72 protein-coding genes (2 of these 72 cut by a window edge) are annotated in these 56174 nt (G+C 37.5%); 13 read left to right on the forward strand and 59 right to left on the reverse strand.

Features of this window, described 5'->3' with window-relative positions; all coding sequences use genetic code 11:
- The 3 genes in view from OO013_RS13930 to OO013_RS13940 are tightly spaced (at most 2 nt apart) and all read left to right on the forward strand, a layout consistent with a single transcriptional unit that may run on beyond the window.
- On the forward strand, window positions 1–15 hold the final stretch of the coding sequence (locus tag OO013_RS13930; protein WP_266057533.1) for an RNA polymerase sigma factor. It extends 573 nt beyond the left edge of the window; the window shows 15 of its 588 coding nt (coding positions 574–588); the start codon falls outside the window, past its left edge; it ends in the stop codon at window positions 13–15.
- Entirely contained in the window at window positions 8–811 is an 804-nt protein-coding gene (locus OO013_RS13935) for a hypothetical protein (protein WP_266057534.1), read from the forward strand. Before OO013_RS13930 ends, OO013_RS13935 begins: the two co-directional genes overlap by 8 nt.
- Window positions 812–813: 2 nt before the next feature.
- Window positions 814–1902, forward strand: coding sequence for a hypothetical protein (locus tag OO013_RS13940; protein WP_266057535.1), 1089 nt, complete (start codon window positions 814–816; stop codon window positions 1900–1902).
- Window positions 1903–1938: 36 nt separating this feature from the next.
- On the opposite strand, the gene OO013_RS13945 is transcribed toward OO013_RS13940, so the two are convergent.
- From OO013_RS13945 to OO013_RS13955, 3 genes are read right to left on the reverse strand one after another with little or no spacing between them, the layout of a single operon-like run.
- Window positions 1939–2406 (reverse strand): hypothetical protein, encoded by a 468-nt coding sequence (locus OO013_RS13945; RefSeq protein WP_266057536.1) that lies wholly within the window; start codon window positions 2404–2406, stop codon window positions 1939–1941.
- Window positions 2407–2418: 12 nt separating this feature from the next.
- Entirely contained in the window at window positions 2419–3762 is a 1344-nt protein-coding gene (gene purB, locus OO013_RS13950; RefSeq protein WP_266057537.1) for an adenylosuccinate lyase, read from the reverse strand.
- Between the two features lie 57 nt (window positions 3763–3819).
- On the reverse strand, window positions 3820–4131 hold the full coding sequence (locus OO013_RS13955) for a HesB/IscA family protein (RefSeq protein WP_266057538.1): 312 nt from the start codon (window positions 4129–4131) through the stop codon (window positions 3820–3822).
- 137 nt (window positions 4132–4268) lie between these two features.
- Between OO013_RS13955 and OO013_RS13960 the strand changes: the two genes are divergently transcribed.
- Genes OO013_RS13960 through OO013_RS13970 form a run of 3 tightly spaced genes read left to right on the forward strand, consistent with a single transcriptional unit; the run spans window position 4269 to window position 5899 of the window.
- Window positions 4269–4793, forward strand: coding sequence for a DUF7935 family protein (locus tag OO013_RS13960; protein ID WP_266057539.1), 525 nt, complete (start codon window positions 4269–4271; stop codon window positions 4791–4793).
- Window positions 4794–4795: 2 nt separating this feature from the next.
- Entirely contained in the window at window positions 4796–5395 is a 600-nt protein-coding gene (locus OO013_RS13965; protein WP_266057541.1) for a hypothetical protein, read from the forward strand.
- Window positions 5396–5419: 24 nt separating this feature from the next.
- Window positions 5420–5899: a response regulator gene (locus tag OO013_RS13970; protein WP_266057543.1), complete on the forward strand. Its 480-nt coding sequence runs from the start codon at window positions 5420–5422 to the stop codon at window positions 5897–5899.
- 46 nt (window positions 5900–5945) lie between these two features.
- Here the strand turns inward: OO013_RS13970 and OO013_RS13975 are convergent, their stop codons facing one another.
- The 6 genes from OO013_RS13975 to OO013_RS14000 are packed head-to-tail and all read right to left on the reverse strand — an operon-like array spanning window position 5946 to window position 11945.
- Entirely contained in the window at window positions 5946–7673 is a 1728-nt protein-coding gene (locus tag OO013_RS13975) for a M3 family oligoendopeptidase (RefSeq protein ID WP_266057544.1), read from the reverse strand.
- A gap of 1 nt (window position 7674) precedes the next feature.
- A complete protein-coding gene (locus OO013_RS13980) occupies window positions 7675–8748 on the reverse strand; it encodes a ferredoxin--NADP reductase (RefSeq protein WP_266057545.1) in 1074 nt (357 codons plus the stop codon).
- Window positions 8749–8801: 53 nt separating this feature from the next.
- A complete protein-coding gene (locus OO013_RS13985) occupies window positions 8802–9671 on the reverse strand; it encodes a ChaN family lipoprotein (RefSeq protein ID WP_266057546.1) in 870 nt (289 codons plus the stop codon).
- Window positions 9658–10026, reverse strand: coding sequence for a dihydroneopterin aldolase (gene folB / locus OO013_RS13990; RefSeq protein ID WP_266057547.1), 369 nt, complete (start codon window positions 10024–10026; stop codon window positions 9658–9660). The genes OO013_RS13985 and folB overlap by 14 nt, the downstream gene beginning before the upstream one ends.
- A gap of 2 nt (window positions 10027–10028) precedes the next feature.
- The gene (locus OO013_RS13995) at window positions 10029–10991 is read right to left on the reverse strand and encodes a DivIVA domain-containing protein (RefSeq protein WP_266057548.1); all 963 of its coding nucleotides are present in this window, start codon (window positions 10989–10991) and stop codon (window positions 10029–10031) included.
- Window positions 10992–11039: 48 nt separating this feature from the next.
- Entirely contained in the window at window positions 11040–11945 is a 906-nt protein-coding gene (locus OO013_RS14000; RefSeq protein WP_266057549.1) for a WD40 repeat domain-containing protein, read from the reverse strand.
- 26 nt (window positions 11946–11971) lie between these two features.
- Here OO013_RS14000 and OO013_RS14005 point away from each other — a divergent pair, with 26 nt between their 5' ends.
- Window positions 11972–12622: a 4'-phosphopantetheinyl transferase family protein gene (locus OO013_RS14005; protein ID WP_266057550.1), complete on the forward strand. Its 651-nt coding sequence runs from the start codon at window positions 11972–11974 to the stop codon at window positions 12620–12622.
- On the opposite strand, the gene OO013_RS14010 is transcribed toward OO013_RS14005, so the two are convergent.
- From OO013_RS14010 to OO013_RS14025, 4 genes are all read right to left on the reverse strand, one after another.
- Window positions 12619–13464, reverse strand: coding sequence for a transglutaminase-like domain-containing protein (locus tag OO013_RS14010; protein ID WP_266057552.1), 846 nt, complete (start codon window positions 13462–13464; stop codon window positions 12619–12621). The two genes, OO013_RS14005 and OO013_RS14010, sit on opposite strands and share 4 nt — an antisense overlap.
- Window positions 13465–13477: 13 nt before the next feature.
- On the reverse strand, window positions 13478–15103 hold the full coding sequence (locus OO013_RS14015) for an acyl-CoA carboxylase subunit beta (protein ID WP_266057553.1): 1626 nt from the start codon (window positions 15101–15103) through the stop codon (window positions 13478–13480).
- A gap of 63 nt (window positions 15104–15166) precedes the next feature.
- On the reverse strand, window positions 15167–16099 hold the full coding sequence (locus OO013_RS14020) for an MlaD family protein (protein ID WP_266057554.1): 933 nt from the start codon (window positions 16097–16099) through the stop codon (window positions 15167–15169).
- A gap of 69 nt (window positions 16100–16168) precedes the next feature.
- Window positions 16169–16951, reverse strand: a complete 783-nt coding sequence (locus OO013_RS14025; RefSeq protein WP_266057555.1) for an N-acetylmuramoyl-L-alanine amidase family protein — start codon at window positions 16949–16951, stop codon at window positions 16169–16171.
- Window positions 16952–17036: 85 nt separating this feature from the next.
- On the opposite strand from OO013_RS14025, the gene OO013_RS14030 reads away from it, so the two are divergent.
- Window positions 17037–19754: a putative LPS assembly protein LptD gene (locus OO013_RS14030; protein WP_266057557.1), complete on the forward strand. Its 2718-nt coding sequence runs from the start codon at window positions 17037–17039 to the stop codon at window positions 19752–19754.
- Between the two features lie 69 nt (window positions 19755–19823).
- Here OO013_RS14030 and lysS read toward each other — a convergent pair whose 3' ends face one another.
- The 3 genes from lysS to OO013_RS14045 all read right to left on the reverse strand — a co-directional run bounded on the left by lysS (window position 19824) and on the right by OO013_RS14045 (window position 23833).
- Window positions 19824–21563, reverse strand: a complete 1740-nt coding sequence (lysS, locus tag OO013_RS14035; protein WP_266057558.1) for a lysine--tRNA ligase — start codon at window positions 21561–21563, stop codon at window positions 19824–19826.
- A 122-nt stretch (window positions 21564–21685) separates the two neighbouring features.
- Window positions 21686–22657, reverse strand: a complete 972-nt coding sequence (locus OO013_RS14040; protein ID WP_266057559.1) for an ABC transporter ATP-binding protein — start codon at window positions 22655–22657, stop codon at window positions 21686–21688.
- A 3-nt stretch (window positions 22658–22660) separates the two neighbouring features.
- Window positions 22661–23833: a proline dehydrogenase family protein gene (locus OO013_RS14045; RefSeq protein ID WP_266057560.1), complete on the reverse strand. Its 1173-nt coding sequence runs from the start codon at window positions 23831–23833 to the stop codon at window positions 22661–22663.
- A gap of 97 nt (window positions 23834–23930) precedes the next feature.
- On the opposite strand from OO013_RS14045, the gene OO013_RS14050 reads away from it, so the two are divergent.
- Window positions 23931–25025: a bifunctional 3-deoxy-7-phosphoheptulonate synthase/chorismate mutase type II gene (locus OO013_RS14050; RefSeq protein WP_266057561.1), complete on the forward strand. Its 1095-nt coding sequence runs from the start codon at window positions 23931–23933 to the stop codon at window positions 25023–25025.
- Entirely contained in the window at window positions 25015–26091 is a 1077-nt protein-coding gene (gene aroB, locus OO013_RS14055) for a 3-dehydroquinate synthase (protein ID WP_266057562.1), read from the forward strand. Before OO013_RS14050 ends, aroB begins: the two co-directional genes overlap by 11 nt.
- On the opposite strand, the gene OO013_RS14060 is transcribed toward aroB, so the two are convergent.
- Window positions 26073–26306 (reverse strand): YtxH domain-containing protein, encoded by a 234-nt coding sequence (locus OO013_RS14060; RefSeq protein ID WP_266057563.1) that lies wholly within the window; start codon window positions 26304–26306, stop codon window positions 26073–26075. The genes aroB and OO013_RS14060 overlap by 19 nt on opposite strands.
- Before the next feature lie 102 nt (window positions 26307–26408).
- Here OO013_RS14060 and aroA point away from each other — a divergent pair, with 102 nt between their 5' ends.
- Window positions 26409–27629: a 3-phosphoshikimate 1-carboxyvinyltransferase gene (gene aroA / locus OO013_RS14065; protein WP_266057564.1), complete on the forward strand. Its 1221-nt coding sequence runs from the start codon at window positions 26409–26411 to the stop codon at window positions 27627–27629.
- Window position 27630: 1 nt separating this feature from the next.
- On the opposite strand, the gene OO013_RS14070 is transcribed toward aroA, so the two are convergent.
- From OO013_RS14070 to OO013_RS14080, 3 genes are all read right to left on the reverse strand, one after another.
- The gene (locus OO013_RS14070; protein WP_266057565.1) at window positions 27631–28425 is read right to left on the reverse strand and encodes an ABC transporter substrate-binding protein; all 795 of its coding nucleotides are present in this window, start codon (window positions 28423–28425) and stop codon (window positions 27631–27633) included.
- Complete coding sequence (locus OO013_RS14075) at window positions 28403–29473, reverse strand: M42 family metallopeptidase (RefSeq protein WP_266057566.1); 1071 nt, start codon at window positions 29471–29473, stop codon at window positions 28403–28405. Before OO013_RS14075 ends, OO013_RS14070 begins: the two co-directional genes overlap by 23 nt.
- A 68-nt stretch (window positions 29474–29541) precedes the next feature.
- On the reverse strand, window positions 29542–31134 hold the full coding sequence (locus tag OO013_RS14080; protein ID WP_266057567.1) for an acyl-CoA carboxylase subunit beta: 1593 nt from the start codon (window positions 31132–31134) through the stop codon (window positions 29542–29544).
- Window positions 31135–31268: 134 nt separating this feature from the next.
- Here OO013_RS14080 and OO013_RS14085 point away from each other — a divergent pair, with 134 nt between their 5' ends.
- Window positions 31269–32219, forward strand: a complete 951-nt coding sequence (locus tag OO013_RS14085) for a Ppx/GppA phosphatase family protein (protein WP_266057568.1) — start codon at window positions 31269–31271, stop codon at window positions 32217–32219.
- A 3-nt stretch (window positions 32220–32222) separates the two neighbouring features.
- The gene (locus OO013_RS14090; RefSeq protein ID WP_266057569.1) at window positions 32223–33311 is read left to right on the forward strand and encodes an Ldh family oxidoreductase; all 1089 of its coding nucleotides are present in this window, start codon (window positions 32223–32225) and stop codon (window positions 33309–33311) included.
- Here OO013_RS14090 and OO013_RS14095 read toward each other — a convergent pair whose 3' ends face one another.
- From OO013_RS14095 to rpoC, 39 genes are all read right to left on the reverse strand, one after another.
- The gene (locus OO013_RS14095; protein ID WP_266057570.1) at window positions 33312–33908 is read right to left on the reverse strand and encodes a hypothetical protein; all 597 of its coding nucleotides are present in this window, start codon (window positions 33906–33908) and stop codon (window positions 33312–33314) included.
- 2 nt (window positions 33909–33910) lie between these two features.
- Window positions 33911–34225 (reverse strand): FtsB family cell division protein, encoded by a 315-nt coding sequence (locus tag OO013_RS14100; protein WP_266057572.1) that lies wholly within the window; start codon window positions 34223–34225, stop codon window positions 33911–33913.
- A gap of 129 nt (window positions 34226–34354) precedes the next feature.
- Complete coding sequence (gene eno, locus OO013_RS14105) at window positions 34355–35638, reverse strand: phosphopyruvate hydratase (RefSeq protein WP_266057573.1); 1284 nt, start codon at window positions 35636–35638, stop codon at window positions 34355–34357.
- A gap of 11 nt (window positions 35639–35649) precedes the next feature.
- Window positions 35650–36753, reverse strand: a complete 1104-nt coding sequence (gene carA, locus OO013_RS14110) for a glutamine-hydrolyzing carbamoyl-phosphate synthase small subunit (RefSeq protein ID WP_266057574.1) — start codon at window positions 36751–36753, stop codon at window positions 35650–35652.
- An 89-nt stretch (window positions 36754–36842) separates the two neighbouring features.
- Window positions 36843–37475: a 50S ribosomal protein L17 gene (gene rplQ / locus OO013_RS14115; RefSeq protein ID WP_266057575.1), complete on the reverse strand. Its 633-nt coding sequence runs from the start codon at window positions 37473–37475 to the stop codon at window positions 36843–36845.
- A 5-nt stretch (window positions 37476–37480) separates the two neighbouring features.
- On the reverse strand, window positions 37481–38470 hold the full coding sequence (locus tag OO013_RS14120) for a DNA-directed RNA polymerase subunit alpha (protein ID WP_266057576.1): 990 nt from the start codon (window positions 38468–38470) through the stop codon (window positions 37481–37483).
- A gap of 32 nt (window positions 38471–38502) precedes the next feature.
- Window positions 38503–39105: a 30S ribosomal protein S4 gene (gene rpsD / locus OO013_RS14125; protein ID WP_266057577.1), complete on the reverse strand. Its 603-nt coding sequence runs from the start codon at window positions 39103–39105 to the stop codon at window positions 38503–38505.
- A gap of 26 nt (window positions 39106–39131) precedes the next feature.
- On the reverse strand, window positions 39132–39524 hold the full coding sequence (gene rpsK / locus OO013_RS14130) for a 30S ribosomal protein S11 (RefSeq protein WP_137089647.1): 393 nt from the start codon (window positions 39522–39524) through the stop codon (window positions 39132–39134).
- Window positions 39525–39567: 43 nt separating this feature from the next.
- Window positions 39568–39945, reverse strand: coding sequence for a 30S ribosomal protein S13 (gene rpsM, locus OO013_RS14135; protein WP_137089646.1), 378 nt, complete (start codon window positions 39943–39945; stop codon window positions 39568–39570).
- A gap of 2 nt (window positions 39946–39947) precedes the next feature.
- Window positions 39948–40064, reverse strand: a complete 117-nt coding sequence (gene ykgO, locus OO013_RS14140) for a type B 50S ribosomal protein L36 (RefSeq protein WP_137089645.1) — start codon at window positions 40062–40064, stop codon at window positions 39948–39950.
- A gap of 4 nt (window positions 40065–40068) precedes the next feature.
- A complete protein-coding gene (infA, locus tag OO013_RS14145; RefSeq protein ID WP_137089644.1) occupies window positions 40069–40287 on the reverse strand; it encodes a translation initiation factor IF-1 in 219 nt (72 codons plus the stop codon).
- Window positions 40265–41065 carry a type I methionyl aminopeptidase gene (gene map, locus OO013_RS14150; protein WP_266057578.1) on the reverse strand — a complete coding sequence of 267 codons (801 nt, stop codon included), beginning with the start codon at window positions 41063–41065 and terminating at the stop codon, window positions 40265–40267. The genes infA and map overlap by 23 nt, the downstream gene beginning before the upstream one ends.
- 3 nt (window positions 41066–41068) lie before the next feature.
- On the reverse strand, window positions 41069–42385 hold the full coding sequence (gene secY, locus OO013_RS14155; RefSeq protein WP_266057579.1) for a preprotein translocase subunit SecY: 1317 nt from the start codon (window positions 42383–42385) through the stop codon (window positions 41069–41071).
- An 8-nt stretch (window positions 42386–42393) separates the two neighbouring features.
- The gene (gene rplO / locus OO013_RS14160) at window positions 42394–42840 is read right to left on the reverse strand and encodes a 50S ribosomal protein L15 (protein WP_266057580.1); all 447 of its coding nucleotides are present in this window, start codon (window positions 42838–42840) and stop codon (window positions 42394–42396) included.
- Entirely contained in the window at window positions 42837–43016 is a 180-nt protein-coding gene (rpmD, locus tag OO013_RS14165) for a 50S ribosomal protein L30 (RefSeq protein ID WP_137089640.1), read from the reverse strand. The genes rplO and rpmD overlap by 4 nt, the downstream gene beginning before the upstream one ends.
- Before the next feature lie 5 nt (window positions 43017–43021).
- Window positions 43022–43543, reverse strand: coding sequence for a 30S ribosomal protein S5 (gene rpsE / locus OO013_RS14170; RefSeq protein ID WP_137089639.1), 522 nt, complete (start codon window positions 43541–43543; stop codon window positions 43022–43024).
- A gap of 4 nt (window positions 43544–43547) precedes the next feature.
- Entirely contained in the window at window positions 43548–43901 is a 354-nt protein-coding gene (rplR, locus tag OO013_RS14175; RefSeq protein ID WP_266057581.1) for a 50S ribosomal protein L18, read from the reverse strand.
- A gap of 11 nt (window positions 43902–43912) precedes the next feature.
- On the reverse strand, window positions 43913–44464 hold the full coding sequence (rplF, locus tag OO013_RS14180; RefSeq protein WP_266057582.1) for a 50S ribosomal protein L6: 552 nt from the start codon (window positions 44462–44464) through the stop codon (window positions 43913–43915).
- 10 nt (window positions 44465–44474) lie between these two features.
- Complete coding sequence (rpsH, locus tag OO013_RS14185; protein ID WP_137089636.1) at window positions 44475–44873, reverse strand: 30S ribosomal protein S8; 399 nt, start codon at window positions 44871–44873, stop codon at window positions 44475–44477.
- An 89-nt stretch (window positions 44874–44962) separates the two neighbouring features.
- Entirely contained in the window at window positions 44963–45232 is a 270-nt protein-coding gene (rpsN, locus tag OO013_RS14190; RefSeq protein WP_137089635.1) for a 30S ribosomal protein S14, read from the reverse strand.
- Window positions 45233–45238: 6 nt separating this feature from the next.
- Window positions 45239–45793, reverse strand: a complete 555-nt coding sequence (gene rplE / locus OO013_RS14195; RefSeq protein ID WP_137089634.1) for a 50S ribosomal protein L5 — start codon at window positions 45791–45793, stop codon at window positions 45239–45241.
- A complete protein-coding gene (gene rplX, locus OO013_RS14200; RefSeq protein ID WP_137089633.1) occupies window positions 45786–46130 on the reverse strand; it encodes a 50S ribosomal protein L24 in 345 nt (114 codons plus the stop codon). Before rplX ends, rplE begins: the two co-directional genes overlap by 8 nt.
- A gap of 3 nt (window positions 46131–46133) precedes the next feature.
- Window positions 46134–46502: a 50S ribosomal protein L14 gene (gene rplN / locus OO013_RS14205; protein ID WP_137089632.1), complete on the reverse strand. Its 369-nt coding sequence runs from the start codon at window positions 46500–46502 to the stop codon at window positions 46134–46136.
- Between the two features lie 2 nt (window positions 46503–46504).
- Window positions 46505–46762 (reverse strand): 30S ribosomal protein S17, encoded by a 258-nt coding sequence (rpsQ, locus tag OO013_RS14210; RefSeq protein ID WP_266057583.1) that lies wholly within the window; start codon window positions 46760–46762, stop codon window positions 46505–46507.
- A gap of 11 nt (window positions 46763–46773) precedes the next feature.
- Window positions 46774–46968, reverse strand: a complete 195-nt coding sequence (gene rpmC, locus OO013_RS14215; RefSeq protein WP_137089630.1) for a 50S ribosomal protein L29 — start codon at window positions 46966–46968, stop codon at window positions 46774–46776.
- A 4-nt stretch (window positions 46969–46972) separates the two neighbouring features.
- On the reverse strand, window positions 46973–47392 hold the full coding sequence (rplP, locus tag OO013_RS14220; protein ID WP_266057584.1) for a 50S ribosomal protein L16: 420 nt from the start codon (window positions 47390–47392) through the stop codon (window positions 46973–46975).
- Window positions 47393–47437: 45 nt separating this feature from the next.
- On the reverse strand, window positions 47438–48148 hold the full coding sequence (rpsC, locus tag OO013_RS14225; protein ID WP_266057585.1) for a 30S ribosomal protein S3: 711 nt from the start codon (window positions 48146–48148) through the stop codon (window positions 47438–47440).
- Window positions 48149–48150: 2 nt separating this feature from the next.
- Window positions 48151–48543 (reverse strand): 50S ribosomal protein L22, encoded by a 393-nt coding sequence (rplV, locus tag OO013_RS14230; RefSeq protein WP_266057586.1) that lies wholly within the window; start codon window positions 48541–48543, stop codon window positions 48151–48153.
- An 11-nt stretch (window positions 48544–48554) separates the two neighbouring features.
- Window positions 48555–48833 (reverse strand): 30S ribosomal protein S19, encoded by a 279-nt coding sequence (gene rpsS / locus OO013_RS14235; RefSeq protein ID WP_266057587.1) that lies wholly within the window; start codon window positions 48831–48833, stop codon window positions 48555–48557.
- Window positions 48834–48835: 2 nt separating this feature from the next.
- The gene (gene rplB / locus OO013_RS14240; protein ID WP_266057588.1) at window positions 48836–49666 is read right to left on the reverse strand and encodes a 50S ribosomal protein L2; all 831 of its coding nucleotides are present in this window, start codon (window positions 49664–49666) and stop codon (window positions 48836–48838) included.
- A gap of 11 nt (window positions 49667–49677) precedes the next feature.
- On the reverse strand, window positions 49678–49965 hold the full coding sequence (gene rplW, locus OO013_RS14245) for a 50S ribosomal protein L23 (RefSeq protein ID WP_266057589.1): 288 nt from the start codon (window positions 49963–49965) through the stop codon (window positions 49678–49680).
- A gap of 3 nt (window positions 49966–49968) precedes the next feature.
- Window positions 49969–50598, reverse strand: coding sequence for a 50S ribosomal protein L4 (gene rplD, locus OO013_RS14250; RefSeq protein WP_266057590.1), 630 nt, complete (start codon window positions 50596–50598; stop codon window positions 49969–49971).
- Between the two features lie 4 nt (window positions 50599–50602).
- Entirely contained in the window at window positions 50603–51235 is a 633-nt protein-coding gene (gene rplC / locus OO013_RS14255; RefSeq protein WP_266057685.1) for a 50S ribosomal protein L3, read from the reverse strand.
- Between the two features lie 183 nt (window positions 51236–51418).
- Entirely contained in the window at window positions 51419–51724 is a 306-nt protein-coding gene (gene rpsJ / locus OO013_RS14260) for a 30S ribosomal protein S10 (RefSeq protein WP_137089622.1), read from the reverse strand.
- 11 nt (window positions 51725–51735) lie between these two features.
- Complete coding sequence (gene fusA / locus OO013_RS14265) at window positions 51736–53889, reverse strand: elongation factor G (protein ID WP_266057591.1); 2154 nt, start codon at window positions 53887–53889, stop codon at window positions 51736–51738.
- Window positions 53890–53901: 12 nt separating this feature from the next.
- The gene (gene rpsG / locus OO013_RS14270) at window positions 53902–54369 is read right to left on the reverse strand and encodes a 30S ribosomal protein S7 (RefSeq protein WP_266057592.1); all 468 of its coding nucleotides are present in this window, start codon (window positions 54367–54369) and stop codon (window positions 53902–53904) included.
- 12 nt (window positions 54370–54381) lie between these two features.
- On the reverse strand, window positions 54382–54756 hold the full coding sequence (gene rpsL / locus OO013_RS14275) for a 30S ribosomal protein S12 (protein WP_137089619.1): 375 nt from the start codon (window positions 54754–54756) through the stop codon (window positions 54382–54384).
- Between the two features lie 140 nt (window positions 54757–54896).
- Entirely contained in the window at window positions 54897–55220 is a 324-nt protein-coding gene (locus OO013_RS14280; protein WP_137089618.1) for a DUF3467 domain-containing protein, read from the reverse strand.
- 77 nt (window positions 55221–55297) lie between these two features.
- Window positions 55298–56174, reverse strand: the 3' portion of a protein-coding gene (rpoC, locus tag OO013_RS14285; RefSeq protein ID WP_266057593.1) for a DNA-directed RNA polymerase subunit beta'. The gene runs 3428 nt beyond the window's last position; 877 of the gene's 4305 nt are visible here — the last part of the coding sequence; the start codon falls outside the window, past its right edge; the stop codon is at window positions 55298–55300.

Raw genomic sequence — 56174 nt, forward strand, 5'->3', positions numbered from 1 at the left:
GACCATCATGGATAATTCAAATTTAGACAAGCTCTTTAGAGATAAACTCAGCAACCATGAGTCTAATCCATCGCCAAAAGCATGGGAGGATCTGGATAAAATGCTGAATCAGAAAAAAAGCAAGTCAAGAAAGCGCGTATTTTACATGGTGGCAGCTGCTGTTTTATTCATTGGAGTTGCTTCGGTAGTGTTTTTTCAAGTGCCTTACAACGAAGAAAAACCTGTTATTGCTCAGCAAGTAGATGATTTAAACATTCCTCAGAATGAAATATCAGACGAAAATCAAACTCCTCATGTGGAATCTGGCGACCTGGTTGCTGAAAATGCCGATAATTCACCAGTACCTAAAAATGAAAAGGGAGATAGAAATATCGAATCTGCTACCAACAGTTTAGCCTCGGAATCCAAAAAGCAATTTAATATTGCTGAAAACACAAAAACAATAAATAAAAAAATAAGAAAGCAAGAGTCAATTGAGCAAATCGAAAAAATTCAGACTGAAAACTTACTTGCTGACAGAAAAGGACCAAAAAATACAGAAAATCAAATTGATGAAGAAATATTATCAGACCAGTCTGAATCGGTTACTATAACCTTTGGGAGGGTTGCATTAAAAACAACAAACTCTGAATCTCCAGAGGAAGAAAACCTGGGAGAAGAGCAAATGTGGGGCGACGATTCATTGCTTGAAACACTTGCTTCAGACTCAAAAGCTACAAATGAAAGTAAAAAGATTTTAAGGACAATCAAAAATACCACCAGTCAGTTACTCGCATTCAACGGTAAAAACAAAAACTTAGAAACTGAATAGGTATGAAAACGAAAATAATTTTTATTCTGGCTTCAATATTCTTTACAGCTACGAATTTTTATGGTCAGAATCCCGATACGTTGAAACTTGAATTTTCAGGCAACAATACTGTAATCATTCAGTATAACGATACGTCTGGATTAGATGAAATACGAAACTACAATCTTAACAAGATTGTTGATGATTATCGATACCATCTGGATTCGGGTGATTCTGAAGAATTTAAAGGAATCATCATAAAAAATGAATCAGATTATGTTAGAATCATAAAGGATAAAAAGGGAAAAATTTACATAGTCAAATCTGATGGTTCCACAGAAGTACTTATAGAAGGTGAAGATTACGAAGATGATGAAACTGACGATGATGAGTTAGTGATTCAATATCCCTGGAAACATAAAAAAATTGAAGATGACAGGAAAAGACCTGGGACTAAAACTACAGGACATATCGAATATGGATTAAATAATTGGGTTGAAGGATCAGATTTCCCTTCAGGTAATTCCCAATATGCGGTAAAGCCATGGCATAGTGCCCGAATTGGTGGAACAATTGAGAATAAATCATCGTTTGGTGGTCCATTATTTCTTCTATGGGGAGCCGGAATCCACTGGTACAATTTTAAATTTGATGATCCTGCTACGCGTATTACCAAAACTGAGACAGGCGTAGTATTTAGTCAGGATCAAAACCCTGAGTTAAGTTATATAAAGAGTAAACTAACTGCTTCTTATGCCACCATGCACTTTGTTCCGATGCTTGATTTCTCATACAAAAAGAAACCTATAGAAATGAGTGATGGAAGCATAAGAAATGTCACAAGGTATAATAAGAAAAGCTTCAGAGTTGGATTTGGAGGATTTGTAGGCTACAGACTCGCCAGTTATTCCAAATACACTTATAATTTTGAAGGCGACAAAGAAAAAGACAAAGACTTCTCAAGCTTTAACATGAATAATTTCAGATATGGATTAAGAGCTCAAATAGGTTACGGAGACTTCAACTTTTTTGTAGACTATGATCTTAACCCGGTATTTGATAATAATAATGCACCAGATTTGAATGCAGTAAGCTTTGGATTCATATTTTAATTAAAAAAGGGAGCGAATCGCTCCCTTTTTTAATTTCTATATTTCCAATTGCTCTTTCTCTTCTTCACTCAACTTCAAATCCTTAATCACCCGCTGCCTGTCAGGCCTTAACTTTGTTGTTGAATAAAACAATAAGCCAACATATACTGCCAGAAACAACCCACTTTCAGAAAGAAAATAGCCGAATACTGCAGCCAGGGAAGCAACTTCAAATGCTGCAAATAAGACAATGTTCGAAGTCATAAAACCCGTTAGCTTCAACCTTAGATTCTGGGCATTTATCGCATTTTGTATAGATCTCTTATAATAAATAATCCCTCCAACTGCACTCAATAATATTATTGCGATTATCAAAAGGTTCGTCGTGATATCTACTTCAGGCATCAACGGCTGCAATGAACCATCATAGAAATGAAGCCAAACATAAACAAAAAATCCCAGGGGTAATGCCAATGTAAAATAGTATAACAATGACATCTTGGTTATGAACGATTTATTATTCATAATTAAAGGAGTTTATAATCCTGTATAATTAAAAGGTGTTATGTCGTTTAGTTCTTTCTTTATATTCTCATCTACATTCAATTCTGAAATAAAGCTTTTAATTGTTGATTCTGTGATCTTTTCATTTTTCCTGGTCAAGGACTTCAGTGCTTCATAAGGTTTTGGGTATCCTTCTCTACGCAATATGGTCTGGATTGCCTCAGCTACTACTGCCCAGTTTTCTTCAAGATCATGATCAATAGCAGACTTATTCAACTCCAACTTACCAATACCTTTTGTTAATGAGGCCAGTGATATTAGTATGTGGCCAAAAGGAACTCCGACATTTCTTAAAACTGTGCTGTCAGTAAGATCTCTTTGTAATCTTGATACAGGTAATTTACCGCCGAGAAATATTAGCTGGGAATTAGCAATCCCAAGATTACCTTCCGCGTTTTCAAAATCTATCGGATTGACCTTATGAGGCATAGCGGAAGAACCTACTTCACCTTTTTTTATCTTCTGCTTAAAGTAATTCATAGCGACGTATTGCCAGATATCTTTACTGAAATCCAGAAGTATAGTGTTAATTCTTTTCCAGGCATCAAAATATGCTGCCAGGTGATCATAATGCTCAATTTGAGTTGTTGGATAACTTCTTTTAAGCCCCAGGTATTCGGTTACGAATTTATTTCCAAACTCATGCCAGTTCTGCCCTGGATAGGCTACATTATGGGCATTAAAATTACCTGTAGCACCGCCAAACTTAGCGGCAAATGGTACTGCTTCTAGTTGCTTTAATTGTTCTGTTAATCGGGAAACAAAAACCTGGATCTCTTTACCAAGTCTTGTTGGAGAAGCAGGCTGACCATGAGTTTTAGCTAGCATTGATATGTCTTTCCAGTCTTCTGCAATACCAGACATCAACTCTATTACTTTATTGAGTGCCGGCATCAATACACTTTCATGAGCTTCTTTAATAGATAGCGGGATTGCAGTGTTGTTAATATCCTGAGAAGTCAGACCAAAATGAACAAACTCTTTAACATCTTCTAATCCTAAAGCATCAAATTTTTCTTTAATAAGATACTCAACAGCTTTTACATCATGGTTAGTGGTTTTTTCTATTTCTTTAATGGCTTTTGCATCATCAATAGTGAATTCTTTATAAATTGACCTTAACGAATCAAATTTATCTGCATTTACAGAAGATAATTGAGGAACCTTTTGTTCACAAAGAGCGATAAAGTATTCAATTTCTATTCTAACTCTGTATTTTATCAGACCATATTCTGAAAAATATTCAGCTAATGAATCTGTTTTTGACCTGTATCTACCATCTACAGGTGATATTGCAGTTAAATCTGTTAATTCCATGATGTGATCTTATCCGAATAATTTATAAAGAGCCAAAAATAACCAATTCAATTAAGTTTAAACCAGCTCACCTTCAAAATCTTCCTTTTTCAAAAAAAGAAAGCCTCTGGCTTCACTTCCTTCATAAAAATCAACCACCATTCCCAGTAAATACATCACATGTCGCTTTTCGACGTAAACCGGGATGCCTTCTACATCAAAATGGTCATCCGTTTCTTTTTTCTTATCAAATCCCAAAGCAAAAGACATCCCTCCACATCCGGCTCCTTTCGCTCCTACCCTGAGTCCATATCCCTCAGGAATCCCTTTCTTGGACATGATATTTTTTACTTCTGCTAATGCAGATTTACTAAATTCTATCGTTTTCATTCTTCAACCTCTGTTTAAAAAAGACTAAAAAGGTAATAATTCATACAGATTGTCAATCTGATACAAATTTCTTTATAATTTTAGGTTTTATTATTATATCGTAATATTTCAGTTTTTGTTAATTTAATTTTTAAATTATGGAAGGAATTATCGGTGATATTTTAAAAATCACAATCCCTGCAGCATTGGTTTTGACAGCTATGTATCTTGCTACTAAATCTTTTATTGCAAGGGAACTTGATAAAAAAGAGCTTAAAATCAAGACAAATAATGCCGAAGCTGCTCTTCCAATTCGATTACAAGCCTTCGAAAGGATGACATTATTTTTAGAGCGCATATCTCCAGACAATTTATTCCCGAGGATTAACAGAAATGATCTGACAGCGGATGAGTTAAGATATGTTGCTATCAATGAGATAAGTAATGAATACCAACATAATCTGGCTCAACAAATCTATATGAGTGAGGATTCCTGGCAACAAATCAAAAATGCCAAAGAATTTATGATTAGTTCAATTAATGATGCGGCCAGCCGTTGTGAAAAAAATGCGCCAGGGCTTGAACTTGCTAAAATTGTACTTAGTGAAAGTATGCAAGACGAAAGCAATCCGGTAATTTCTGCTATGATTACATTAAAAAATGAAATAAGGAAAATTTTTTAACCATGAGAACAAAACATTTTAATATTCTGATAATCGTATTGATATTAGTATTTACAGCTTCATGCGGTAAAAAATCTGACGATACAGCTGAGGACATGGTGAATTATGACTCAGTTTATACCCTTTATAATACTGTAAAATTTAAATCTGACAGTAGCTGGGAAAATATGATCAGTGAAGATGAAAATAAGTTTGATCTGATGAACCAACTGATCACTAAAATGGAAGAAAATGGTCTTGGAGCTGAAAAAGCTGAAGAACTGAAAAATAATCTTAAAGATCTTAAGGACTTACAATATTCTAGAGAAGAATTGAAAAGTTCAGAAAAAATAGATGAATACGATTCAGCGACTGATGCATTTACTATGAAGCTGTTTGAAGCCGCTGATGAAATTAATCTGGAAGAAAAATCTGAAAATTCAGAAGCTCTTATGGATAGTATCGAAGCTGCTAACAACAACCGTTTAATGCTTCGCATTGACCATGATGTTCACACTAAAGTTTATAATGAGATCGTAATTGCATACCCTGATTCAATTGCAGGAATTGAAAACGGCTCACAACCTGAAGAAAGAGGAGTATTTACTATTCCAACGGAATAATAATTTGTACTAACCAGAGTTGTAATGGGAATAAGCATGTTAACCACAAGACATCAGCCATTGGTTATAGGTGCTCATGAGGAGATGAAACTGGAACTCATAAAAATGCATCTTGAGGACAAAGGTTTCAGGAAAATCAGGACTTTTACTGAAAGTAATGAATTGTTAAGTTACCTGGATGACACTCGCCCCTGGGCTGTGGTAACTGACATTAATATTAAGGGATTAAATGGAATTGATCTGATCAAACGAATCAGACAGAAATATAAGAATTTACCGATTTATGTTCTTTTTAAAGAAGGAACAAATGAAGTAATTATTAAAGAATCGATTAAGGCTGGTGCAGAAGGAGCAATCACTGCAAATGAAGAGGCAGGAGTTGAAATTGAAAAGAAACTAAGAAGTTATTATACCGGGCAGAGAAAAAAGGTAAATGCTTTCTTCGGCTTGATTCTTTTGGCCATAATAATTGGTGTGATATTGTATGGAATATTTACTGCATAAAAAAAGGGCACTCAATTGAAGTGCCCTTTTCAGTAGATTTACTTTATCACACGATCTTATTCAATTCATCATTTACAAAAGACATTAATTCGCTGATATATTCAGATGAAAAATCAAATGAGACACCAGCAGCTTCGTATATCTCAGGTATACTTTTAGTATATCCCAGCTTCAAGGCATTTTTATAATTATTGAGCCCCTGCTTATTGTCTTCCTTAAAGTTTTTCCAAACTGCAACAGCACCCAATTGAGCCATTCCATACTCAATATAATAAAAAGGCACTTCAAATAAATGAAGCTGTCTCTGCCATAGGTTTTTTCTATATTTTTCTAATCCTGACCAGTCCGTTACATTGTCGGCAAACTCATTAAATATTTTCACCCATTCCGCATCTCTTTCTTCGACAGTATGACCAGGATTTTCATAGATCCAATGTTGAAACTTATCTATGGTGGCCACCCATGGTAATGTCTGGATTATTTGTTCTAGATGTTCTTTTTTTGCTCGCTTTAATTCTTCTTGATTGGTGAAGAAAATATCCCAATGATCCATGGTTAAAAGCTCCATTGACATACTTGCCAATTCAGCTACTTCTGAAGGCGTATGTTTGAAATCGGTTAATTCCAGGTCATTAGCCAGAAAAGAATGCACAGCGTGCCCTCCTTCATGTAAAAGAGTCACCATATCTCTCAATTTGGTGGTAGCATTCATGAATATAAAAGGAACCCCGGTTTCAGATAACGGATAATTATACCCCCCAGGAGCTTTACCTTTTCTGCTTTCAAGATCCAGATGCCCCATCTCTTTCATTCGAACCAGGCATTTACCTAAATAAGGATCAAGCTGGTCAAAAACTTTGATCGTTTTTTCAAGTAATTCTTCTCCTCCTTCAAAAGGCTTTAAAGGTGTATTCCCCTCCGGATCTACGCTCTTATCCCATGGCCTAAGAGGGTCGACATTAAGCGTTTCCTTTCGTCTTTCTGCCATTTTGTTTAATAATGGCACTACTTCTTTAGAAACAGAATCATGAAAAGCAAAACAGTCTTCAACCGAATAATCAAATCTACCCATTGCTGAAAACTTGTAATCACGGTAATTTTTAAACCCAGCATTTTTACCCATCTGATCTCTAAGGTTGATCAGATCATTAAAAATGTCATCAAGTTTCGACTTATCCTGAAGCCTCCTCTCGCTAATTTTTTTATAAACTTTCTCACGTAAATCACGATCAGGACTCAATAGAAAATCACCTGCCTGCTGAAGTGTTAATTCTTCTCCATTAAGCTCAATTGTCATTGCCCCGGTGATCGATCCATATTCCTGTGATTTAGTCTGAGCCTTTGTCTGAAGTGGAATGTTTTCTTCCCTGAAGATCTTAATACTTTCCTTCATCCCTCTGGATAAAATAAAGTATGCTTTATCCTTTTCTATCTTCTTAAGATATTCGCTTTCTACAGCTTTCTTATTAAGCTTATCAGAATAGGGGGAAATATGTGGTTGGATATTTTGAATGAAATTTTTATAATCTTCCACATACTCTTCATTGGATGTATCAGTAGTCATCCTTATATACCTCCACCCAAGGTTTTCCGAAATAACAGCTTCTAACTCACTTCTGTCTCGAAACCATTTTCTCAAATCTTCTTCTGTTCCAATCTCTCTCTCAACCAGGTTGTCGAAAAATGGTTTTATTTCATCCCAGCTGTTTACCTTCAGTTCCTGTGGCAGGAAATATCTTCCAGGTTTATTAGTTGTATTCGTTGTATCAATCATTTTAATCAAATTCCAGTTTTACATCATCTGTTTCAGGATGACCTACACAAGTAAGCACATATCCTTCTTCTAATTCCTCGTCCGTCAGAGCGTCACTATCTTCCATTGAAACTTTTCCGTTCAGGCACTTAGCCCTGCAAGCAGTACACATTCCACTTTGGCAGCTAAAAGGCATATCAAGATCCATTATCAATCCTGCTTCAAGTATGCTCTGCCCGGGTTGAACCGTTACCTCATGTTCTTCATCATCTATAATAACTATTACAGTTCTTTTAACAGACTGGTCAGTTTCAATTTCCTTTTTCTTTGCAGGAGTAAAGCTTTCTTTCTTAATGATATCCTTTGAAACATTAAGCTCTTCCAGTGCCTCTTCAACTTTTTCCATAAAAGGAGCCGGTCCACACATAAAATAATATGCGGGATCTTCCCCCCCCAGATCGTTCACAAGTTCAACAAGCATCTCTTTTGAAGGCAGCCCAGTTCTTGCGTTGAAATTATCAGATGGCTCCTCCAAAATATGACTGATGCTCAATCGGCTGTCATATTTTGCTAGCATTTCTGTCCAGGCATTTTTAAAAATGATGGATTCCTGGTTTCTGTTAGCATAGATTAGTGAGACAGTTGAATTTGGCTCATCTTCTAATACCTGGGAGGCAATACCCTTCAATGGAGTTATTCCACTTCCAGCTCCAAATAATACGATATGACGACCATTTGCTTGATCTGTCTCCACTGTAAAATGACCTTTGGGTTTCATTACAGTAATTTCATCACCTACGTGAAGTGCTTCGTTTAGGTAATTTGACATCTTTCCGCCTTGTACTCTTTTAACAGTAACAGCAGGATATTCGTCGATTTCTTTATAGGTGCAAAGTGAATAAGATCGCCTTACTTCTTCTCCATTTATATCACTAATCAAAGTTAAGAATTGCCCTGGCTTATAATCCATATCCGGAGCATTGAAAACGATAGTGATCGCATCAGGCGTTTCTTTTATAATATCTTTTACTGTCAGATCCACATAATCCGGACCTGAATGTTTTTTCTTTTTCTTTTTAAATAATCCAAATACCATATTGGTCATTAATTAATTATGGATACAAAAATATAAAAATGATTTTTTACCGGTTAGTAAGTTACCGGAGAATCTGAAGGCAAAACTATGATAAGGTCAGCTTTCCCTTTGTTTTCCTCATTTAATTCTGCAAGGTTGTCTTGAATTACTACCTCAACAGTGAAAACGGAAATATCAGGGTTTATGTTTGTCAAAAAGCCAACGATTCCTTCAAATTTGGTTGAATGAAAAGACCCATTTAGATGAAAAACCTTTTTTACTCCAGAATTTAGAGCATTGGAAATTATTGTGGCCATTGTATAATCTTTGATAGCCTGGGCTTGAACAAAGAATTCCATGTTCATACCATGCCCTCCCATATTTTTGATCTGATCATAGGTTACATAATCCTGAGGCAAATCAAAATTTGATTGAGGAAGGTATATCGAAGGAATCTCAAGCTTAGACAGAGAATCTAATCCTACTTTTGCAGTAATGGATGCATACCTTCGGGGTACATTTGTTGCCAATAACTGAATATCGTTTTCTATACAATAGTTTACCAGTGGGGCATAATCAGTTTCATAATTTGGCCATATGTGAGTTACATCCTTTAGCTTTTCAGCTTTTATTATACCTCTCGATAATTCATTCAGGAAGATTTGCTGATCGGTCTCAAACATTTCAAAACCTGCGGCCAGGCCATCTTCAGGAAGTAATTTTAATATTTGAAGAGACAACCAATGAGATACAGCCTGATTGTGTAACTCTCCAAAGAAAACCACATCGGAACTTTTAATATTTTCTACTTTATCACTGATTTTAACCTGATTGCCGTTACTATCGTATGCTTTAAAAAGTTCAAATTGATATTCCTGTGAAAAAGCAGAAAAGGAAAAAAAAGATATTGATACAAGAAATAGTGCTAACTTAATTGATCTCATCCCGATTTCTTTTCATTGTAACTCTGGCTCGTTGGCACACACCACCGATCGGCGGATTGAATTTTGAGATGCTGACTTCTACAGAAGTGGACTTTGCAAAACGGGTAAATACACTATCGATTATCCGTTTACAGATGTGTTCAAGCAATTTTGAGGGAATGTTGATTTCGTCCCGGATTATTTTATATAGATCTTCGTAATCTAACGTCTCTGCTAATTTATCATGCTCTGCAGCATCTCTGAAATTAACTTCTACCGTAATATCTACTGAATACTTATTTCCGATACGTCTTTCCTCATCATAATAGCCATGATAAGCGAAAAACTCTATTCCTTCTAATGATATAAATCCCATTATCAATCCAGATTATCAAAAAATGACCCTTCACCAGAATCATTTTGATCAGATGATACTCTGCTTTTTCTTTCTTTTTCAGCTTTGGCCTTTTTCTCTTCCTGCTCCTTAATCAATTTAGCCGCTTCAGCTTTTTTTCGTTCTTCAGCTTCCTTAAGTCTCAGGAGCTCTTCCTCTTTTTTCTTCGCTACCTCAGCCTCTTCTTTTTGTCTTTCTGCTTCCAATCTTAATCGCTCAGCCTCTTCCTCTATTGCTTTCCGTTCTTCTTCAAGCTTTCTGGCTACAGCTTCATTATCACTTTCAGGGTTACCAGCAGAGTCATCAGGCTTAAATTTTGTATTCTTTGTGCCTCCTTCTGAAGAAAGAACATCTCTGATGATGTCATTTGCAGGCCTTAGAGACCTGACCTCTTCCTTAGCATCTCTAATCGCCTTATCAATATCCTTTTCACCACTTTGTTCTATTCTGGATACCTTATTGGCAATTTCATTTGAGATGGATTTGATCTCGGTTAACAGATCATTTTTATATCCTTTGAGAATGCTGTAATTTTTCTCCAGCTTACGCAGCTCTTCCAGCATATCATCAAGAATGTATTTAGCTTTATTTTCAGCATCGATAAGGTAATCTTTCGCCTTTCCTTTTGCCTCATTGATAATAGATTCAGCTTTCCACTGTGATTCGCGAACATTAAGGTCTGCCTGCTTGTTAGCCTGCTCTATGACGTTGGCTCCGGTATCTTCGGCTGTCTTAAGGGTTTTGAAAAGTGATTCTTCCACCTCCCTTAATTTTTCCACCTCCTTCTCGGACGTCTGAAGTTTGATCCGCAGTTCGCGGTTTTCTTCAATTACCTTCTCCCATTCCTGAGAAAGTGAAAGTAAAAACGCCTGTACCTCTTCTTTGTCATATCCCCTGAGCTTTTTCTCAAAAGTCTTCTGGCGTATTTCTAATGGTGTAACTTTCATCCGCGATCTATTAAAAATTATAAAAAATCAAATAATCAATATTAACTATTATAGAGATAATTCCCAAATAGAAACAATTCTATCATCACCGGCAGAGACTACCAAATCAGTTTCAGGCAGCCATAAAAGCTTGTTTACTGAAGTTCCATGCCCTGCATGTCGTACCTTATCGATAACTTTTAAAAGTTTCATTTCTGATGCATCCCAGACTTTAATGGATTTATCCATACTAGCCGATACAAAATATTTAAAATCCGCTCTATAGGCAAGATTATTAATTGTGTACATATGTGCCACAACTTCTTCTTGTAGTTCATATCCCTCTAGAGCATCCCATACCTTGATTTTCGCATCCCTTCCTCCACTAATCAATTTATCCCCTTCTTCTGAATACTCAACGGTAAACACTGAATTGTCGTGTGCCAAATACGAATAAAGACACTCAAAATCTTCCAAAGAAAAAATTCTAATGTGATTATCACTATATCCAACTGCCATTTCTCCTCTTTTTTCAGAAATAGAGATAGCTCGTACACTTTTCTGAGATTCTTTTATAGTTTTCACTACCGAAAGATTATCTCCATCTATAATGAAAATCGTCCCATCGGCGTCTCCCACTATAAAATTGCCCTGAAAAGATTGAATATCAAAATATGCGGCTGAAGATAATTTCAAAGATCCAATTTCTTTTTTACTTTGAAGATCAACAATGTGTATTCCTTCAAAATTTTCTCCTATTACAAGGCGATCCTCATTTTTATGTAAAGCATATACAGATCTGTTGACCTTAGCTATAAGCTTTCCTTTGTCGGGATCTCTTATATCCCATTCAGCAATCATTCCATCTCCACCCGACGATACGAACCGATGGCCGTCTCCCAGATCTTCAAGTGCATAAATACAATCTTTATGGCCCTTAAATGTGTGAACTTTGGATACTTGAACTTTCGACATTAATTTTAATTTATTATTCTGCTCAAATGTCAGACACAAATGTAAAAAATATAGGTAAGAACTCTTTTCTGTTTATCAGACTATTAGATGATTTAAACAGCAATGATCACGAATCAGTCAATTCATCCAATGATCAAATAATTCTTTCCTCACTGAAAACTACGCAAAGGAAAAGAGAATGGTTAACTATAAGAAACCTTTTATTTGAAGCTTGCAGTAAATTTGATATAAAATATTCACCTGTAATAAAAGATGAATATGGTAAACCACACCTCCCGGGTTTTAAAGGAGGCATAAGTTATACCCATTCTAAAACCCAGGCTGGTTTGCTTATACATCCTCATGCATCTGTAGGAATAGATATCGAAAAGCCCAGAGAGCAATTATACAGGGTTGAAAATAAATTTTTAACCAGTGAGGAAAAAAATATCTATTGTGAAAATCTCGAATTAATGACCCTTGCCTGGTCAGCAAAAGAATCTATATACAAAGCTTACGGTAGAAAAAGCCTTTCATTAAAAGATGATATTGATCTGATCAGAATTGATTACAATAAAGGCATCATTACAGCTCGGATTGTAAAAGGAAAAATGAGTGAACTAATGAAAGTACACTTTTTCTTCAGCAATGATGAAATTGTAACTTATACAATCAGGGAAAAAGCAGATCCTTTTTAGAGGCCGGGCAACGGCATGAAAATTTGAAGCAATTCTCTTACCTCTTCAGTCTTTTCATGATCCTCTAAGCTTTCGAAGGCCATGATCAAATTTCTCAATACCCTTTTTATAATATCTTTATTAGTACAAGGCTGATAGTATTCTGGCTTTTTAGGCACATGAATATTTTCAAGATAATTATCAATATCTTCCTCTCTGAAGATTAGCCCCCTGTTAAATACATTAATATAAAATTCCGTCTGCTTATTCTTGTACATTAGGATAAACAGATTGGGTAAGTTAACTCCATAAAGCGGAATATTTAACCTGTTGGCAACTATCATGTAAATAGAGCAAAGTAATATTGGATTACCCTTTCCTGACTCTAAAACTGCATTGATAAAACTATTCGTGGGCGAATGAAAGTTTTTAGTGTTGCCGGAAAATTTGTATTTATTAAAAAATATGCTGTTCAGTGTCCTGATCTGATCATAGTAATGCATATTATCTTTAAAAAGCAACCAGGTATCCAGGTAGATGTCATTAAGCTTGTCAGTAAGCAATTGGTATTCCAGATCCGGATATTGATATTTGGCTACCAGAAAAAGTCCATCGAGCAATTCGGGCTCCTCCTCTTCTGACCACTCGGTAAGTTTTATCTTTAGATTCTCAAATTGAAGAGAATGAATTATATTTTCGATTCTTTCCTGTACTACCGGATTGAGATTTCTTTCCCATTCTTTTTCCAATACAGGAATAATCCGATCACCAAGTGATCGGATCTTTTGCTCTACATGACCTAAAATACTTTCATCCTCTTCATCCAGAAGAGACACTAATGCTTTCAGTTCTTTTTCTTCCATACCAACAGTTTAATCAGGTCTGCAGTACTCCAACATTGAATTTTTCAACCGGAGCATGATCAGCAGCCTCTATACCCATGGAAATTACCTTTCTAGTTTCGGCAGGGTCTATTATTCCATCTACCCAAATTCTTGATGCGGCATAATAAGGACTTAACTGACTATTATATCGATCAGTGATTTCCTTCAGTAAATTATCCTTTTCTTCATCAGTAATTTCTTTTCCTGCAGCTTTTAATGCTGAAACCCTGATTTGCAAAAGTGTTTTTGCAGCAGAAGCACCACTCATTACAGCTATCTGTGCAGAAGGCCAGGCATAAATTAATCGTGGATCATAAGCTTTTCCGCACATTGCATAATTACCGGCTCCGTAAGAATTACCCATAATAATTGTAAACTTAGGCACTGTAGAATTAGCCATGGCATTCACCATTTTTGCCCCATCTTTAATTATTCCTCCATGCTCAGCTTTACTCCCTACCATGAACCCACTTACATCCTGTAAGAACACCAAAGGTATCTTACGTTGATTACAGTTCATAATAAATCGTGCGGCTTTATCAGCAGAATCAGAATAGATCACTCCTCCCATCTGCATCTCACCTTTTTTCGTCTTTACTATCTGACGCTGGTTTGCAATAATCCCTACTGACCAACCATCAATTCTGGCAGTTGCACATACGATAGTTTTACCATACAATTCCTTATATTCGTCAAATTCTGACTTATCAACCAGACACTTTATAATGTTGCGAACATCATAAGGCTTTGTTCGGTCTGAAGGAAAATAACCATACATGTTTTCAACAGGTTCTTCAGGCTGGGCAGATTCTTTCCTGCTAAAACCGGCACTATCAAATTTACCGATTTTATCCATGATTCTTTTTATGGCATCCAGACATTCTTCATCCGTCTGATATTTATTATCAGTCACTCCGCTGATTTCGCAGTGAGTAGTCGCTCCACCGAGCTCTTCATTATCAATATCTTCACCTATAGCTGCTTTAACCAGATAAGAACCTGCCAGGAAAATTGATCCTGTTTTATCCACTATTAAAGCTTCATCAGACATTATAGGAAGATATGCTCCGCCGGCAACACAAGATCCCATAATAGCAGCAATCTGCACAATTCCCATTGCGCTCATTTTTGCATTATTTCTAAATTGTCTGCCGAAGTGTTCTTTATCCGGAAAGATTTCATCCTGCATTGGCAGGTATACACCAGCACTATCAACAAGATAAATGATAGGAAGCCTGTTTTCCATTGCTACTTCCTGAGCTCTTAAATTCTTTTTTGCAGTGATCGGGAACCATGCGCCTGCTTTAACTGTAGCATCATTAGCCACTAAAACACATTGACGACCTTCGACATATCCTATCCCAGTTACAACACCTCCTGAAGGACAACCTCCCTCTTCTTCATACATCCCTTCTCCGGCAAATGCTGCTATTTCTAAAAATTCTGTATCATCATCCCTCAGATAGTCTATTCTTTCTCTGGCGGTCAACTTACCTTTAGCATGGTGCTTTTCTATCCGCTTTTTACCCCCTCCTAACTTAACTTTCTCGAGGCGACGGTTTAAAGTACTTACTAGTTGTTTGTTTTGATCTTCGTTTTTATTAAAAGTTATGTCCATGGGTTAATGATTTTGCGTAATTTAAGCAAAACCTATTAAAGCTAACAGTTGTTAGGGTAAGAATTAATCTTGGGCTTTTTCGAGATCTCTGACTACCTTTTTATGCTTTTTTCCTAAAGGACCAAAAAAGTGTTTAGGATAGTAATTCATATGTTTTAATAAACTATCTAGATTCTGTAAAGATGTGTTAAGGTTGTTATAAACAGAGTCTTCATTGAGTAACTTACCGAGCGAACCTTCCCCTTCATTTATTTTCGCCATTGTTTTATTAAAACTACTTAATGCCACATTAGCAGAATCTACGGTTGCCTTTAAATTGGCATCATTCAGGTTTTGACTTAATTCTGACAGGTTAGCAATAACCTTTGGAAGCCCTTTTTCTTCATCAGATAATTTATCTGAAAGTTTTCTGTATTCAACAAGTGTTCTCCTGATTTCCGGTGCTGTAAGACTCAATTCTAATGTTGCTGTATTTGCAGTAGTCTCAAAAGTATCAAGGCTCTCTCTAACTTTCCGTGCTGTAGCCTGAAATTCCAAAGAAAGTTGTTTGAATTCATCCATAACTGGAAGAACTTTCTTTTGTAATTCAGCAATTTGATTTTCCTGAACGGAGCCATATAAGGTGTCTCCATCCTCGAAGTAGCCAGATTCCTTTTTTAGCTTCAATTCTACTGCTTTACTTCCTAACAGGTCATTGGAAATTATCTCTGCAACAGTAGAATCTCCGACCGGAATATTTTTATCTACATCAATAGTAATAGCAATTTCATTGCGTCTTTCCGGTAGTAGATTAATTTCACTTACTCTTCCAACTGTAAAGCCGTTTATCAGTACAGGGTTTGAAACAGTCAATCCTTCGATGTTTTCATAAACAACATGATATTGATTTGTTGAAGAGAAAAAATCTATTCCTTTTAAAAAATTAAAGCCGTAATAAAATAACGCTAAGGCAACTACAGCTAAAAGTCCTACTTTTAATTCTTTTGATATTTTCACTGGCTTTTTATTTTAAAGCATAAGTTGTTATAAAGTTGAGTCTATTCTTCACTCTTTGCAAGACAATCACTAATTTCTTGACTCAATCTCCTCTTTATAGTCTCTAACTGCACGGAATATACCGGAAGCGATGTATTCCTGAATCAGCTCTTTGTTTAACTCCTTTTCTTCCTTTTGGTTACTTAAATAACCGGTTTCTACTAATACTGAAGGCATTGATGTTCTCCAAAGTACTGCAAAACCTGCTTGTTTAACTCCCCGGCTTCTGCGTCCTGCCCTTTTAGAAAATTGTGTTTCTATTCTCTCAGCTAATTTTAAACTATTCTCCAGGTAAGCATCCTGGTAAAGTGAGAAAAGTATTGCGCTTTCAGGTGAATTAGGATCAAACCCTTCATAGTTTTCCTGGTAATTATCTTCAAATAGAATAGCTTCATTTTCTCTTTTTGCAACTTGCATATTGCTTTCTGACTTATGTAGTCCCATAACATAAGTTTCAGTTCCATGCACTCTGGGATTACCCACCCAATTACAATGAATAGACACAAAAAGATCAGCATTATTTCTATTAGCTAATTCAGCCCTTTGATAAAGCTCAAGAAAGGAATCGTTATTACGTGTGTAAATAACTCTCACTCCTTCCAGATATTCTTCAATTGTGGCACCAAGTTTGAGCGCTATTTCGAGCGCGACTTTTTTCTCTTTAGAAATCTGACCATGGGTACCCGGATCTTTACCTCCGTGACCTGCATCAATAACTATAACATCAATTTTATTCTCGGCTCTGTCCAATGGAATAAACGAACCAAAAAATAAAATGAAACAAATGCTGAATAATAGTATATTATTTTTCACTATTGTACTGTTGTTTTTGCTGAATCGCATAACTTTACGCAAAATTGTAAATTTTTCATCAAAGAATAAAAAATCACCCGCTTATTTGATAACGAGATTTTTTTACATATTCTTATTATTATCAACTTTCAGTGTTTTCTCTCAGGATCGTGAAGTTAATACAGATTCACTTCGTGATCAGTCTGACAGGATTCCTGCACCCACTGATATTGTAGTCGATCCGGATACTGTACCTCCGGCTTCTTCAGACACTTTGCAAGTTAGCCTGAACGACTCTCTTGTGTCAAATCCATCCGGTTTGTCAGGAGAAATCAAATACTTTGCCAAAGATTCAACCATCATGGATATTATAAGCAATAAGGTTTATTTATACAATGATGCCTGGATCACTTACGAAGATATAAGACTTGAAGCAGATCGCATAGTAATTGACTATGAAGAACAATCACTTTCTGCCGAAGGTGTTGAAGATTCAACCGGAAAAATTTTGGGACAGCCCGTATTTAATGAGGGATCTCAAACTTACTATGTCAACAAACTAAAATATAACTTCCAGACCGAAAGGGCAATAGTTGAAGGGATTGTTACTAAACAAGGCGAAGCTATTATGCACGGAAAGGAAATGTATAAAAATGAAGAGGACGAGATATTTATCAGTAAAACTAAATATACAACTTGTAATCATATCGAACCTCACTATTATATATCTTCCAGGGAGATAAAAGTAATACCTAATGATAAGGTCATTTCTGGTCCTTTCAACTTAAATTTTATGGGAGTCCCAACTCCTCTTGGATTTGCTTTTGGAATGTTCCCGGATACTGAAACAAAAAGTGACGGAACTTCAGGCGTCATTTTTCCAACTTTTGGTGAGGAAAGAAGAAGAGGGTTCTTTGTCCGTGATTTTGGATATTATTTTAATATAAGTGAGTATGTAAAGCTTTCTTTAACTGCTGAAGTTTATTCAAAAGGCAGTATGGGAGCCAGAGCAGCAACATCATATAAAAAGAGATATGCCTATAATGGTAATTTAGATTTCACCTACAACAGATTAACATCTGGAATTGAGGGTGACACGTCAGTTACAAAAGATTTTTGGTTAAGGTGGAACCATTCACCTCAATCAAAAGGCAATAGCAGGTTTTCTGCAAGTGTTAACGCCGGTACTTCTACTTATAACCAGAACAATGAGTTAAATCCAAACTTAAATACCAGGGCAACCTTTAACTCAGCTGTAACCTTTTCTACTGTCTTTCCTAATTCTCCATTTAACTTATCTGCATCAGCCAGGTATAATCAAAACGTTCAGACAAAAGAAGTAGATCTGCAATTTCCGGATCTAAGTTTTGGTATGAACCGAATCTTCCCCTTTAGATCTCTTATAAATTCATCAAGAGGATTACTAGGGTCGGCCTCTGTATCATACAATATGGCGGCAACAAATAGAATAACAAACAAGGTTGAAGGTGAATACTTCAGTATGGAAGGAGACACTATTTTACCGTTTAACAGTGAAAACATGCCGTTTTTTATTGAAAGAGCCAAAAACGGCATTCGTCATACTATACCTTTTGGTACGTCTGCCAGAATTTTCAGACATTTTACTCTTAACCCTTCATTTAATTATTCTGAAATCTGGTATTTCAGCAGCTTAGAATATAAATACAATGAAAATCTCAATAGAGTAGTTGCTTCAGATACGTCATCTGGATTTAACAGAGTTTATAATTACTCAACAAGTGCATCTTTGAATACCAGGATTTACGGAACCTATCAATTCAAACAAGGATCTAAAATTCAGGCTATTCGACATATTATGGCTCCGGCTTTATCGTATAGTTATTCTCCTGACTTTGGAGAGGAAAAATATGGCTTTTACCAATATGTTGATGTCCCTAATCAGGAAGAACCTCAAGTTTTATCTAAATATCAGAATTATGCGTATGGCGGAGGGTCTCGTGGAGAAAGCCAAAATCTTAGTTTTAGCCTGACAAATACCGTCGAAGGAAAAGTGTTGGATAAAAATGATTCAACGAGTGAAAATCCATATGAAAAAATACCTTTAATAGAAAACTTCAGTTTTAATACAGGGTATAACTTTGCTCTCGATTCCTTTAATCTCAATACGTTCAATTTTAGCTTTCGAACCTCTCTGTTCAATAGAAAGCTAAGTCTTAATATTCCATTTAGAATAGATCCTTATGTATATGAACTCACTGGTGTGGGTGAAGATGGAAGAGTGCAACAAAACAAAGTTGATAAATATGCCTGGAATGAAGGAAGAGGGATCGGTCAGTTAACATCGGCAAGTTTGGCCTTATCGACCAACCTGAATGGAAAGGGGCGGGAAAGTGATAATGAGAGACGTGATGAATTAGATGAAATTGCCGGTGAAAATCCTGAATTGAGGGAAACTGTTGATCGAATAAATGCTAACCCGGATCTATATCTGGATTGGAGTATACCCTGGAATCTCCGGATCAACTACAACCTCTCCTACACAAAGCGAGGATTTGAAGAAGCCCAGATTTCACAAAACGTCCGCTTTAGTGGTGATTTTAACTTAACAGAAAACTGGAAAATAAACTTCAGTTCCGGATATGACTTTCGTAGAAATGAATTCTCTCAAACTACTATCGGAATCAATAGGAATCTACACTGCTGGATGATGAATGTAACCTGGGTACCGTTTGGAACTTTCCAATCCTTTAATTTCGAAATTCGCGTAAGATCAAGTATGCTTCAGGATCTTAAGATCACGAGAAATAGAAACTTCAGAGATAACCCTTCATTTAACTTTTAATAAAAAACTACTCAATAAAAAAGGCTATCAAATTGATAGCCTTTTTTATTATTAATTTATCTTCTATAATTAATTCACTGCACTAATCCAGCCTTCCACTTCTTCTTTTGAAGGATTCTTCACGTCTTTAAGCTTCAACTTTTTCCGTGTTCCGCAAACGTCATTAAAAAGTTTGTTCGGATTAGCTTCTTTTATTTTATCAAGTGTAGTAAAACCTAGGTTCTGTAAAATCGGAATTAATTCCTCTCTCACACCTATTTCAACATAATCTTTTTCTGTTGCTACTTCTGGTTTCTTCTCAGGCTTCATCTGAGGGAAGAATAATACGTCCTGAATGGAATCTGAATTAGTCATGATCATTGCCAGCCTGTCAATTCCAATTCCCAAACCAGCAGTTGGCGGCATTCCGTACTCAAGAGCCCTTAGGAAATCTTCATCCAATACCATCGCCTCATCATCACCACGCTTACCAAGCTCTAGTTGAGCTTCGAAACGTTCTCTTTGATCAATTGGATCATTTAACTCAGAGAATGCATTACAAATCTCCTTCCCATTACAAATCGCCTCAAATCTCTCAACCAGCCCTTCTTTTTCTGAATGTTTTTTAGCCAAAGGTGACATTTCAATTGGATAATCAGTAATAAATGTTGGCTGTATTAAGTGAGGCTCAACTTTTTCACCAAAGATCTCATCGATCAGCTTGCCTTTACCCATTGAATCATCAATATCAATACTTAATTTTTTAGCTGTATCACGAAGCTGATCTTCTTCCATCTCCGAAATATCAATGCCTGTAAATTCTTCTATTGACTCAAACATTGTATATCTCTTCCATGGACGCTGGAAGTCAATGGTATTTTTCCCAACCTTGACAGCAGTTGTTCCATGCATATCGAGGGCTGCCTTTTCTACCATTTCCTCAACTAGATCCATCATCCAGTTGTAATCCTTATAAGCTACGTAAAGCTCAACCTGGGTAAACTCAGGGTTGTGGAAACGGGACATTCCTTCATTACGGAAGTCCTTAGCAAATTCGAAGACTCCGTCATAGCCACCTACAATAAGTCTTTTTAAATACAACTCATTTGCTATTCGCAAGTAAAGAGTCATATCAAGAGTATTGTGATGAGTCTTAAAAGGTCTGGCTGCCGCTCCGCCATATAATGGTTGAAGAATCGGAGTTTCAACTTCAAGGTATCCTTTATTTGAAAGGAAAGTTCTGATACTATTTACCATCTGTGTCCTTTTAATAAAAGTATCGCGAACTTCAGGGTTTACTATCAGGTCAACATACCGTTGTCTGTATCTTGTCTCAGGATCAGAAAAAGCATCGTATACCTTTTTGTTTCCTGACTCGTCTTCAGTTTCTTTAACTATAGGGAGAGGTTTTAAACTTTTTGTCAACAACTTAAAGTCAGTAACATGAATAGTTAATTCACCTGTTTGAGTTGTGAACACATAACCTTTGATACCAATTATATCACCGATGTCTGTCATTTTCTTAAAGACATCATTATATAATGAATTATCATCACCAGGACAGATATCATCCCTCCTGAAATATAATTGAATTCTCCCGGTTGAATCCTGCAGTTCAGCAAATGAGGCTGAGCCCATTATTCGACGAGACATTAATCGACCGGCAATGGAGATATTCTTATAATCAGTTTTATTCTTCTCATAGTTCTCATGAATGTCTTTAGCTGTAACATTCACTTCAAACAATTCTGATGGATAAGGATTTATTCCACTCTTAATCAAAGCTTCGCGCTTTTGCCTGCGTACGGTTTCCTGCTCACTTAACTGCATGGATTATATCTTTTTTGTTATTAAAAATGCAAAATTAAATAAGATTCAATGAAATTGAACCCTGAAAGTATAATATTTGTTACAACCAATAAAGAAAACTCTTGATTCAGGCCTCCTATCATCTAAATCCTGACATTCAACTTCTTACTTTTATCGAAATCTACCCAGACGATTTGCCCGTTTGCAAACTTCTTTTCGCTATAGGCATGAAGGATACTTTCGTCCATTTTCAAAGTGTATAAATTAGTCTTCCCAGCAAAAGATAAATCTTTTACCGTGGCTTCTTTTAATCCGTCTTTACTACTTGAATATAAAAAAGTATCCTCCCATCGCCAGCCATAATTCTTTTCTGCCCCGTTTGGGAACCAATTCACAGGACCAAATAATTCAGCTGTAATTTTATGATTAGGGTTAAAATAAACCTCATTTGAACTTCCCTCCTGAATTATTTGCCCTTCTCGTAGAACAATAATTCTGTCAGCAAGGCCAAATAGTTCCTCCGGATGATGAGTTACTATCACTGAAGAAATATTATTTTCACTTAGATAATCCCTGAGTGCATTAATCAGCCTGAGTTTATTTCCTCTGTCTAGCTGACTAAATGGTTCATCCATTAATAACAATTCCGGGAATTCGGCAATAGATACAGCTAGTGCAAGCCTCTGTCTTTGTCCTCCACTCAGAAGTTTACATAATTTATTTTCAAAGCCACCTAGTTGCGTTAATTCAATGAGCTCGGTATATCTTTCTTCAGCAAAATCCTCATCATAATGACGCAGAGCAAATTTCAACCTTCTGCCTACTGTATCGTTGGGATCAAGTTTAAAGTCTTGTCGTAAGTATTTAACCCCTTCAAATCCAGGTATTAAAAGATCCTCTACCGGTGGTAAGTTTTTATTTTCATAGAAGAATTCACCTTCATCAGAGGGAATAAAACCTCCTATAAGTTTTATTAACGTAGATTTACCTGAACCACTAGGGCCGATCACCCCTACAACTTCTCCTTCTTCCAGTTCTAAGCTAACATTATTTACAGCTGGCGTATTTTCACCAAAATAGACTTTAGATATATTCTTAAATGAAAATTGCGCCAAAATTTACTGGTTATTTCTTCTTTTCATTTCAGTACTTACAAGCATGTATTCCCTGCTAGACTGACCTGCAATCGAAGTGTTTTCTTCTGCTCTTCGTACAAGGTATGGCATTACTGATTGAACAGGGCCATAAGGGACATATTTAACAACATTAAATCCGCGTTCAGCAAGATTAAAAGAAATATGATCACTCATACCGTACAATTGAGCAAAATAAAATCTTTCATCATCGTGCTTTACACTATGCTTATCCATTAATTCAGTCAGTAAAGCATTACTATAGGCATTGTGAGAACCACAGATCACAGCTATCCGTTGCTTATTATCAGTGCAAAATTTCAGAGCTTTATTAAAGTCCTGATCAGTCGCCTCCTTTGAAGGTTGTATTGGGTCAGGATAACCCTTTTCTTCAGCTCTTTCTCTTTCTTTTTCCATATAAGCACCGCGGACTAACTTAGCTCCCAGCCAATACTGGTGCATCGTAGCATCGTGATATGCATCTTTAAGATTTTTTAATGATGCCCGGCAATACATTTGGTAAGTGTTATAAACTACCACTTTTTCCTTATTGAACAGCGCCATCATTTCATACGCAAGTTCATCGATTACATCCTGAATCCAGGTTTCTTCTGCATCTATTAAAATTCTAACGTTATTATCGTAAGCATACTTACATATTCTGTGAAATCTTTCTCTGAATTTCTTATAGGACTCCTCTTCTTTAGCACTAAGCTTCCCTCCTGCTTGTATTTTGGCTAACAGATCAAATGAACCTATGCCTGTTACTTTAAAAACCGAAAAAGGAATTTCTTCAGAACCAGCAGAACGATCGATGGTTTTCAATATTTCTCTTGTGGTAGCTTCAAATCCTTTTTCTGACTTTTCGCCTTCAACAGAATAATCTAATATCGTTCCGACTCCTCTGCTCTTAAGCATATTAATGGTATCCTCACAATCTTTAATTGATTCTCCTCCACAAAATTGTTGAAAAACATTCCATTTAATGAAAGGCTTAACAGGAAAATGCAATTTAATTGCGGATTTCATAAAAAAAGTACCTACTTTTACCAACCAGGGGTAATTCATGGCCTTAAAAATAAGGTAAGACTTCTTTAATTCAGCATCATCTTTATGACTGAAAGCTACTGCGGTATTTTCGAATGAAAGTTCGTTCATGGAAACCGATATTAAAATTCGTTGCAAAGATAAAACCTGTTGCTGTGAAATAGTGTTTATAAGTAAGTAAAAATTAATCAATTTATAAAAAAAGGTTATGGATATAAAGCCAATTGAAACGTGGGGAAGTAAAACCAACAAACCTTTAATCATATCGGGTCCGTGTAGTGCTGAAACTGAGGACCAGCTTCTGGACACTTGTAAACAAATCAAACAGTTAGGTATCAATGTAATGCGGGCAGGTGTATGGAAACCCAGAACAAGACCTAACTCGTTTGAGGGAATTGGTACGGAGGCCCTTCAATGGATTGAATCTGTTAAAAATGAATTAAATGTAGAATTTGCAATAGAGGTTGCCAATCCCCAGCACGTTGAAGAGGCTTTAAAACATAACATAGATATTCTGTGGATAGGCGCAAGATCAACCGTCAACCCATTTACTGTTCAGGATATAGCTGATTCATTAAAAGGAGTTGATATTCCGGTATTAATTAAAAATCCTATTAATCCGGATCTTGCTTTATGGCAAGGTGCCATAGAAAGGATTGCTGGCGCAGGTATTGAAAGAATAGGTGCGATACACCGTGGTTTTAGTAGTTTTCAACAATCGAAATTCAGAAATGAACCAATGTGGCAATTACCAATAGAGTTAAAAAGATTAATGCCGCAAATACCAATGATTGGTGATCCAAGCCATATAGCTGGAGAACGAGATCTGATCTATGATCTGTCTCAAAAAATGCTTGACCTGAATTATGATGGATTAATGATTGAAACTCATCGCAATCCGAACCAGGCATGGAGTGATGCTAAGCAACAAGTTTCTCCACAACAATTAAAAGAAATAATACAGGTTTTAAATACCAGAATTCCTAACACTGACGATGAGTCTTTTACTAATAAACTTGAAGATCTAAGAGGACGGATAGATCAATCTGACAGAGAGCTTCTCGAAGCAATAGCAAATAGAATCAGGCTGGTAGAAAAAATAGGAGATTATAAAAAAGAAAATAATGTAGCAGTTTTCCAGGTTAAAAGGTGGGATGAGGTTTATAGATCTCGTGAAAAATGGGGCGAAGCACTGGGGTTAAATTCAGATTTTGTAAAAGAATTGGTTAAGCTGCTTCACACTGAGTCAATAAAAACCCAAACGCGTATAATGAATAAAAAGGAGGATAGTAATGATTCCTAACTATATAAAAATTGAATCTCCCTTAAATGACTCTGTAAATTCTTTCATCAGGAATAAAGAAGTCAGTAAGGTTTTTATTCTGGTAGATGAAAACACAGAAAAGCATTGCCTTTCGAAGATTAAAATTGATTTTGATGCAAAAATAATAAAGATTCAATCCGGAGAATCCAACAAAACACTTAACACTTGTTGTTTGATATGGAATGAACTTACCAAAGAAAATGCTGATAGAAAATCTCTGTTGATAAACCTTGGCGGAGGTGTTATCGGTGATATGGGTGGATTTTGTGCTTCTACTTATAAAAGGGGAATATATTTTATTAATATACCCACTACCCTTTTATCTCAGGTTGATGCTTCAATCGGGGGAAAACTTGGTATTGATTATAACGGACTTAAAAATCATATCGGGTTATTTCGTGACCCTGATCAGGTTTTCATCAATAATAATTTTCTCCAGACTTTGCCAGAAAGACAATTGCTATCGGGCTATGCCGAGGTTGTAAAGCATGCGTTAATTGCTGATTCTGCCTGGTGGGAAAAAATAAAAAAAATTGATCCTTTGAATGTAAAAGACTGGTCTGAAATTACCTTAAATGCTATAAGAATTAAAGGTGAAGTAGTTTCTAATGATCCTACTGAAAAAGGATTGAGAAAAATATTGAATTTCGGCCATACAATTGGTCATGCGATTGAAAGCTGGTTCCTAGAAAATTACGGCGACAATGCCTGTCTGCATGGTGAAGCGATTGCTGCAGGTATGATTATAGAAGCAGACCTGAGTACTAAATTTAGCGGGTTATCAAAAAATGATTTTAGCGATATAAGTAACTATATACTAAACACATTCAGACCCTTACATATTCCTGAAAAGGCAATAGACAAAATTGTAAACAATTGTGTTCACGATAAAAAAAATAAGGGCAATAAAATATCCTTTGTGCTTTTAAACAATATTGGAGAAAGCACATTTGATGAAATTGTCAGCTTAAAAGAAGTAAGAATTGCAGTTGAAAATTATATGCAGTTGATTTCGAGATTTTCAGATCAAACTCCTAAAAGTTGATTGTCTGAAGGATCGTTTGATTCAGCATAATTTCTTGAATCAACTTCTTTGACACCAGTAAGAGCATTAATATTAGATTTTAAAATTTTCACTTTGTAGAGTAATGACCTTCTGGTTTCATCTCCTTTACCTGGAGCAATTAAAAAACCGATTGTTGTACCAATTGCAGCTCCGGCTATGAGGGTAAAAAATTTTCCGGTAATAGATGTTTTCATAGGCTTAAAATTAAAAGTTAAACTAATATTTAATTACTTATAATATACGAAAACCGTGCCGAAATTGTTGAATTGAAAATATAAATTAACAAAAACTTAATCATGCCAAGCCTTAAAATAGAAAAGAAGAAACTTTTGCCTTCTGTTGAAATAAAACCAGTTGCCAGTAAAAGTGAAAGTAACAGGGCATTAATAATTGAGGCACTTGCCAATGCAGATGATACGATCAGTAATCTCTCAGCTGCGAGGGATACACAAACAATGAAGAGGCTACTAAACTCAGAAGAATCAACTCTTGACGTAATTGATGCTGGTACTACTATGAGATTTCTTACTGCATATATGGCCATTCATGAGAGAGAAGTAACTCTTACCGGCACTGAAAGAATGTGCCAGAGGCCAATAGGAATATTAGTGGATGCTTTAAGGTCTATCGGTTGCAATATAGATTACCTTAATGAAGAAGGGTATCCTCCTTTACAAATCAAGCCTTTCAAAGGGCAGTCAAAAAATGAGATTTCAATAAAAGGAGACATTAGTTCGCAATATATCTCAGCATTATTGATGATCGCTCCAGTATTACCCGAAGGTCTTACAGTTAATATTACAGGTAAACTTGGCAGCAGGCCCTATGTCGAAATGACTCTAGGGCTAATGAATCATTATGGAGTTAAGGCAGAGTGGACAGACAATACAATAAAGATTCCACATCAAAAATATCAACCACGCAATTATGAAATTGAAAGTGACTGGTCGGGAGCAAGTTACTGGTTTAGTATAGTTTCTCTGGCTGACGAGTCATCGATTTTTTTAAAGGGCCTTCGTCAAAAAAGCTTTCAGGGGGACAGGGTCATTACTGCTATTATGAAAAGCCTGGGGGTAAAGTCTGAATTCTCTGATGATGGTGTTAACCTTTCAAAGTGTGATCATGACGACGTTATCCATATTGACTTTTCTGATTGCCCTGATCTGGCACAAACCGTAGCTGTTGTATGCGCAGCTAAAGGAGTGCAATGCCATCTGTCAGGACTCGAAAGCCTCAGGATAAAAGAAACTGATCGGATTCAGGCCTTGCAAAATGAGCTGGGTAAATTAGGTGCAAAAATGGAAGAGAACAAAGGTGAATGGCTATTAACTCCGAGTTCAGAGATACCTGAAGTAGTACATATTGAAACTTATGATGACCATAGGATGGCAATGGCCTTTGCTCCTCTTGCTACCAGGCTTAATGTGAATATCGCTGATGGAAATGTCGTGGCTAAGTCATACCCAAATTTCTGGGATCATATGCGGAAAGCAGGTTTTGAAATAAAGCAAGGTTAATTTATGACCTTGCTCTTAACTTTTTAAAATAATCAAAAGCTTTAGTTAGCCTACTTCCATACCAGGAAAAATATTCTCCATCAACTATTTTGATTTCTGAATCAGGATATATGTTTTTTATTTCGGGGAAATCCTTCTCCTTAAAAGGATATGGTTCACTACTCAATAAAATTTCATCAGGCTTTAAAGACTTCATTTCGTCTGTTAATTCAGGATATCTTGGGAAAGAACTTAAATTTTGATATCCTGCAGCATTAAGCATTTCATTTATGAAAGTATCGCTACCTGCCATCATCCATGGATTTTTCCATATAAAATAAAGACAGGTTTTAACAGGAAAGCTTTTTAGTTCTGACGACTTCCTTTTTATTTCATTGATGATATCACCAGCTTTTTGTTCTCTTCCAGTCAAAGAACCGATGTCACTAATCATGCGGTTTACATCATGTAAATTGGAGATATCACTAATATAGACAGGAAAGTCCCGGGCAAGGGTTAGAATATCCTCCTTAACATTTTCTTCTTTATTTGCAATAATCAGATCTGGCTTCAACTTCCTGATTTTATCTATCCGCAGTTTTTTAGTTCCACCTATTATTTCTTTTTCTTTTAACCAATTCTCCGGATGAACACAAAACTTGGTAATACCTACAACTCTTTTATCAAGATCCAGATCACATAATAGCTCGGTTTGAGAGGGGACTAAAGATATGATACGAACAGGAAAGTTATTTAATTCTACTTTCCTGTTCATCATATCAATAATTACTTTCCTATTTGATGTATCTGAAGTCATGACCTGCTTTGAGTTGCAATAAAAACTCATACATAAGTCTAATGACATTTTCAACGTCATCTTTATGAGCCATTTCCACCGTAGTATGCATATATTTTAATGGAAGGGAGATTAAAGAAGATGCAACACCTTCGTTACTATAAGCAAAAGAATCAGTATCAGTTCCGGTTGCCCTGCTCGCAGCCAGTCTCTGGAAAGGTATTTCTTTTTCTTTTGCTGTATCAATAACCATTTTCAATAAATTATTCTGAACTGCAGGTCCATAAGTCAATACAGGTCCTTTCCCACATTTAAAATCTCCCTGTTCTTTCTTATTGTACATTGGAGAATGCGTATCGTGACACACATCTGTCACAATTGCTACATCCGGCTTCAACCTTTGTGCTATCATCTGGGCTCCTCTTAATCCAACTTCTTCCTGCACCGCATTGACAACATATAATGTAAATGGTAGTTCTGCTTTATTCTCTTTCAATCTTCTGGTTACCTCAGCTATCATGAATCCTCCAATTCTATTATCCATAGCCCTGCCAGTATAAAAACGATCATTTAGCACAGAAAAGGTGTCATCAAATGTGATCACACAACCAACGTGAACTCCTAATTTTTCTACTTCTTCCTTGCTTTCAGCTCCAATATCAATACAGATGTTCTTTAAAGATGGAGATTCCTCTTTATCCTGTTGCCTTATGTGGATTGCAGGCCATCCAAAAACTCCCTTTACGATTCCGTTATCTGTATGAATATTTACTTTCTTAGAAGGAGCGATCTGATGATCAGAACCTCCATTTCTTCTGACATAGATATATCCATCATCATTGATATAATGAACAAACCAACTTATTTCATCAGCATGAGCTTCGATTACAACTTTATAATCTTTACCCGGGTTGATCACTCCTACTGCCGTGCCATACACATCAGTAATGTAATCATCAATATAAGGCTTTAGGTAATCGAGCCAAAGTTGCTGGCCGGGAGTCTCAAATCCTGTCGGCGAAGCATTATTCAGGTAATCATTTAAGAAATTAAAACTTTTATCGTCCATAATTAATAGCTTTATTTTATAAAAAGGGCAATCTGAAAACAGATTGCCCTTACCTTATTAAGTGTTTTTTATAACGGAATGTTTCCGTGTTTCTTTCGAGGAAGGTTATCAACCTTATTTTGAAGCATTTCAAAAGCTCTTATCAACTTTTTCCTGGTATCTCTAGGAAGAATTACTTCATCTACATAACCACGATGCGCTGCTCTGTATGGATTTGCAAATTTTGCAGTATAATCGTCAATCTTCTCCTGCAGCTTTGCCTCCCTGTCATCTGCCTCTGATATCTCTTTTCTGAAAATAATCTCGGAAGCCCCTTTTGCACCCATTACAGCAATTTCAGCAGTTGGCCAGGCGTAATTAAGATCTGCTCCTATGTGTTTAGAGTTCATCACATCATATGCTCCGCCATAAGCTTTACGAGTAATTACAGTTACTCTTGGAACTGTTGCTTCACTAAATGCATAAAGAAGTTTTGCCCCGTTGGTAATTATTGCATTCCATTCCTGATCTGTTCCAGGTAAAAACCCTGGCACATCTTCTAATACCAGTAATGGAATATTAAAACTATCGCAAAATCTAACAAACCTTGCAGCTTTTTGACTTGCATGGATATCTAATACGCCGGCTAATGAAGCGGGTTGATTCCCAACTATTCCTATGCTTTTTCCTGCTAATCTTGCAAAACCAACAACGATGTTTTCAGCAAAATCCTTATGAACCTCCAGAAATGAATTCGCATCTACAATACCATCAATAACTTCCTTAATATCATATGGCTGATTTGGGTTTTCAGGTATTACCTCATCAAGTTGCTGACGAGTCTCATCTGCTTTTTCATCATAAGGAACTGAAGGAGGTAACTCTTCACAGTTCTGAGGAACGTAGCTCATCAAATTCTTTATATTATTGATGCATTCCACTTCGTTTGCACAAGAGAAATGAGTTACCCCACTTTTGGTACTATGAGCACTTGCTCCTCCTAACTCTTCGGCAGTAACATTTTCCTGCGTAACCGTTTTTACAACATTCGGCCCTGTTACAAACATATATGAGGTGTTTTCAACCATCATAATAAAGTCAGTAATAGCCGGGGAATACACCGCACCACCAGCACAAGGTCCCATGATAGCTGAAATCTGAGGGATCACGCCAGATGCTCTTACGTTTCTGTAAAATATATCTGCATAACCTGCCAGAGAAACAACCCCTTCCTGAATTCGAGCTCCTCCGGAATCATTTAAACCAATTACAGGCACACCATTTTTCATTGCAAGATCCATGATCTTAACAATTTTTTCTGCATGAGTCTCAGAAAGCGAACCGCCAAAAACAGTAAAGTCCTGAGAAAAAACATAAGTAGGTCTACCGTGGATCTTACCATATCCTGTTACTACACCGTCACCCAGATAATGTTGCTTATCGAGTCCGAAATCCTTAGCGCGATGCATTACAAATTTCCCGATCTCTTCGAAGGTTCCTTCATCTAGAAGAAGTTCTATTCGCTCTCTCGCGGTTAACTTTCCCTTCTCATGCTGGGCTTTTATCCTAGCTTCACCCCCACCTTGTTCGGCCTCTTTATTTTTTCTGGCTAATAAATCAAATTTTTCTTCCCTTGTAGGTAGTGTATATATTGCTTTACTTTTTTCAGAATCTGAACTCATGTTCTTAAATGGGTTTAATTTGTTTATCAAATATATATAACTTCAGGCTTATACACCCAAAATATCAAATGCATTGTCATATGTTTTGTTGCAAGGCTAAAAATAGCTAAATTTCGCCGATTTTTTAAGTCAATATGCATAATCAAAAAACTGCCGTAATAGATCTTGGTACCAATACCTGGCACCTTTTAATTGTTAGAGTTGTTAACCATGAAATAGAGGTATTGCACAAAGAAAAACAAGCTGTTGGTATTGGTAAAGGAGGTATTACTAAAGGTTATATAACCGAGGAAGCTAAAAATCGGGGTTTAACAGCAATATCCCAATTTAAAAGAGTAATAGACAATCTCGAAGTTGACCAGATTTACGCTACTGCTACAAGTGCAATGCGTAATGCAAAAAACGGACAAGAGATAGCTGACCTGATCAATGATGAATATGGTATAAAAGTCGAGATCATCGATGGTGATAAAGAAGCAGAATACATTTATGAAGGTGTGAAATCAGCAATCTATATTGGTGATGAAACATCTTTGATCTTAGATATTGGAGGCGGAAGCGTTGAATTCATTATTTGTAATGAACACAATATTTTCTGGAAACAGTCATTTGAAATTGGCGGGCAGAGACTGGTCGATATGTTTCAGTCATCTGATCCAATGCCAAAAGATAAGATTGAAGAATTAAACAAATATCTTGAGATTATGCTTGCACCTCTAATTGATGCTACAGAAAAGTATCATCCTGTAGTATTAATTGGCGCTTCAGGTAGCTTTGATACTTTGAATGACATTGCATGTGAAAAGTATCCTTTGAAATACAACAAAATTAAATCTGATTTATGGCTTGATCTTAAAGATTTTGAAGAAATTTACAGCAATCTTGTAGTAAAATCAAGAGAGGAGCGATTACAAATACCTGGTATGATCGCTTTAAGAGTCGATATGATTGTTGTAGCCGGGGTTTTAATCAAATTTGTATTAAACACCCTAAATCTTAAAAGAATTCGAATTTCTCCTGCTTCATTAAAGGAAGGCCTTTTACATGAGGTTTTATTGAAGGAAGATGAAGAAGAAAATAATTAGAAAATGACTACTAATTATTCCTATAAGGAACTTTATAAATTCGCTAAAAATATATTTTTGGCTATTGGATGCAGTGATGACGATGCAACACAAGCAACCAATACACTTTTGTCGGCAGACCTTAGAGGTGTAGATTCTCATGGTATTGCCAGGCTGATCGGATATGTTAGACTCTGGGAATCTGAAAGAGTTAATCCAAAACCCAATATTAAAGTTGTTCATGAAACGCCTTCTACGGCTGTAATAGATGGAGATAAAGGCTTGGGTCTGGTGGTTGGCCCTGTAGCAATGAAGATTGCTATGGAAAAAGCTAAAAATGTCGGAACCGGATGGGTAGCAGTTAAAAACTCTAATCATTACGGAATTGCAGGATATCATAGTATGATGGCTTTAGAAGAAGATATGATCGGTTTCAGCTTTACTAATGCCAGTCCGTTAGTAGCACCAACATATGGTAAAGAAAGAATGCTGGGCACTAACCCTATTAGTGTAGCGATCCCTACGAAAGACGAACCACCATTTGTCGCTGATATGGCAACAACTACCGCAGCAAACGGAAAATTAGAAATACTTCAAAGAAAAAATGAAAAAGCACCTTTGGGTTGGGTACAGGATAAAGAAGGAAATCCATCAACCGATCCCGGTGCCGTAAAAGATGGAGGAGCTTTATTACCTTTAGGGGGATCTCCAAAAAATGCCGGTCATAAAGGATATATCCTCGGATCAATAGTTGATATTTTGTCAGGAGTTTTATCAGGAGCCAATTATGGTCCATGGGTTCCTCCTTTCGTTAGTTTTTTACCTGTTTCAGATAATCCGGTGGGTGAAGGCCTGGGACATTTCTTTGGAGCTATGAGAGTTGATGCATTTCGACCAAAAGAAGATTTCTTAAAACATATGGATCACTGGATTCGAAGATTCAGAGAAACGGAATCAATAAATGATGAAGAAAAAGTTAAAATTCCAGGAGACCCGGAAAGGATGTTCGAGCAAGAAAGAAATGAAAATGGTATTCCCTTACTAAAGCCTGTAGTAGAAAGTCTTAAATCTCTTTCTGAGAAGTTTGATGTTGAATTACCAAATCCTAATTGATTACAACATTATTCCAGCCCTGATTACCAATGGACTACCGTAAGGAGATTTAATGTCATCATGAAGAAGGTTATATAGAGCAGAAAGGAAAACCCCTGAACCAGTCCTGCCAATTGGCTGAACATAACCTCCGCCAAGAAAAAATGAAGGTACCCATTCTCTTTTTAGTCGGGCATCTTCCACAAAATCTACTCTTAACATTTCATATTCCGTACGTAGGAAAATATTATTTAAAATAAAATAATTTGCCCACAGACTACCTCCATAACTATTATAGGACCCTTCGAAAAAAGGATCATCGTATTTAACATATAAATATCTGATCCCGAAACCAGTCATAAATCGTTGATTAACCATGTAGCCAACTGAAGGAGATAAATCCAAATAAAAAGGATTAAATCCAAATCCTAATCCACCACCTACTCTTACTTTTTGCCAAAATTCATTATCTTCTTTTTCTTGTTGATATCTCTTCGTTGCTTCTTCTTTAACATCAACTGAATCTTCTTTTCTATCGCCTTCCTTATAATATTCCTGGCTAAAAGAACTGAAAATGGTTAGTATGAAAATGACAAAGGTGATTGATAGATTTCTCATTCCTATTCGTTATGGTCTACGATTATATATAAATCCTCAGATTCTTTCTTCATAAAATATCTTTCTCGGGCAAATTTTTCTAGTAGCTCGGTATTACTCAATAATTCTTTCCTGTCCTTTTCAACCTGCTGGATATTCTCTTCATAATATTCTTTTTCCTTTTCCAGGTTGTTCAGTTTAGAATTAAGCTTGAAAGTTGTTATAAAATTTGTGTTATCGAAAAAAAGCATCCAAACTAAAAACACTACTAGACTAAGAACAAAAATGTTTGACATTTTACTCTTAATACGACTCAAAAATTTCTCCAACTCTAACATTATAAAAATTATTTATCCCCCTCAAAGATACCTGTTTTAAGTAAAATAATAATCTTGTTCGATACTTTCAATAAAAAAAGCTGTAAACGTGATGTCTACAGCTTTCTTTGTTAATAATAATAATAAATATTAGTTTTTGGCAGTTGGGTATTTAGCTACCTCGGCCAATTCTTCTTCTATTCTAAGTAATTGGTTATACTTGGCCATTCTATCACTTCTAGAAAGAGATCCCGTTTTGATCTGACCGGCATTAGTTGCTACTGCAATATCTGCGATAGTTGCATCCTCTGTTTCACCACTTCGGTGACTAATTACAGCAGTAAAGCCCGCTCTATGAGCCATATCAATAGCTTCAAGAGTTTCTGTTAGCGTACCAATTTGGTTTACTTTGATCAAAATACTGTTAGCAGATTTCTCTTTGATACCTCTTTCAAGAAACTTTACGTTGGTAACAAATAGGTCATCACCCACAAGCTGACATCTGTCGCCAATTTTTGAAGTTAACAGGTTCCATCCATCCCAATCTTCTTCAGCACAGCCATCCTCGATTGAATCAATCGGATACTTGTCGATTAATTCCGCAAGATAGTCAACTTGTTCCTCCTGATTTCTTTTCTTACCATTCTCTCCTTCGAATTTGGCATAATTGTAAACACCATCCTCGAAAAACTCAGAAGAAGCACAATCAAGTGCTAATGTTACTTCAGTACCAGGCTTATATCCAGCTTCTTCGATTGCCTGGATAATAGTATCAAGAGCTTCTTCAGTACCTCCGGTAAACTCAGGGGCAAAGCCGCCTTCATCACCTACCGCAGTACTTAATCCTTTTCCTTTTAAAATCTTTTTCAGCTGATGGAAAATCTCAGTTCCCATTCTCATCGCTTCATTAAATGAAGGTGCTCCAACAGGTCTGATCATAAACTCCTGAAAAGCAATAGGAGCGTCAGAGTGAGAACCACCATTAATGATATTCATCATAGGTACAGGAAGAGTATGTGCGTTGGCACCACCGATATATCTGTATAAAGACTGCCCAGATTCCATTGCTGCAGCTTTTGCAACTGCAAGTGAAACACCTAAAATAGCATTAGCTCCCAGTTTACCTTTATTATCGGTACCATCCAGTTCGATCATGATTTTATCAAGCATATTTTGCTCATAAACATCAAACCCGACAAGTTCAGGTGCTATAACCTCATTTACGTTTTCAACAGCTTTTAAGACACCTTTCCCGCCAAATCTATCTTTATCATCATCTCTCAATTCAACTGCTTCATTCACACCTGTGCTCGCACCCGATGGTACAGCAGCTCTGCCTACAAAGCCGTTTTCAGTAGTTACATCAACTTCAATGGTTGGATTACCACGAGAATCCAGAATTTGTCTGGCGTGGATACTTTCAATTAAACTCATAGTTTTAGTTTTTAGTTCATTAACGCTATAAAATCATCAAATAAGTATCGGGAATCATGAGGACCAGGGCCAGCTTCAGGGTGATATTGTACCGAGAAAACCTTTTTATCCTTTATCCTGATTCCTTCAACAGTTTTGTCATTCAGGTTAATGTGTGTCATTTCAACATTAGGGTGTTGTTCCACAGATTCCATACTTACAGAGAATCCATGATTTTGAGAAGTTATTTCACTTTTTCCAGTGAGAAGATTCTTAACAGGGTGATTTAATCCTCTGTGTCCATGGTGCATTTTATAAGTTTCCACATCATTGGCAAGAGCAATTAATTGGTGACCAAGGCAAATTCCAAACATCGGACTTCCACTTTGTTGGATTTCCTTTACAGTTTCAACTGCATAGGAAGTGGCAGCAGGGTCTCCAGGCCCATTACTGATAAAGTATCCTTTTGGCCCCCATTCTTTCATTTCTTCGAAAGAAGTTTTAGCTGGGAATACTTTACAGTAAATCCCCCTGGAGGTCATATTTTCTAGAATGCTTGTCTTACAACCAAGATCCAAAACAGCAACCTTTATTCCACTAGGATCACCTACGAAATAAGGTTCCTTTGCTGATACTTTTGTACTGAGCTCCAAATTTAACATAGAAGGAATTTTATCTAGTTCCTTCTGAAGTTCTTCTTTTGTATGATACTCAGAACTGATAATACAGTTCATAGCTCCTTTTGTTCTTACATGCTTAACAAGCTTACGGGTATCAAGGTCAGCAATTCCTACAACCTTGTTGTCATCAAGATATTTGTGCAGAGTTTCATCGGAAGTTTTTCGACTTCCTTTCCATGAAAATTCATTTACAATAATACCACTTATCTGAGGATTAGCAGATTCTTGTTCATCATCAATTACATTGTAATTCCCGATGTGAGAAGTTGTACTGATAATAACCTGTCCGTAGTAAGATGGATCGGTATAAATTTCCTGATAACCTGTCATTCCGGTGTTAAAACAGATCTCACCACCAGCGGTTCCGGAGTAACCTACTGAAATACCATGTAACAAAGTACCATCTTCGAGTAACAAGCTTGCTTTTGAGTGCGGATTATACTTGGCTGTAGTCATAATGTATTCGCGAAATAGATTTTGTGCAAAAATAAAAAAGGGAACAAACATATGTTTGCTCCCTTTTAAATTTATTTAGTAAATATTTATTATTCACCTTTATCTTCATTCTTTTCATCAGAAGATTTTGATTCAGAATCTGTTTTTTTAGATTCTTTTTTTGGTGCAGCTTTCTTAGCTTCAGCTTTTTTAGTATCAGCTTTAGGCTTTTCAGCTTTTGGTTCTTCAGTTTTACTTTCTTCTGCTTTAGTTTCTTCAGCTTTTGCTTCAGACTTAGGAGCAGCAGATTTTGCTTTTGAACCACTACCTCTTCGGCTTCTTCTGGTTTTCTTACCAGCCGATTTTTCTTCTTTAACTAGTAGCTCATTATAATCTACTAATTCCATGATACACATATCAGCGTTATCTCCAAGTCTTGAATTAAGCTTGATAATTCTTGTGTATCCACCTGGTCGGTTAGCAACCTTATCAGCTACTTCGTTAAATAAAGTATCTACTGAATACTTATTTTGAAGGTAACTGAAAACTACACGACGAGAGTGAGTTGAATCAGCCTTCGCTTTAGTAATCAAAGGCTCAACATATTTTCTAAGGGCTTTAGCCTTAGCTACAGTCGTCGTTATTCTCTTATGTAGGATGAGTGAACTTGCCATGTTAGAAAGCATTGCCTTTCTGTGAGAGGCAGTTCTACCCAAGTGATTAAATTTTTTACCGTGTCTCATTTTTCTTACTCTTCGTCAAGTTTATACTTAGACAAATCCATTCCAAAAGTTAATCCTTTTTCCTGAACTAACTGCTCAAGCTCAGCAAGAGACTTCTTACCGAAGTTACGGAACTTCATCATATCAGAGATCTCAAGTCTTACCAGATCACCAAGAGTTCTAACATCTGCCGCTTTAAGACAGTTGTAAGCTCTTACTGATAGGTCAAGATCACTTAATGAAGTTTTAAGCAGCTTTCGCATATGTAGCATTTCTTCATCTACTTGCTCAGGCTCTCCTGATTTCTCAGTTTCAAGGATCATATTCTGATCAGAGAATAGCATAAAGTGCTGGATCAAAATATTAGCAGCTCCTTTTAATGCATCTTCAGGATGTATAGATCCATCAGTTTCAATGTCAAGCACTAACATTTCATAGTCAGTTTTTTGCTCAACACGAGTATTTTCAACGCTGAATTTCACGTTTTTAATAGGAGTGAAAATCGCATCAATTGGAATATATCCGAATACCTGTTCAGCTGGTTTGTTCTCTTCAGCTGGTAAGTACCCTCTTCCTTTATCGACAGTTAATTCGATTTCGAAATCAACAGACTCGTCCATATGACAAATCACCAAGTCTGGGTTTAGAATTTCGAAGGCAGAGGTATTTCCACCAATATCTGCAGCTTTAAATTCTTTGCTACCGCCAACCTTAACTGTGATTTTGTTTTCAACAAGGTCGCCTACTTTCTTAAATCTAACCATCTTCAGGTTAAGGATGATCTCAGATACATCCTCTACAACACCTTCGACAGAAGAGAATTCGTGTAGAACGTCCGGAATTTTTATACCGGTGATGGCATATCCTTCTAACGAAGAAAGAAGGATTCTTCTAAGCGCATTACCTATAGTAACTCCATATCCCGGTTCAAGTGGTTTAAATGTAAAAAGCCCGTGAAAATCATCTGCTTTCTCCATCGCCACCTTTTCGGGCATTTGAAATGCTAAAATGGACATATTATTTCGAGTCTTTATATTAGTCAATAGGATTATTTAGAGTACAATTCAACGATCAGTTGTTCCTTAATGTTTTCAGGAATCTCATCACGTTGTGGCATTGTTACGAATTTACCAGCAAACTCTTTTCCGTCCCACTCAAGCCATGAAAATTGCTTTCTGCCTGCAGCAAGTGAGTCACTGATTATTTCCAAAGTTTTACTTCTTTCACGCACACCAACAACATCACCTTCTTTTAAAGAATAAGATGGTATGTTAACGATTTCACCATTAACAGTTATGTGTTTATGTGATACAAGTTGTCTTGCACTCCTTCTTGTAGGCGCAATACCTAATCTATATACGGTGTTGTCCAATCTAGCTTCCAATAATTGAAGAAGAACCTCACCGGTTACTCCCTTCTTTCTTGTAGCTTTTTCGAAAGTATTAGCGAATTGTTTCTCTAATACACCGTAAGTATATTTTGCCTTTTGTTTTTCAGCAAGCTGAATTGCGTATTCAGACTGCTTTCTTCTGCGGCTACGTCCGTGTTGTCCCGGACCGTAACTTTTCTTTTGAAGCGCTTTGCTCGGACCAAAAATCGCTTCCTGGAATTTACGGGCTATTTTAGCCTTTGGACCTGTATATCTAGCCATTATTTTTTTCCGTTCAGTTAATTAAATTAGACTCTTCTTCTTTTAGGTGGACGACATCCGTTGTGTGGAAGAGGTGTGATATCTTTGATCATTGTCACCTCGATACCAGTGTTCTGGATTGTTCTGATTGCTGATTCACGACCAGCACCAGGACCCTTAACGAATACTTCAACCTTTCGAAGACCAAGATCATATGCTTTTTGAGCACAATCCTGAGCAGCAGTTTGAGCAGCATAAGGAGTGTTCTTTTTAGAACCCTTAAAGCCCATTTTACCTGCAGAAGCCCATGAAATAACTTGACCGGCCTGATTGGTCATTGAGATAATGATGTTGTTGAAGGTCGCCTTAATATGAGCCTGACCTACTGCATCAACAACTACTACTCTCTTTTTTGCTTTATCTTTTCTTTTTTGAGCCATATTTCACTACAATTTTCAGGAAGGTAATCTATCCTGTTTGCTATTATTTAACAGCTTTTTTCTTGTTAGCAACAGTTTTACGTTTACCTTTTCTCGTTCTCGAGTTGTTTTTAGTTTTTTGACCTCTAACAGGTAAACCTTTTCTGTGACGAAGTCCTCGGTAACAACCGATGTCCATAAGTCGCTTAATATTAAGCTGCACTTCTGATTTTAAAACACCTTCTACTTTGTGATTTTCAGAAATAACATTACGAACAGCTGTTGACTCATCATCAGTCCACTCGCTTACTTTTTTATCCTTATCGACCCCGGCTTTTGACAAAATCTCTTGAGCTGAACTTTTTCCTATACCGAAGATATACGTAAGAGAAATTTCTCCCCTTTTATTATCCGGAATATCGACTCCTGCAATACGTGCCATAATTATCCTTGTCTTTGTTTAAACTTAGGGTTCTTTTTGTTAATAACGTACACCTTTCCTTTTCGGCGTACGATTTTGCAATCGCTGCTTCTTTTTTTTACGGATGCTCTTACCTTCATGACTTTATTTGTATCTGTAAACGATTCTACCTTTAGTTAAATCATACGGAGACATTTCTAATTTAACTTTGTCCCCTGGTAATATTTTAATGTAATTCATCCGCATCTTACCTGAAATATGAGCTATAACTTCGTGCCCGTTTTCAAGTTCAACGCGGAACATCGCATTCGACAATGCTTCGGTTATTGTACCGTCTTGTTCAATGGATGATTGTTTCGCCATATTGTTCTTTTAAATAGTCTTCAATATATTGATGCGTTGTTAAAATCTCTGCCTCACCTTCTTCGGTGATAGCAATTGTGTGCTCAAAATGAGCACTCGGTAATCTATCTGCAGTTCTAATGGTCCAACCATCGGCTTCCTGAACAATACTCCGTCCACCTTGATTTACCATTGGTTCTACTGCTAATACATAACCCGGCTTCAATTTAGCTCCACGACCGCGCTTTCCATAATTAGGAACCTCCGGCTTTTCGTGTAGATTCTTGCCAACACCATGGCCGACAAGTTCTCTTACAACTGAAAACCCTTCTTTTTCAACAAATGATTGTACAGCATAGCCTATATCTCCGATCCTGTGTCCGGCTACTGCAGCCTGGATCCCTTCATAGAGGGATTGGCGAGTTACGCGAATCAGCCGCTTTATTTCTTCGCTAACTTCACCTACTGCATAACTGTAAGCACAATCACTGTGGTAGCCTTTATAAAAAACACCACAATCAATTGAAACTAAATCTCCATCTTTCAAAACGTACTCACCGGGAATACCATGAACGACGTTTTCGTTCACTGATATACAAAGTGATGCGGGAAACCCGCTATATCCCAAAAAGGACGGATGTCCTTGATGATCCTTTATAAATTCTTCAGCTATCTTATCAAGCGCTTTAGTCGAAACTCCTGGCTTTACAGCTTTCGCTACTTCACCATGAGCTCTTCCGAGTATATCGGCGCTTTCCTTTATGATCTCTATTTCTTCTTTTGATTTAACAGGAATCATAAATTAGACAACTGCCGCTTCAGAACGTCCTTTTACTTTACCAGACTTCATTAGTCCTTCGTAATGACGCATTAATAAATAACTTTCTATCTGCTGAAGAGTATCAAGTATAACTCCAACCATAATCAACAAACTAGTTCCACCATAAAACTGAGAGAACTGAGGAGAAACTCCTGCTAACGTTGCAAATGCAGGTAAGATCGCTACAATTGCAAGAAAAATTGATCCTGGAAGAGTAATCTTAGTTAAAACACTATCTAGATACTCTGATGTTTCTTTACCTGGTTTAACACCCGGAATAAAACCTCCGTTTCTTTTCAATCCATCTGCTATTTCTGTAGGGTTTACAGTGATAGCTGTATAAAAGAAAGTGAAAAGAATAATTAATATAGCAAAGGTTATATTATAAACCGGAGTCTGGTAGTTTGAGAACGTTGTAATAAAATAGTTACCCAGATCTGTATCTTGAAAAGGCTGAGCGAATAGAGCAGGTAAAAACATCAATGCCTGAGCAAAAATGATCGGCATCACACCTGAACTATTAACTTTCAAAGGAATGTATTGTCTTTGTCCACCGTATGCCCGGCCACCTGAAACATGCGCTTTGGCATAATTTACAGGTATTCTTCTCACAGCTTTTGTAAGAGCAACAACTGCCATTACAACAAAAAACAATGCAACCATTTCCAATACGAAAAGTATTATACCTCCCTGGTCACCTTTTGAAGAAAATTCAAAAATCAGTGAACTTGGAAACCTTGATATAATACCGATCATGATCAACATTGAAATACCATTTCCAATTCCTTTATCAGTAATTCTTTCGCCAAGCCACATACAGAACATGGTTCCGGAGGTAAGAATTATAGCTGAACTGATTTTAAAGAATAATGGATCAACCACAACTGCTTCACCCGGGATGTAAGCAGTTAGGTATCCTATAGACTGACCTAATGTAATTATAATAGTCAGTACTCTTGTAATCTGAGTTAATCTTTTACGACCGCTCTCCCCTTCTTTCTGCAATCTTTGGAAATGAGGAATAGCTATAGTTAGCAATTGAACTACGATCGATGCCGAAATGTACGGCATAATACCTAAACCGAAAATCGCAGCATTATTAAATGCACCACCTAAAAAACTGTCAAGCAATCCGAAGATTCCTTCTGCAGATTCAGGTAGTCGATCTGGATCAACGCCAGGTAAAACGATAAAAGACCCAAGGCGAAATATTATTAAAAAGCCAAGGGTGTTAAGGATCCTAGTTCTTAGTTCCTCAATCGAAAAAATGTTCCTGATGGTCGTAATAAACTTTTTCATTCTTCTAATTAAAGTGTTGTTACTGATCCGCCTGCTTTTTCTATAGCTTCCTTAGCAGAAGCAGAAAATTTATGAGCAGTAACTGCTAATTTAGACTTTAATTCTCCTTTGCCAAGAATTTTGATCAAATCATTTTTCTGAGCAAACCCATTATCGATCAAAACCTGAAGGTCGATCGTATCTAATTTTTTATTATCAGCCAATTCTTGTATTTGATACAAGTTAACTGGCTTATATTCTACTCTGTTAGGATTTCTGAATCCAAATTTAGGAACCCTTCTTTGAAGAGGCATCTGTCCACCTTCAAAACCGGCTTTGCTACTGTATCCAGATCTGGATTTAGCACCTTTATGTCCTCTTGTTGAAGTTCCACCACGGCCAGTTCCCTGACCTCTACCTATTCTTTTTGAATTCTTCGTCGATCCCGCGGCAGGTTTTAATGTATGTAATTTCATATCTCAGTTACATTTACCAAGTGACTAACTTTATTGATCATACCCGCTATTTGAGGAGTATTTTCTACCTCTACGGATTTATTGATACGTCCTAAACCTAGCGCTTCTATCGTTCTAACCTGACGCTTTGGACGACCAATTGTACTTCTTACTTGCGTAATTTTAACCTTCGCCATAATCTTTACCCGTTAAATACTTTATCTAGTTCAACACCTCTTGTTTGTGCCACAGTGTAAGCATCACGTAACTTAGACAGACCATTGAAAGTCGCCTTTACAGCGTTGTGAGGGTTAGATGAACCCTTAGATTTAGCGAGTACGTCTGTAATACCTGCACTTTCAAGTACAGCACGCATAGCACCACCAGCGATAACTCCAGTACCGTGAGATGCAGGTTTGATCAATACTAGTCCACCACCGTATTTACCAACGGTTTCATGAGGAATAGATCCTTTTAGTACAGGAATTTTGATCAGATTCTTTTTTGCATCATCGATGCCTTTAGTGATAGCGTCTGTTACCTCATTAGCTTTACCTAATCCGTAACCAACAACTCCGTTACCATCTCCTACAACAACAATTGCAGAGAAACTGAAGCGTCTACCACCTTTTACTACTTTAGCTACACGCTTAATTGCTACGACCTTTTCTTTAAGGTCCAATTCACTCGCTTTTACTGATCTTATTGTACTACTTTGTGACATATTCTTAGAATTTTAGGCCTCCTTCTCTAGCACCTTCAGCTAGTGACTTTATTCTGCCATGGTAGCGGTAACCGCTACGATCGAAAACGACAGTCTCGATGCCATTAGATTTTGCTAGTTCAGCAATTTTCTTACCTACATTATTTGCATCCTCTACATTGAAATTCTTCTTAGAAGGATTTATTTCTCGAGAAGAAGCGTAAGCAAGTGTATTACCATTTAAATCGTCTATTAATTGTGCATATATAGAAGAATTACTTTTATATACACTCAAACGAGGACGCTCTGCGGTACCACTTACTTTTTTACGTATTCCTCTTCTTATTCGTAATCTGCGGTTATATTTCTTAATAGCCATATTACTTCTTATTATTTAGCAGCGGTTTTACCTGCTTTACGTCTAATTCTTTCACCTACGTAGCGTATACCTTTACCTTTGTAAGGCTCAACTTTTCTAAGTGATTTAATCTTAGCTGCAACCTGGCCGATTAATTGCTTATCATTACTTTCGAGAGTAACGATAGGGTTTTTACCTTTTTCGGTAGCAGCAGATACTTTTACCTCTTCAGGAACCTGAAAGAAGATACTATGAGAATATCCAAGGTTAAGTTCAAGTAACTGACCTTGCGCTGTAGCTTTGTAACCTACACCCACAAGTTCTAATTCTTTTTTATAACCATTAACAACACCCTCAACCATATTAGCAACTAGGGCACGAGTAAGACCGTGCATCGCTTTATGCTTCTTCTGTTCGGTTGGACGAACAAATTCAACTTGACCGTCCTCGATGGATATTTCTATTTCTTCGCTCACATCCTGTACAAGTTCACCCTTAGGGCCTTTAACTGTAATTTGACCAGGTTTATGAGTTATTGTTACACCTTCTGGTATAGTTATCGGTTTTTTACCAATTCGTGACATAATTTCCTAATTAGTATACGTAGCATAAAACTTCACCACCGATATTCTGTGTACGAGCTTCTTTGTCAGTCATCACACCTACACTGGTAGATAAGATGGCAACTCCAAGACCGTTAAGTACACGAGGCAATTCGGAGGCTTTCGCATATTTTCTCAAACCAGGCTTACTAACACGCTCTAGATGAACGATAGCAGGAGCCTTGGTTACAGGGTTATACTTCAACGCGATCTTGATTGTGCCCTGTACATTCACATCATCTTCAAACTTATACCCTTGGATATAACCTTTATCATGAAGGATTTTTGTCATTTCCTTCTTAATATTCGAAGCGGGTAACTCAACCACACGGTGGTTTGCAGTCATCGCGTTTCTAATCCTTGTTAAATAATCTGCTATTGGATCAGTCATCTTTAATCAATAATATTGTTAAGCCTGATTTGAAACAGGCGTGCAAAGATAAAGAACTTTTCTTATATATAAAATAAAAGGGCTGATAATTACCAGCTTGCTTTTTTAACACCCGGAATTTTTCCGTCTAGTGCCATTTCTCTAAAAGTTACCCTTGAGATTCCAAATTTTCTCATATAACCTTTAGGACGACCAGTTAATTTACATCTGTTGTGTAGTCTAACCGGTGAGGCATTTCTTGGAAGTTTATCAAGACCTTCGTAATCGCCAGCAGCTTTTAATTCAGCACGCTTCTTCGCATACTTGGCTACTAAACGCTCACGCTTTCTTTCTCGGGCTTTTAATGCTTCTCTTGCCATAATTTCTTATTTGTTTTTGTTTACGAAAGGCATTCCCAGCGCTTTCAACAATTCAAAACACTCTTCATCTGTATCGGCAGTGGTTACAAACGTTATATCCATACCGTTTATTTTCTTAACCTGATCGATACTGATTTCAGGGAAAATAATCTGCTCTTTCACACCCAGTGTGTAATTACCTCTGCCATCGAATCCTTTGTCACTTACACCACGGAAGTCTCTTACACGTGGAAGTGCGATATTTAATAATCTATCAAGGAATTCGTACATGCGTTCTCCTCTCAAAGTAACTTTAGCTCCGATAGGCATTCCTTCTCTTAACTTAAAGTTTGAGACAGAGTTTTTCGCAAGGGTAACTACGGCTTTCTGACCTGTGATTGCAGTTAATTCCTCAACACCAACATCTACCAACTTTTTATCGGCAACTGCTGCACCAATACCTTTGTTGATACAAATCTTGGTGATCTTAGGCACCTGCATTACAGACTTGTACTGAAATTTTTCTTTCAGTGCAGGTGCAATCTCGCTTAGGTATTTATCTTTTAATCTTGGATTAGCCATTTTTAATTACCTCTCCGGTTTTTTTTGAATAACGTTGTAGTTTACCGTTTTCATCAACTTTACGTCCTACTCTTGTAGGTTCGCCAGTTGCGGGATCAACCAACATCAGGTTGCTCATATGAATAGGTGCTTCAACCTTCTCGATACCACCCTCTGGCTTAGTAGCCGAAGGTTTAACATGTTTAGTTACCATGTTTACGCCTTCTACGATAGCGCGGTAAGTTGAAGGGATCACCTCAAGAACTTGTCCTGTTTTACCGTTTTGATTTCCAGCAATCACTTTTACGGTATCACCCTTACGGATGTGGAATTTATTTGTTTTGTGTGCGTTCTTCATAACTTAAAGTACTTCAGGAGCTAAGGAAACAATTTTCATGAATTGCCTTTCACGAAGTTCACGTGCAACAGGCCCGAAAATACGGGTTCCTCTAGGCTCGTCATTGTTATTCAGCAGCACAGCGGCGTTGTCTTCAAAGCGAATATAAGACCCGTCTTTACGACGAACTTCTTTCTTCGTACGAACAACAACAGCTCTTGAAACTGTACCTTTCTTCAGGTTGCTTGATGATAATGCAGATTTTACTGTTACGATGATCTTGTCACCGACAGAAGCGTATCGCTTTCCGGTTCCTCCAAGTACTCTTATACAAAGCACCTCTTTGGCACCACTGTTATCTGCAACGTTAAGTCTAGACTCTTGCTGTATCATGATTACTTCGCTCTCTCTAAGATTTCTACTAATCTCCACCTTTTGTTTTTAGACAAAGGTCGAGTTTCCATGATTCTTACTGTATCTCCTATTCCGCACTCTTCATTTTCATCGTGCGCAGTGAATTTGCTGGTCTTACCAACGAATTTACCGTAGATAGGATGTTTTTCTTTTCGATCAACAGAAATGGTAATTGTCTTTTGCATTTTATTGCTGACAACTTTACCTATTCGTTCTTTTCTTAATTTTCGATTCTCCATTGCCTTTTTTCTTATTTAGCAATTTCTTTTGCTCTTAGTTCTGTTTTAAGACGAGCTATTAACCTGCGCGACTCACGGATCTTCATCGGATTCTCAATCGGAGAGATCTCGTGTGCAAACTTCAATTTGCTTAGTGCTTCAGTTTCCTCGTTTATGCGAGCTTCTAGCTCTTCGGCTGTCAGAGATTTAATTTCACTCGTTTTCATACCCTTATTCAGTATAGTCTCTTCTTACAACAAATTTTGTACTGATAGGTAGCTTTTGCTGAGCTAATCTCATTGCTTCCTGAGCTAATGCACGTGGCACACCTCCGGCTTCAAATAAGATTGTACCCGGCTTTACAGTAGCCACCCAATATTCCGGTGCACCTTTACCTTTACCCATACGAACCTCTGCAGGTTTCTTAGTGATGGGCTTATCTGGAAAGATACGGATCCATACCTGACCCTGACGTTTCATTGCACGGGTCATGGCGATACGAGCAGCCTCTATCTGGCGAGCAGTAATCCATCCTGGTTCTAACGATTTGATCGCGAAAGAACCGAATGAAATGGTATAACCTCTTTGAGCTATCCCTTTAACTCTACCCTTCTGCTGCTTTCTGAATTTTGTTCTTTTAGGTTGTAACATTTCTAAATTTTGTTAACGTTCAGCAATCTTTTAAACCTGCGTCGGTTAGCGCTTTCTGCGTTGACGTTTTCTTCCGCCGCCGCTGTTACCTTGATTCGAACCGCCTCCAACGTTAGGCGATAAATCGCGCTTGCCGAACACTTCACCTTTAAAGATCCAAACTTTGATACCGATTATACCATAAACAGTATCAGCTTCAGACACATGATAGTCGATATCTGCACGTAGGGTATGCAAAGGAATTCGACCTTCTTTATATTGCTCAGTTCGAGCCATTTCAGCGCCACCTAAACGTCCGCTAACTTTGATCTTAATACCTTGCGCTCCAACTCTCATTGCTGATGAGATGGCTTGCTTCATCGCTCTTCTATAAGAGATACGAGCTTTAAGCTGCTGCGCAATGCTATCGCCTACGAGTTTGGCATCTAACTCCGGGCGCTTAATTTCAAAGATGTTAATTTGAACGTCCTTACCAGTTAACTTTTTAAGCTCTTCTTTGATACGATCTACTTCCGAGCCACCTTTCCCGATAACGACTCCGGGGCGGGCAGTGTGAATGGTAAGAGTGATACGCTTAAGGGTGCGTTCTATAACTATTTTTGAGATACCACCTTTAGGTATCCTTGCTTCTACATATTGTCTTATCTTGTGGTCTTCTACCAGCTTATCGCTGAAGTCCTTACCTCCGAACCAGGCAGAATCCCAACCTTTGATTATTCCCAGTCTAAGACCTATAGGATTTACTTTTTGTCCCATTCCTATTCGTTGTTATCTTGTTCCTGATTATTTTCTGCTGTATGATCTACCGCTTGAAGGCTATCAACCACGATTGTAACATGGTTTGAACGCTTTCTGATTCGGTGTGCTCGGCCCTGAGGTGCCGGACGAAGTCGCTTAAGCATGCGACCACTATCTACAAAGATTGTTTTAACGTACAAGTCAGCTTCCTCCAAATCGGCATCTTCATTCTTTTGCTGCCAATTGGCGATAGCAGAAAGTAACAATTTTTCCAGCCTGGCAGAACCATGCTTGGAATCAAACTTTAATATATTCAAGGCCCTGTTCACTCTTTCTCCACGGATCATATCCGCTACAAGACGCATCTTGCGAGGTGAAGTAGGCACATTGTTTAATTTTGCTATTGCTTCCATCTTTTTAGCGCTTAACGTTTGCCTTTATCCTTTTTGTTCACATGCCCTCTGTAGGTACGTGTTGGGGCAAATTCTCCTAACTTATGCCCTACCATGTTTTCTGTAACATAAACAGGGATAAATTTATTTCCGTTGTGGACCGCGAATGTAAATCCTACAAATTCCGGCGAAATCATTGATCTTCTCGACCAGGTCTTGATCACTGATTTTTTTCCGCTTTCATTCATGGCGTCGACTTTCTTCTCGAGCCTGAAATCAATATATGGTCCTTTTTTTAATGATCTAGCCATAATTATTTCTTCTTCTTCCTTCTACTGATGATTAATCTGTCAGAGTATTTCTTTGGTTTACGAGTTTTTAACCCTTTAGTGTAAAGTCCGTTTCTTGATCTAGGATGTCCTCCTGATGCACGTCCTTCACCACCACCCATTGGGTGATCAACAGGGTTCATTACAACACCACGTACTCGTGGACGTCGTCCCAACCATCTGTTTCTACCAGCTTTACCAAGCTTTACGTTCATGTGGTCAGAATTACTTACCGCACCAACTGTAGCATAACATCTGGTTAATACTCTTCTTGTTTCACCTGAAGGAAGCTTTATTGTAGCATAATTACCTTCACGAGCCAAAAGCTGAGCATAAGATCCTGCACTTCTTACCATAGCAGCTCCGTTTCCTGGTTGCAATTCTACATTGTGAAGAATTGTGCCTAAAGGAATTTTCGCTAATGGTAAAGCGTTTCCTAGCTCAGGAGCAGCATCCTGCCCTGCGATGATCTGTTGTCCTTCCTGTAATCCTTCAGGAGCAAGAATATATCTCTTCTCTCCGTCTGCATAGAACAACAACGCGATGAAAGCTGTACGATTCGGATCGTACTGGATACTTTTTACCGTTGCCGGGATATCTCTTTTATCTCTTTTGAAATCGATTATTCTGTATTTCTGCTTATGTCCGCCACCAATGTAACGCATTGTCATACGTCCCTGGTTGTTACGGCCACCTGATTTAGTTTTACCAACAAGCAATGACTTCTCTGGAGCATCCTTGCTGATTCCACTGTAAACAGGAGCTAATCTGTATCGTTGTCCCGGAGTTACCGGTCTTAATTTTTTAACTGCCATTTCTCAGTTGATTATATACCACTGTAAAAATCTATTACTTCGCCTTCTGCAACAGTAACAATTGCTTTCTTGTATGAAGGCTTTCTTCCGGTAAGGATTTGAGATTTAGTATATCTCGTCTTCTTCTTACCTAGTACGTTTATTGTGTTAACGGCTTCTACAGATACGCCGTAGGCTTGTTCAACAGCCTTTTTTATTTGCAGCTTATTGGCTTTTCGACTTACTACGAAGCCATACTTGCCCTTTTCGTTCATCTCCGAGACCTTTTCGGTCACTATAGGTTTAATCAGTACGCTCATGGCTTACTTATTAAAAAGTTTTTCCAATTGTTCCACACTGCTTTCGCTTAATATCAGCGTATCAGCATTAATCACTTTATACGTGCTCAATTCATCGCACGTGATTACGTCTGTCTTTTTGATGTTTCTGCTTGATAACAATAAATTCTTATCTGCAGAATCAACAACAAGTAACGTCTTTTTGTCAGCAAGAGACAATGCATTAAGCATTGACAAATACTCTTTAGTTTTTGGTGCATCAAATGAAACACCATCTAAAACTGTAATTGCTGAATCTTTTGCTTTATATGCTAAAGCACTTTTTCGTGCTAATTGCTTAACTTTTTTATTAAGCTTAAATCCGTAGTTTCTTGGCTGAGGACCAAATACACGTCCACCACCTTTGAAAATTGGAGATTTAATACTTCCTGCACGAGCAGTACCTGTACCTTTCTGTTTCTTTATCTTTCTGGTAGATCCGGTGATCTCAGCACGTTCTTTTGACTTGTGAGTACCCTGTCGTTGATTAGCCAGGTATTGTTTCACATCAAGATATATCGCGTGATCATTTGGTTCAATTCCAAAAACTGAATCAGCTAACTTAACCTTTCTACCCGTATCCTCTCCGGTTCTTGATAATACTGTTATTTCCATGATCTTACTTCTCTAGAATTAAGTATGAATTTTTTGCACCGGGTACCGAACCACTAACTAGGATAAGATTCTCATCAGCAAGAATCTTCATAACTTTTAAGTTCGTTACCTTAACTGATTTGTTTCCGGTCTGTCCAGCCATCTTCATTCCTTTGAATACTCTCGCCGGATACGATGCTGCACCAATTGATCCAGGTGCTCTTAATCTGTTGTGCTGACCATGAGTTGCCTGGCCTACACCACCAAATCCATGACGCTTAACTACACCTTGAAAACCTTTACCTTTGCTTACGCCTTTTACATCAAGGAAGTCACCTTCCTCAAAGACGTCCTGTACACTGACTTCTTTTCCAAGCTCAATACCACCTTCAAATTCAAGACGGAAATCTCTGAATTCCACTACCTTGGATTTTGGTGTTGTATCAGCTTTTTTAAAGTGACCTAACAATGCCTGAGGTGTACGTTTTTCTTTACGCTCACCGTACGCTAATTGTACAGCATTGTAGCCGTCAGTTTCTTCATTCTTCACTTGTGTAATCACACAAGGACCAGCCTCTATCACCGTGCATGCGACGTTTCGTCCATCGGCACCGTAAACGCTAGTCATTCCGATTTTTCTACCTATTATTCCTGACATTTCTTTAATTTTTAACTCCCTTTTGCACAACGAGTTGCGGAATCACCACGCAAAAGGACTGCAAAGATAGAAATTAATGTGATTAAAAAAAACTTATTATCAATAATTTCCGATTGCAGACTTTAGACAATAAAAAAAGAACCAATACAACGATTGGTTCTTTTATATTTCTGTGTATTAAGATCAAACTTTAATCTCTACATCAACACCACTTGGAAGTTCAAGCTTCATCAGAGCGTCTACAGTTTTTGCACTGTTAGAGTAGATATCTACCAGTCTTTTGTAAGTACAAAGCTGGAATTGCTCTCTTGACTTCTTGTTTACGTGTGGAGAACGTAAAACTGTAAAGATGTCCTTCTCTGTTGGAAGAGGAATAGGACCACTTACTACTGCTCCAGTAGTTTTTACAGCACGAACGATCTTTTCTGATGATTTATCAACGAGATTATGATCGTATGACTTAAGTTTTATTCTTATTTTCTGTGTCATAATTCTGTTTTTTAAACGGCTGTACCTTTAGTTTCAGCAATCACTTCGTCTGCTATGTTCTTAGGTACCGCATCGTAATGTGAGAACACTAGTGATGCAGTCGCTCTACCTGAAGAAATTGTTCTCAGGTCAGTAACATATCCGAATAGTTCTGATAAAGGAACATCACCTTTAATGATCTGAGCTCCTCCTTTAGTATCCATTCCTCTCATGATACCTCTTCTCTTATTCAAGTCACCAGTGATAGGACCAGTGAACTCTTCAGGAGTAACGATCTCAACTTTCATGATTGGCTCAAGTAATTGTGGTTGAGCTTTTGCAGCAGCAGCTTTAAAACCAAGTCTTGCAGCTAATTCGAAAGATAGAGCGTCAGAGTCAACATCATGGAATGAACCATGGAATAATCTAACGTATAAGTTATCTACAGGGAAGCCAGCCAACGGACCGTTTTTCATTGCTTCTCTGAAACCTTTTTCAATCGCAGGGATAAATTCTTTAGGAATAACACCACCAACGATCTTGTTATCAAATTGAAGTCCGTCTTTTGCAGCTTCGATCAACTTCTCATCATCGTCTTTTGCAGGTCCTAATTCGAATACGATATCAGCGAATTTACCTTTACCACCACTCTGCTTTTTGTAAACCTCTTTGTGCTCAACATAACCTGTAACAGATTCTTTGTAAGCAACCTGAGGAGCACCCTGGTTGATCTCAACTTTAAACTCTCTTTTCAGACGATCGATAATGATCTCAAGGTGAAGTTCGCCCATACCTCTAAGTACAGTCTGACCAGTTTCGTGATCAGTCTCAACGTGTAGAGTTGGATCTTCTTCAACTAGCTTGGCAATTGCAGTACCAAGTTTATCAACATCAGCCTGAGTTTTAGGCTCAATCGCGTAACCGATAACCGGCTCAGGGAATTCCATAGACTCAAGAATAAGCGGGTGCTTTTCTTCAGTTAGTGAATCACCTGTTTTGATATCTTTGAAACCTACACCAGCACAGATATCACCAGCCTCTACTTTATCGATAGGGTTCTGCTTATTAGAGTGCATCTGCATTAATCGAGAGATACGCTCTTTTTTACCTGTACGGTTGTTTAATATATAAGAACCAGCATCAAGAGTACCTGAATATACACGCATAAATGCAAGACGACCTACAAACGGGTCAGTAGCAATTTTAAATGCTAGTGCAGCGAAAGGCTCTTCGTTGTCCGGAGTTCTAGTTTCTTCTTTTTCTGTATTTGGATTAACACCTGTTACAGCAGGCATGTCATATGGAGAAGGCAAGTACGCACAAACTGCATCAAGTACTGCCTGAACACCTTTATTTTTAAATGCTGAACCACACATAACTGGAGACATAGACATGTCAATAACAGCTTTGCGGATTGCAGCCATCATTTCTTCTTCAGTAATTGAATCTGGATCTTCAAAGAATTTCTCTAGAAGAGCATCATCATATTCAGCAACTGCCTCAACAAGATTTTGTCTCCACTCCATAACTGTATCTTCGATATCAGCAGGAATATCAACAACCTCGTATGTCATTCCGAAATCTTCGTCGTTCCAGATTACAGCTTTATTAGTAATAAGGTCAACTACACCTTTAAATGAATCTTCAGCTCCGATAGGTACTTGAAGTGGAACAGGATTAGCGCCTAATTTGTCTTTGATTTCGTTAACAACATTGAAGAAGTCAGCTCCAGCACGGTCCATTTTGTTTACGAAACAAATTCGTGGAACTCTGTACTTGTCAGCTTGTCTCCATACTGTTTCAGACTGAGGTTCAACACCAGATACTGCACAGAAAAGAGCTACAGCTCCATCAAGAACACGTAGAGAACGCTCTACCTCAACGGTAAAGTCAACGTGACCCGGAGTATCGATGATGTTTACTTTGAATTCTTTAGTGTCATCCAGAGGCTGCCCTTGTTTGGTAGGGTACTTCCAGAAAGTAGTTGTAGCAGCTGAAGTAATTGTAATACCACGCTCCTGCTCTTGTTCCATCCAGTCCATTGTAGCGGCACCATCGTGTACCTCTCCAATTTTATGACTAAGACCGGTATAGAAAAGAATTCTTTCAGTCGTTGTCGTTTTCCCGGCATCAATGTGAGCCATGATACCGATGTTACGAAGGTAGGTTAAATCTTTTTTAGCCATTTTAATATCCTATTAGAATCTGAAGTGTGAAAAAGCTTTATTCGCTTCTGCCATACGGTGAGTATCATCCTTTTTCTTGATGGCAGCACCTTCACCTTTTGAAGCCGCAACGATTTCGTTAGCTAATCTTTCTACCATCGTTTTCTCATTTCTAGAACGTGAATAGGAGATTAACCACTTAATACCTAATGAAGTCTTTCTTTCTGGTCTAACTTCCATTGGTACCTGAAATGTAGCACCACCCACTCTTCTACTTTTTACCTCGACAGAAGGCATCACGTTATTAAGTGCTTTCTTCCAAACCTCTAATCCGTTTTCACCAGTTTTTTCATTAACAATATCGATCGCATCATAGAAAATGCCATATGCTAATGACTTCTTCCCATCAACCATCAGATAGTTAACGAATTTCGTTACTAATGTATCTTGAAATTTAGGATCCGGAAGGATGTATCTCTTTTTTGGTTTTGCTTTTCTCATTGCTGTGTAAAATTATTTTTTAGGTCTTTTAGCACCATATTTAGAACGACCTTGTAAACGTCCGTTTACCCCTGCAGTATCAAGCGCACCACGGATAATGTGATATCTTACACCAGGAAGGTCCTTTACACGACCACCGCGAATAAGCACGATTGAGTGCTCTTGCAGGTTGTGTCCTTCACCTGGGATATATGCGTTAACTTCTTTTCCATTTGTCAACCTTACTCTTGCCACTTTACGCATTGCAGAGTTAGGTTTTTTTGGAGTGGTAGTGTAAACCCTTGTACAAACCCCTCTCCTTTGTGGACATGAGTCCAAAGCGGGAGATTTTGATTTTGAGGTTAACTTTTTTCTACCTTTTCTTACTAATTGCTGTATAGTAGGCATTTAACTCTCTGTGTTTAATTTTAATATAGACCTATCGAAATTTTGGATTGCAAAGGTAGGAAAATCAGCGGATTATCCAAAGTATACTGACCAAATTTTCAGTATTTCTTTTTAAACCTTGCTTTAAGCTGTTTCCAACCCTATGCTTCTCCCATTGTTCCTCCGAAATTCATCGGGAATTTTGGTGTTTCCTGACTGTTTTTGATTGCCCCATAGGTACTTTCGTATTTCTCTATGTTGTCAGCCAAAGCATTCAGGAGACGCTTCGCATGCTCGGGCGTGATCACTACTCGTGATTTTACCTTTGCCTTTGGAACACCCGGCATTAAACGGATAAAATCAATAACAAACTCACTATTCGAATGTGCAATCATTGCAAGATTTGCATAAACACCCTCAGCTGTTTCTTCTGAAAGCTCAATATTAATCTGATTTTGTCCTTGTTTATCTTTTTCTTCTGCCATTGTATTTCGGAATTAATAAACAGGCACCCTGAAAAACTTTCGGGGTGCCTGATAAAATATGTTTTATAGAGCGGTCATTAATTTACCGCTTCTCTCTCACTACGCTCTTTCTTCCCGGCAAGCATTGCTTCGTACTCATCTTTAGGAGCAACGATCAGATTGTCGTAGTCACGGATTCCGGTTCCTGCTGGAATCAAGTGTCCTACGATCACGTTCTCTTTAAGTCCGAGTAACTGATCCCTCTTACCCCAGATAGAGGCTTCTGACAATACTTTAGTAGTTTCCTGGAAGGAAGCTGCAGAAATAAAGCTTTCTGTACCAAGAGATGCCTGAGTAATACCCTGAAGGATTGTTTTTGAAACTGCAGGCTGAGCATCTCTAACCTGAATAGTTTTCATATCCTTTCGTTTCAGCATAGAATTCTCATCTCTTAACTGACGTGCGGTGATGATCATACCTGGCTTCATTGTGCTACTGTCGCCTGCATCAGTAACGACTTTCTTGTCTAGCATTGTGTCGTTTTCATCTGCAAAAGCAAATCTATCAACTACCTGATTAACCAGGAAGCTTGTGTCACCTGCGTCAATTACTCTTACTTTCTGCATCATCTGCCTCACGATACCTTCAATGTGCTTATCATTGATCTTCACACCCTGAAGTCTGTATACTTCCTGTACCTCATTTACAAGATACTCTTGTACAGCTTTTGGTCCTTTGATAGAAAGGATATCGTTTGGTGTGATCGCTCCGTCAGAAAGCGGATAACCAGCTTTAACGAAGTCACCATCCTGAACAAGAATGTGTTTAGATAATGGCACCATGTAACGCTTCTTCACTCCATCTTTTGACTCAATGAAGATCTCTCTGTTACCACGTTTGATGTTACCGTAAGTTACAACACCGTCGATTTCAGAAACTACTGCAGGGTTCGATGGGTTACGAGCCTCAAATAAC

It is taken from the genome of Mangrovivirga halotolerans (assembly GCF_026241165.1).
GTDB lineage: Bacteria > Bacteroidota > Bacteroidia > Cytophagales > Cyclobacteriaceae > Mangrovivirga > Mangrovivirga halotolerans.

Coding starts and splice junctions, on each gene's coding strand:
- OO013_RS13935 (WP_266057534.1), top strand. CDS start 8: ATGGATAATTCAAATTTAGACAAGCTCTTTAGAGATAAACTCAGCAAC.
- OO013_RS13940 (WP_266057535.1), top strand. CDS start 814: ATGAAAACGAAAATAATTTTTATTCTGGCTTCAATATTCTTTACAGCT.
- OO013_RS13945 (WP_266057536.1), bottom strand. CDS start 2,406: ATGAATAATAAATCGTTCATAACCAAGATGTCATTGTTATACTATTTT.
- purB (WP_266057537.1), bottom strand. CDS start 3,762: ATGGAATTAACAGATTTAACTGCAATATCACCTGTAGATGGTAGATAC.
- OO013_RS13955 (WP_266057538.1), bottom strand. CDS start 4,131: ATGAAAACGATAGAATTTAGTAAATCTGCATTAGCAGAAGTAAAAAAT.
- OO013_RS13960 (WP_266057539.1), top strand. CDS start 4,269: ATGGAAGGAATTATCGGTGATATTTTAAAAATCACAATCCCTGCAGCA.
- OO013_RS13965 (WP_266057541.1), top strand. CDS start 4,796: ATGAGAACAAAACATTTTAATATTCTGATAATCGTATTGATATTAGTA.
- OO013_RS13970 (WP_266057543.1), top strand. CDS start 5,420: ATGGGAATAAGCATGTTAACCACAAGACATCAGCCATTGGTTATAGGT.
- OO013_RS13975 (WP_266057544.1), bottom strand. CDS start 7,673: ATGATTGATACAACGAATACAACTAATAAACCTGGAAGATATTTCCTG.
- OO013_RS13980 (WP_266057545.1), bottom strand. CDS start 8,748: ATGGTATTTGGATTATTTAAAAAGAAAAAGAAAAAACATTCAGGTCCG.
- OO013_RS13985 (WP_266057546.1), bottom strand. CDS start 9,671: ATGAGATCAATTAAGTTAGCACTATTTCTTGTATCAATATCTTTTTTT.
- folB (WP_266057547.1), bottom strand. CDS start 10,026: ATGGGATTTATATCATTAGAAGGAATAGAGTTTTTCGCTTATCATGGC.
- OO013_RS13995 (WP_266057548.1), bottom strand. CDS start 10,991: ATGAAAGTTACACCATTAGAAATACGCCAGAAGACTTTTGAGAAAAAG.
- OO013_RS14000 (WP_266057549.1), bottom strand. CDS start 11,945: ATGTCGAAAGTTCAAGTATCCAAAGTTCACACATTTAAGGGCCATAAA.
- OO013_RS14005 (WP_266057550.1), top strand. CDS start 11,972: ATGTCAGACACAAATGTAAAAAATATAGGTAAGAACTCTTTTCTGTTT.
- OO013_RS14010 (WP_266057552.1), bottom strand. CDS start 13,464: ATGGAAGAAAAAGAACTGAAAGCATTAGTGTCTCTTCTGGATGAAGAG.
- OO013_RS14015 (WP_266057553.1), bottom strand. CDS start 15,103: ATGGACATAACTTTTAATAAAAACGAAGATCAAAACAAACAACTAGTA.
- lysS (WP_266057558.1), bottom strand. CDS start 21,563: ATGCAGTTAAGTGAGCAGGAAACCGTACGCAGGCAAAAGCGCGAAGCT.
- OO013_RS14045 (WP_266057560.1), bottom strand. CDS start 23,833: ATGAACGAACTTTCATTCGAAAATACCGCAGTAGCTTTCAGTCATAAA.
- OO013_RS14050 (WP_266057561.1), top strand. CDS start 23,931: ATGGATATAAAGCCAATTGAAACGTGGGGAAGTAAAACCAACAAACCT.
- aroB (WP_266057562.1), top strand. CDS start 25,015: ATGATTCCTAACTATATAAAAATTGAATCTCCCTTAAATGACTCTGTA.
- OO013_RS14060 (WP_266057563.1), bottom strand. CDS start 26,306: ATGAAAACATCTATTACCGGAAAATTTTTTACCCTCATAGCCGGAGCT.
- aroA (WP_266057564.1), top strand. CDS start 26,409: ATGCCAAGCCTTAAAATAGAAAAGAAGAAACTTTTGCCTTCTGTTGAA.
- OO013_RS14070 (WP_266057565.1), bottom strand. CDS start 28,425: ATGACTTCAGATACATCAAATAGGAAAGTAATTATTGATATGATGAAC.
- OO013_RS14075 (WP_266057566.1), bottom strand. CDS start 29,473: ATGGACGATAAAAGTTTTAATTTCTTAAATGATTACCTGAATAATGCT.
- OO013_RS14080 (WP_266057567.1), bottom strand. CDS start 31,134: ATGAGTTCAGATTCTGAAAAAAGTAAAGCAATATATACACTACCTACA.
- OO013_RS14085 (WP_266057568.1), top strand. CDS start 31,269: ATGCATAATCAAAAAACTGCCGTAATAGATCTTGGTACCAATACCTGG.
- OO013_RS14090 (WP_266057569.1), top strand. CDS start 32,223: ATGACTACTAATTATTCCTATAAGGAACTTTATAAATTCGCTAAAAAT.
- OO013_RS14095 (WP_266057570.1), bottom strand. CDS start 33,908: ATGAGAAATCTATCAATCACCTTTGTCATTTTCATACTAACCATTTTC.
- OO013_RS14100 (WP_266057572.1), bottom strand. CDS start 34,225: ATGTTAGAGTTGGAGAAATTTTTGAGTCGTATTAAGAGTAAAATGTCA.
- eno (WP_266057573.1), bottom strand. CDS start 35,638: ATGAGTTTAATTGAAAGTATCCACGCCAGACAAATTCTGGATTCTCGT.
- carA (WP_266057574.1), bottom strand. CDS start 36,753: ATGACTACAGCCAAGTATAATCCGCACTCAAAAGCAAGCTTGTTACTC.
- rplQ (WP_266057575.1), bottom strand. CDS start 37,475: ATGAGACACGGTAAAAAATTTAATCACTTGGGTAGAACTGCCTCTCAC.
- OO013_RS14120 (WP_266057576.1), bottom strand. CDS start 38,470: ATGTCCATTTTAGCATTTCAAATGCCCGAAAAGGTGGCGATGGAGAAA.
- rpsD (WP_266057577.1), bottom strand. CDS start 39,105: ATGGCTAGATATACAGGTCCAAAGGCTAAAATAGCCCGTAAATTCCAG.
- rpsK (WP_137089647.1), bottom strand. CDS start 39,524: ATGGCTCAAAAAAGAAAAGATAAAGCAAAAAAGAGAGTAGTAGTTGTT.
- rpsM (WP_137089646.1), bottom strand. CDS start 39,945: ATGGCACGTATTGCAGGAGTCGATATTCCGGATAATAAAAGGGGAGAA.
- ykgO (WP_137089645.1), bottom strand. CDS start 40,064: ATGAAGGTAAGAGCATCCGTAAAAAAAAGAAGCAGCGATTGCAAAATC.
- infA (WP_137089644.1), bottom strand. CDS start 40,287: ATGGCGAAACAATCATCCATTGAACAAGACGGTACAATAACCGAAGCA.
- map (WP_266057578.1), bottom strand. CDS start 41,065: ATGATTCCTGTTAAATCAAAAGAAGAAATAGAGATCATAAAGGAAAGC.
- secY (WP_266057579.1), bottom strand. CDS start 42,385: ATGAAAAAGTTTATTACGACCATCAGGAACATTTTTTCGATTGAGGAA.
- rplO (WP_266057580.1), bottom strand. CDS start 42,840: ATGAAATTACATACATTAAAACCTGCCGCGGGATCGACGAAGAATTCA.
- rpmD (WP_137089640.1), bottom strand. CDS start 43,016: ATGGCGAAGGTTAAAATTACGCAAGTAAGAAGTACAATTGGTCGTCCA.
- rpsE (WP_137089639.1), bottom strand. CDS start 43,543: ATGTCACAAAGTAGTACAATAAGATCAGTAAAAGCGAGTGAATTGGAC.
- rplR (WP_266057581.1), bottom strand. CDS start 43,901: ATGGCTATTAAGAAATATAACCGCAGATTACGAATAAGAAGAGGAATA.
- rplF (WP_266057582.1), bottom strand. CDS start 44,464: ATGTCACGAATTGGTAAAAAACCGATAACTATACCAGAAGGTGTAACA.
- rpsH (WP_137089636.1), bottom strand. CDS start 44,873: ATGACTGATCCAATAGCAGATTATTTAACAAGGATTAGAAACGCGATG.
- rpsN (WP_137089635.1), bottom strand. CDS start 45,232: ATGGCAAGAGAAGCATTAAAAGCCCGAGAAAGAAAGCGTGAGCGTTTA.
- rplE (WP_137089634.1), bottom strand. CDS start 45,793: ATGGCTAATCCAAGATTAAAAGATAAATACCTAAGCGAGATTGCACCT.
- rplX (WP_137089633.1), bottom strand. CDS start 46,130: ATGAAGAACGCACACAAAACAAATAAATTCCACATCCGTAAGGGTGAT.
- rplN (WP_137089632.1), bottom strand. CDS start 46,502: ATGATACAGCAAGAGTCTAGACTTAACGTTGCAGATAACAGTGGTGCC.
- rpsQ (WP_266057583.1), bottom strand. CDS start 46,762: ATGGAGAATCGAAAATTAAGAAAAGAACGAATAGGTAAAGTTGTCAGC.
- rpmC (WP_137089630.1), bottom strand. CDS start 46,968: ATGAAAACGAGTGAAATTAAATCTCTGACAGCCGAAGAGCTAGAAGCT.
- rplP (WP_266057584.1), bottom strand. CDS start 47,392: ATGTTACAACCTAAAAGAACAAAATTCAGAAAGCAGCAGAAGGGTAGA.
- rpsC (WP_266057585.1), bottom strand. CDS start 48,148: ATGGGACAAAAAGTAAATCCTATAGGTCTTAGACTGGGAATAATCAAA.
- rplV (WP_266057586.1), bottom strand. CDS start 48,543: ATGGAAGCAATAGCAAAATTAAACAATGTGCCTACTTCACCTCGCAAG.
- rpsS (WP_266057587.1), bottom strand. CDS start 48,833: ATGGCTAGATCATTAAAAAAAGGACCATATATTGATTTCAGGCTCGAG.
- rplB (WP_266057588.1), bottom strand. CDS start 49,666: ATGGCAGTTAAAAAATTAAGACCGGTAACTCCGGGACAACGATACAGA.
- rplW (WP_266057589.1), bottom strand. CDS start 49,965: ATGAGCGTACTGATTAAACCTATAGTGACCGAAAAGGTCTCGGAGATG.
- rplD (WP_266057590.1), bottom strand. CDS start 50,598: ATGGAAATAACAGTATTATCAAGAACCGGAGAGGATACGGGTAGAAAG.
- rplC (WP_266057685.1), bottom strand. CDS start 51,235: ATGTCAGGAATAATAGGTAGAAAAATCGGAATGACTAGCGTTTACGGT.
- rpsJ (WP_137089622.1), bottom strand. CDS start 51,724: ATGACACAGAAAATAAGAATAAAACTTAAGTCATACGATCATAATCTC.
- fusA (WP_266057591.1), bottom strand. CDS start 53,889: ATGGCTAAAAAAGATTTAACCTACCTTCGTAACATCGGTATCATGGCT.
- rpsG (WP_266057592.1), bottom strand. CDS start 54,369: ATGAGAAAAGCAAAACCAAAAAAGAGATACATCCTTCCGGATCCTAAA.
- rpsL (WP_137089619.1), bottom strand. CDS start 54,756: ATGCCTACTATACAGCAATTAGTAAGAAAAGGTAGAAAAAAGTTAACC.
- OO013_RS14280 (WP_137089618.1), bottom strand. CDS start 55,220: ATGGCAGAAGAAAAAGATAAACAAGGACAAAATCAGATTAATATTGAG.